This window comes from Micromonospora sp. CPCC 206061, assembly GCF_036906915.1.
Lineage (GTDB): Bacteria > Actinomycetota > Actinomycetes > Mycobacteriales > Micromonosporaceae > Phytohabitans.
In genome coordinates this window covers 1-56703 of the sequence record NZ_JBAKHX010000044.1, presented here as the reverse complement: position 1 = coordinate 56703, position 56703 = coordinate 1, and the positions used below count along the sequence as shown (strand labels likewise).

Here is a 56703-nt window from a genome sequence, read left to right as displayed (position 1 = left end):
CCGGCGGCGAGCCGCGGGCCACGTGCCGGCGGGCCACCACGAGGCGCCGCCACCACGACCGGGACCGGTTGACCACCACCGTGTGTAACCAGCTCTCCGGGTCCCGGACCGTGGGCCAGCGCCGGTACAGCTCGACGAACGCCTCCTGCACGATGTCTTCGGCCGTCGCCATGCTGTCGGTGATCACGTACGCCAGTCGGATCATGCCGTCGTAATGCGTCCGATACACCGCGCCGAAATCGTCCAAGGCGCTCCCGCCCGTTAGGGGCTCCTCTACTGCGGACCGTGTCACGCTACCTGGTCGCGCCAGCCACCCGATCGGTTCCATCCGTTCGCGGCCGGGATACGGCGACGTTTTGGAAGCCTGGTAAACCCTCAGCCGGCGAGTACGACATCGGGCTCCGCTACAGCAACGGACCCAACCATGCGATCCAGTACCGGGTGGACGCCGCCGACACCGGCCACGTCAACCTCGACCTGATCTCGATACGCAAGCCAGGGGAGCGGGTGGTGCTGTTCGACGGCGGTGACCTGTCGCAGTGGCAGCACACCGACGGGCGGATGGCGAGCTGGCCACGTGTGGCCGATGGTGCGATGGAGGTCCGCAACGGCGACCTGCGTACCAATGTGGATCGCCCTAGACTCTGAACGGTGGACTTGACGGCTGGTCTTTTCGCCTGGGCCTTCGAAATCTGGCCGTCCTACACGTCCGCCATCGTCCTCGCGTCCCTGTTGATAAGCCTGCTGTTCGCGCCGCTGATCGTAGTGGAGGTGCGGCAGGAGGCGCGGCGGATGCGTCACGCCCGGCGGTACCGGACGGGCGATCGGCAGCTCGACCGGGCGTTCATGCTCAGGGACGTGTTCACCGGCCCTCTACTCGCGCTGAAGGCGTTCAGGGGCCTCCTCCAGGCGTCAGCGGCGGTCCTGGTGTTCGTGACGGTGATGGGCTTTTCCCAGCTAGACCCGGACAACGGCGGCGGTCCCCGCTATCTGGAGCAGGACACGGCGCTGTGGCTCCGGCTTCGGGACACCGGCGGCGAGCTGCCGCTCGGCCGGGTCGATCTCGCGCGCAGCGCCTATTCGGCCCTTCAGGAGGACGGATTCGGGGCGGCCGTCGCGCATTCGGTCATTCCGCTTGCCCTCATGGCGCTTTACCTGGTGCGGCTCATCCGTTTCGGGGCACCCGACGGAATGGCGGTCCGGATCGTGATCGCACTGGCGATTTCGCTGCTCACCCCGGGGGCGTTCGTGCTGTATCTCATCACCGTTCTCGTAGCCAACACCGGCGTGATGCTGATCGCGCGCAGGACACCGGCCGGTGGCGTATTCGTCGGCCGGAGCTGACGATGGCGACACCGCATCCGTTTCCCCCGCTCACCTACGCGGACGTGTTCGCCCTCGCCGTGCAGGCGTCGGCTCCGGTGCTCGGTGTGGTGGCGCTTGTGTACGCGTACGATCTCGCGCCTCCCGACGCCCTCGCGATCCTCGCCGTCTCCGTGCTGGCGGCCGTCCTCATTAGACCGTTCACCGCCAGGCGCCTGATCGCCGCCGGCCGGCTCGTGCGGATGGGCCCGGAGTACGATGAGGCGGCCGCACTCGCCCCCGCCGAGCGGGGAGCGGCGTTCGCGCGGCTCAACAGCGAGCGCGGCCGTTGCCTCCAGGCACTCGCGTGGGCGACGGCAGTGCGCTTCGCCGGTCTCGCAGCGGTGGCGCTCGTCGTGCTCTTCCTGCGGATCGAGCCGCTGGAGACCGGGCTGACACACCAGCGAACGTGGTTTCTGGCGTTCCTGTGGGCGCTCACCGCACGCGCCTGGCATCAGATCGTGCGCAACTTCCCGCCCGGGTGGCTCCGCTTCTTCGGCGCGATGGCCCTGGGCGTCTTCCTGCCCGCTCCAGCAGTGCTCTACCTGGTGACGACCGGTGCGGCCGCGACCGCCGAGGTCATGTTTCTGCCCGGACGCCAGTGATGGCCGAGGGTACGGGGGACCCCACGCGCCGGCAGGAACCGGACGCCTTGGACGAGCAGGACACCGGCACCTTCGAGGAGGTGAACCGCAAGCGGGAGTGGGACCCGCACTGGGCATGGGCGTTCTTCCGGGCGGCGAGCATCCGCGCCGCCATCTACACCGCGGTCGTCGTCGCGGCGTCAGGTATGGAGCTGCGTTCGCGCTATCACGTATCGGTGGCCGCGGGCGTAACCGTGTTCGCGTTCGGCGAAGGCGTGATCCGCCGGCTGGGCGGCTTTCCGCGGCGGTTCTCGCATCGCCGGTTCACCAGTGCCTGCGGCACTTTCGGGGCGGTCCTGCCGCCGGGTGTCCCGATGGCGCTGGGGCTTCTGGCGTGCGTGGCCATGAGCGTCCTCACGTACGCCACTGTCGAGTCGGTCGCCCCAGACGTCACATTGTGGGCCGGTCTCGTGCCGGAGGTGCTGTTCGCCGGCGCCCTGGCTGGCCTACTGGTGCTGACGGTCGAGAGCAGCCTGGAGTACCTCCTGGGTGGGCTGGCCGGCCTGCTGGCGAGCCGGGTCGCCGAGGGCCGCGGCGTCATCCTGGCCCTGCTCGTTTTCCTGCTGATCTCCGTCGGCACGGCGCTGGTCCTGCGCCGGGCGCCGGATGGCCTTCTGGGGGCGGAGTTCGCCTGCGGCGGTCAGCTCGGGTACCTGTGGTATCTGGCCGACACAGCGGGCGCCGCCGACATCGTGTCGACGACCGGCCTCGTCAACGCCGTCCTGGCGCTCGGGACTCTGCGGGTCTACTTCGCCCTGAGCACGCTTTCGCAGCCGCTCAAGTTCGTCTCCGTGTCGACGATGATCCTCGGCCTCTACGTTCTTCACGGTCCCCGGTAGGCGGGGGTAGGACGTCGTCGACGGTGATGTTGACGGTGACATGCTGGAGGTCGAGAGTGTCGCGCAGGTCGGCGATGACGCGGCGTTGAACCTGGCGGGCGAGGTGGTCGATCGACTGTCCGTGGGTGACGGTGAGTGCGAGATCGACGACTGCGGTGCCGCCCATGACGCCGGCGGCGGCGTGCGGGTGGCGATGCTGGCGGGTGTCGGCTTCGGCGGCGCGGGCCGTGGCGGTGCTGCGTCCGAAGGCGATGCGGACCCCGGGGACCCGAAGCGCGGCCTGGCGGGCGATGATCGCGATGACCCTGGCGGCCACCTTGATCGCACCGGCGTCGGCCTGGCGCAGGGTGTACCACATGTCGTGGGTGAGCCGGTCGATGTGACGCATGACGGCGGCGAGGATGCCGGTTGGGGTCGTGACCGGCTGCTCGGCCAGTTGCCGGACGGGAGCCCACACGTCGGCGAGCTCGATGAGTGCCGCCTGGCAGTGGGGGCAGTGAGTCTGGTGCTCGTCGCGCTCGGCCGCCCGGCCCTCGGCGACCTGCTCGAGGAGGTTGTCGACGTCGATCCCGCAGGGCACCTGCCGCTGCGTCAGATCAAGAGGGCCGTCGGGCGGTGTGGTTTGCGGTGTTCCGGCGGTCATCGTGCTCACCTCCAATCCTGCAGCAGTGAGGCCAGTGTGCGCCGTGCGCGGTGAAGATGGCTACGGACGGCCGGGACGCTGGTGCCGGTCACCTCGGCGATGTCGGCGTAGCTGAGGTCCTCGAACTGGTAAAGGACGAGAGCGACGCGCTGCGGACCGGGCAGGGTGGTGATGGCGCGGGCGACCGCGTCGGCGGCGGCGCTGCGTTCGACCTGCTCGGGAGGTCCACCGTTGCGCGCGGCCGGTTCCGGCTGCGCGTCGAGCGGAAACGCGGTCCTGGTTCGGTTGATGCGGTTGAGGCTTCTGGTGGTCACGATCCGGTAGAGCCAGGTGGAGAACGCCGCGTCGCTCCGGAAGGCCGGCAGCGCCTGCCAGGCGGCGATGAGGGCCTCCTGTGTGACGTCCTCCGCGTCGTGGTGGTTGCCCAGCATCCGTAGCGCCACCCGGTAGGCGCGGGCAGCGTGGCGCGCGACCAGTTCTTCGTAGGCGTCGAGGAAGCCGTCTCGCGCCCGGCGAACGAGGTAGGCGTCGTCGACGGTGTCCACGGTGCCCTCCCTTGGTGGGCTCGGCTCTGCTCACCGCTGTCAGCCGCGCGCTCAGATCGCCCGCGGAGCGTCGGTGTGGGATCGGTGGGCTACGAGTTACCCGAATGGACGGGCTGAGACCTCGAATTCGAAAGAATCTTGGGCATTTGTGCGATGTCCACGCCGGGCCGGTGTCTAACTGGGTACGAACGACAAAGCGATGACCGCGTTGGCTGGTCATCCCCAGCGAAGGAGCCCTCCTGATGACCCAGACCGCTGTGACCAGTGGCGAAAAGGCGGTTTCCGGTGCCAACCGGAACGTGGAGTCGATGCCGGCGCGGCAAGACCGGCTGAACACCGAGGAAGGCAGGATCAGCGTCGCGGAAGGCGTGGTGCAGAAGATCGCCGGCGTGGCATGCCGGGAGGTGGCCGGCGTGCACGCGATGGGCACCAGCGGCACCCGGGCGTTCAACGCGCTGCGGGAGCGGATCCCGGGCAGCGCCGGCCCCAACGTGGCGCAGGGCGTCGGCGTCGAGGTCGGCGAAAGCGAGGCCGCAGTCGACCTGCAGATCGTCGTGGAGTACGGCGTGAGCATCGCCGAGGTGGGTCGCTCCATCCAGCGCAACGTCAAGCAGTCAATCGAGCGGATGACCAGCCTGAGCGTGGTGGAGGTCAACGTCAGCGTCGATGACGTGTACCTGCCCGGTACAGAAGAAGACCAGCCCGAGTCGCGGGTGTCGTGAGCCGTTCGATTCCCGTGGCGGCGGTCAGCGACGCGGTCGTCGACGGCGTCGACGTCGACGCCGTGGCCACCGCGGTGCGCGGCTGCCCAGGCGTGCTGGACCTGTACGGAGGTCCACCGCAGTTGATCGCCACGTACCTGCCCGGTCGCCGCGTCGAGGGGGTACGGGTCGACCGGTGGGCCGTCGCGGTGCAGGTGCGGGCGCGGTGGGGTGCGGCCGTGTCCGACCTGTCGGCGCAGATCCGGGCCGCGCTCAGGCCCCTCGCCGGGGGCAGGCGAATCGACATCGTGTGGGCCGACGTGGCGGATCCACCGCCCCTGTCAGCCGCGCCAGCAACCACCTCTGGTGCCAGGTCGGCGCCGGAAAGGCGGGGTTCGTGGACGAGGCCGAACGCCTACACCGGGCGCGTCGACGACAATTCATCCGAACCCACCATCCCGACCGGGGCGGCGACCCGGCCGCCTTCATCATCGGCCTAGCGCACCTGGACCGGGTCGGGCCCGGCGAGCGCAACGCCGATCGCGTCCGGGTGGTGGTCATCGCCCGCCGGCCGATCATGGTGCGGATCTGGCGGGCTCTGCGCGGCCGGCGCGGCCCACCAAGGGTGCACTGAGCGCCGTGCTATTGATCGACACCGACAACTGCTCCGGCAGTCTGGATGTGAGCTGACATGATCGGAAAACTCTCTGGTACCGCAGTCGGTATGACACTGGGCTTTGCCCTGGCCTTCGGCAGCTTCAGTCAAATGTTGATCGTGGCCGTGTTCGGTGCGATCGGTTTCGGCATAGCCAAGGTCTTCGCCGGCGACGTCGACCTGGCCCCGTACCTGTCCGGCCGGCGGGGCGAGCGGTGACGACCGGCCTGGTCAACGACGTGGCCGGGACCACGCCGCCGGCGACCGCCCGAGACACCGACGAACCGTCCGGAACGATCACCATCAGCGACGCGGTGGTGGCGAAGCTGGCCTCGCGCGCGGTGCTTGAAGTGCCCGCCGCCGGTGGCGCCACCCCACGGGTACTCGGCCGGGCCGTACCCGGCGCAGGGCACCTGGGCATCCGCGAGACCAGCCTGACCACCGCGCCGAAGGCCTCCGCCGACGTGGACGGGTCCCTCGCCCGCGTCGAGGTCACGATCAGCGTGCGATGGCCGATGTCCATCCGGCAGGTCACCGAGCAGGTCCGTGGCCACGTGCGCGAGCGGGTGCACGCGCTGACCGGGCTGACCGTCGCCGAGGTGCGCGTGACCGTCACCGACCTGGTGACCCACGCCGCGCCGACCGGCCGGGTCCGGTAGCCGAGGAGGCACTGGCATGAGAAACGTCAACCGCCTGATGGCCTTTGTGCTGAGCCTGGCCGTGATCGTGGCCGGCGTGACAGTCGTGGTCGAGGTGATCGCCGAACGTGCTGGGGCCGGCCCGGCCATGCTGGACTGGCCCGCCCTCTATCGGTGGGCGCAGCGCACCACCTGGGGGGCGGCACCGGTGCGGCTCATCAGTTGCCTGCTCGCCCTTGGCGGCCTGGCGCTGCTGCTGGCGCAGCTGGCGCCGCGCCGCCCCGACCGGTTGGCCCTGCACAGCGACGACACCGCCACCGACGCGGCCGTCAGCCGCCGCGGCCTGACCCGAGCCGTCCGCAGCGCCGTCACCAGCGTCGATGGGATCGCCGACGCCAGGGTCAAGATCCGCCGCCGCCGGATCCAGGTCCGAGCCCGGACACCGATGAGCGAGCCCTCCCACATCGCCGAGGTACGCGACACCACGACGGTGGCCGCCCGGCAACGCGTGGACTCCCTGACGCTCGAGAAGCCGCCCGCGCTTTCCGTGCGGGTATCGCCTAAGGAGCGCTGATGCACGCCGACCGCACCAACCGCGCCCTACTGGCGCTGCTCGGGCTGCTGCTGTTCGCCGGCGGCGCCGCCGGTCTCCTCGCCGGGGCCGAGGCCTTCGGTGATGACCTCGACCGCCGTAACCTGCTGGACAATCCCGTCGCCAGGTTCGTCGGCGACAACAGCGCCTGGTTCTGGCCCGTCACGGCACTGACCGCCGCCATCCTCGCCCTGCTGGCGCTGCGCTGGCTCATCGCCGTGCTCAGCCCCGCCCCCCGCGCCGCGGACATCGTCATCCCCGGTGACCGCTCCGCGGGACGCACCACCCTGCGCTCAGGCGCGCTGAGCGACGCGCTCGCGACCGAGCTGGAGACCTACCGAGGTGTACACGACGCCCGGGTCCGGGTATCCGGCACACCCACCGCCCCAAGCCTCGACGTCACCGTCCGCACGACCGAAGACGCCGACCTGGCGCGGCTGCGTCACCGCATCGAGACCGAAGCACTAACTCACGCTCGACAGGCACTCGACACCCCGCGGCTGCCGATCCGCCTCGACCTCACCACCACCGACCACCGATCCAGCCGGGTCAGCTGACAGCTCACACGGTGCCGCCGTCTTCGCCGGCATCTGAGTGGAGCTTCGCGAAGAGTTGGCGGATGTCGCCGACGAGCAGATCGGGTGCGTCGTGGGCGGCGTAGTGCCCGCCGCGGTCGTGGTGGTTCCAGGAAATGATGTTGGTGTGCTGGTGTTCGGCGAAGGCCCGACGGGGGAGTCGGAGAGCGCGTGCGCGAGGGTCTGGGGCTGCTGGCCGTGCACCGCACCGTACGACGCTTCGTCGGCCGCGTACCGCTGAAAGGCTTCCAGCGCCGCCTCGTCCCGCGGCGAGAGGCCAGCCAGCCAGGCTGGATCGTCGTCCGGGGGCGGCGACCAGGCCTGGCAGACATGCGCGCCGATCATGTGATCCGGCGCGACCCGGCCGAGCTCCAGCGAGATGACCGAACCCCAATTGTTTCTGGCCTTGCGCTCGGTCGGCCCGGTGCTGAAGTACGCTGCCGCTTCCAGCCACACCCCAACACGGGAGTGACGTGCGGGCGCCCGTCCGGACGGACCGTCGACAACCAGTACAGCGGAGCGTCCCGCAGCCCTGCGCATGCCGTTGCCCATGGTGTTGGTGTCGCACCGTCGCTGCTGAACGCACCCAGTTCGGACGCGGTCACAGGGGAGAATGAAGTGAGCATTGCTTCCTCCGGCCCAACTACATACGCGAATGCGTGGCGAGTGGGCGGGGGCTGGGCCCGGGCCGAGACGCGACCCCCGACGCGGAGGCGCTACAGGCTCGACGAGCCGCGCATTCGTCGCCGCGCGGCTAGCTGGCATGCTACTCCCGCGTCTGGTGGGTAACGCCACGCGAACTGGGCCAACTCTCTGCGGACCATGTCGGCGACTTTCGGCGCTGGGCCGGGGTGCAGGCGTCAGCAATTTTGATGCCCGCCGCATCGCACATGGCACAATCTGCCCGGTGCAGATCGGGATGCTCGGATCGTTCGAGGTTCGCACGGACGACGGCGTCCTCGTCGACGTGCCGGGCGCGCGACTGCGCGGGCTGTTGATCGCCCTCGCCCTCGAGCCTGGTCGCGTGGTCCCAAAGGCAAGCCTCGTCGACTGGATCTGGGGTGAACACCCGCCCGCCGACGCGACGAATGCCCTGCACCGCTTGGTCTCCCGGCTGCGCAAGGCACTGCCGGAGGGATCGATCGAGGGGCAGACGGACGGCTACCGGTTGGCGGTTGAGCCCCAGGCCGTGGACGCCGTGCGGTTCGAACGCCTCATCACCGCGGGCCAGGTGCGCAATGACGACTCTTCAGGGCGGTTACGGCAGCTGCGCGAGGCCCTCGCACTGTGGCGCGGTGCGGCCATGCAGGACGTCGGTCTGCCGGACAGTGCGGCGTTCAACGCGGCGGTCACCCGGCTCGAGAGGCTGCGCCTGACAGCCATGGAGGATCGGTTCGATGCGGAGATCAGCCTTGGCCACGGTGCGGAGCTGGTCACCGAGCTGACCGACCTGGTGGCCGCGCACCCGGTGCGGGAACGGCTTGTCGCCGCGCTGATGCGTGCCCTCGTGGCGGCCGGTCGCGGCAACGAGGCGTTGGTGGTGTACGAGCGGACGAGAGAGGCGCTGGCCGACGCGCTGGGCGTCGACCCCTCACCGGAGTTGTCCGCGCTGCACGTCGCGCTACTGCGGGGTGAGGTGGGGCGGCGGGAGCAGGAGCGCAGCACCAACCTGCGTGCCGAGCTGACCAGCTTCGTCGGCAGGGACGCTGATGCCGCTGTGGTCCGCGAACTCGTCGCCGAACATCGGCTGACCACCCTGATCGGGCCGGGCGGCTCGGGGAAGACCAGGCTGGCCATGGAGACCGCGCGCGCATTGCTCGGCGACCTGCCGGACGGGGCCTGGCTGGTGGAGCTCGCGCCCATCGGCGCGGACGGTGACGTGGCGCAGGCGACGCTAGCCGGGCTCGGCCTGCGGGACGCTCTGCTCGGCGAGGGCTCGAACGCGGAGCCGACGGAGCGACTCATCGCCGCGATCCGCGAGCGGGAGACGCTGCTGATTCTGGACAACTGTGAACACGTGATCGAGTCGGCGGCAAAGTTGGCCGATCGCCTGCTCGGGGAGTGCCGGCGGCTGCGGATCCTGGCGACGAGCAGAGAACCGCTCGGCATCACCGGTGAGGCGCTGTGGCTGGTCGAGCCGCTGGCCTTGCCGGAGGGCGACGCCGGCCCGGGCGAGATCGCGTCCGCGCCGGCCGTCCGGTTGCTGCGGGACCGGGGGGGCGCGGTGCGCAAGGATCTCGCGGTCGACGCTCACGCGTTGTCGACGATGGTGCGGATCTGCCGGGCGCTGGACGGGATGCCGCTGGCGATCGAGCTGGCCGCGGCCAGGTTGCGCACCATGTCCCTCGATCAGCTGGCCAACCGGCTCGATGACCGGTTCCGGCTGCTGACCGGGGGGAGCCGCACCGCGTTGCCGCGGCACCGGACGCTGCGCGCGGTGGTTGACTGGAGCTGGGAGTTGCTGACCGACGCCGAACGGGTGGTCCTGCGCAGGCTCTCGGTGTTTTCGGGCGGGGCGAGCCTGGAAGCGTCCGAGCGGGTCTGTGCTGGCGACGCGGTCGAGCAGGAGCAGGTGCTGGAGCTGCTCACCGCTCTGGCCGAGAAGTCGCTGCTGCTTCCCGAGGGCGACGGCGCACCGCGATACCGGATGCTCGGCACGATCAAGGAGTACGCCGCGCACCGGCTCGCGGAAGCCAGCGAATCGGACCTGGCGCGCCATGCGCATCTCGCCTACTTCACCGAACTCGCCGAGACCGCCGAGCCGCAGCTGCGCCGCGCCGAGCAATTGCACTGGCTAGCCACGCTCGAGGCCGAGCACGACAACATCGGCGCCGCGGTGCGTGGCGCGATCGCCGCGGGCGAGGCGCAGGCAGCGATGCGACTCGCGGCCGCCGCCGGCTGGTACTGGTGGCTGAGCGGGCGCAAGGCTGAGGGCAACGAGCTGCTCACCGCGGCCACCACCGTTCCCGGCGAGGTGACCGATGACGTCCGGGCCTGGGTGTACGCCCTCATCTCGACGTTCGTGAGCTCCGGGCTGGGCGACGTGCACGTGGCGGCGGAGTGGATCCACAAGGCGTACCGGCTCAGCCAGCGCAGTCAGCACCATCACCCGGCCCTGGTGCTGGTCGTCCCGCTGGAACGCATGTTGCAGACGCCGGACGCGTTGTCCGCTTGGGAACCATTGCTGGACGACAAGGACCCCTGGGTACGGGCGCTGACCCGGCTGCATCTCGGCAAGATGCGGATCATGCTCGGCCAGGGCGGGCTGGATGCGGACGCGTATCTCGAGACGGCGCTTGCCGAGTTCCGGGCGCTCGGCGAACGGTGGGGGATCTCGTTCGCCCTGACCGAACTGGCGGAACGAATCGCCACGCGCGGCGAGTTCGCCGGCGCGTGCGAGCACTACGAAGAGGCGATCGCGGTCGTCACCGAGGTCGGTGCCATCGAGGACGTCATCGGGCTGCGGTCGCGACAGGCTCAGCTGTACTGGCTGCTGGGCGACAAGGACGCCAGCGCGGCTGCCATGGCCGAGGCGCAACGATGCGCGGAACGGGCCACCTGGCCGGGCACGCTGGTTGTGCTGGCCCTGTCGAAGGCGGCACTCGCTCGCTGGAACGGCAACGCCGAGGAGGCACAGCAGCAACTCGGCGTCGCGACGACCATCCTGGGCGACGAAGCGAAACAAGCGAACATCCGCGCGATAACACACGACCTGCTCGGCTACCTTGCCTACGATCTCAACGAGGCCCGTACTCACCGTGCGGCGGCCTACCAGGCGGCGGCCGAGGCGGGGCACGCGCCCCTGACCGCGCAGGTACTCGTCGGTGTCGCGGACCTGGCGCTGCGCCAAGACCAGTACGAGCGGGCCGCGCGGCTGCTCGCGGCGAGCGCCGGCGTGCGCGGACTGCCCGATCGCTCCCACCCGGACGCGGCCCGGATCGAGCGGGCCGCTCGGAGCAGCCTCGGCGACGCGGGGTTTGCCGAGGCGACTCGCGAGGGCACGGAGACGAGCTGGTCTGAACTGGTCGAGGTCACGCTCGCTTCGTGAGCGTCGGGCGTCGAGGTGTCACCCAAGAACCAGCGGCATGAGCAGGCGGCACGCGGCTGACGTCTACGCCACGCGCAGGGCGCCGGACCGCCGGCCAGCGAGTCGGCCCAGCGCCGCCGCGGTTGCGTCGTCGGCAGGCAGGTAGGTAACGAGCTGCTGCTGGTCGGCGTCTGGCAGTGCCAGGCTCTCGTACGCCAGCCGCAGCTCGCCGGCCGTCGGGTGGTGCAGCCGCTCCACGCCGCTGCGCGGCTCGCCGCCGGTGACCCGCCGGTACCGGTCGCTGAACGCCGCTCCCGCGGTGACCGTCAGCTCGTCGATGAGCTCGCGAACGTGCGGGTCAGCGGGGCCGAACTCCGCCTTCAGCGCGGCGGCGCGGGCGTCCGCGACAAGCTCCCATTCCGGGTACGTCGAGCGGGCCCGTTCATCCGTGAAGGCGAACCGGATCAGGTTGGGCGGATCTTCGTCCAGCAGCCCGAGCGGGCCGGCGAGCCGCTCGTACCCGGTGGTGAACGCCAGCACGTCACCCAGCCGATTCACCACATATGCCGGGGTGGGCTCGAGCCTGTCGAGCAGCGCACGCACCGTCGGGCGGACCGTCACGGCCGGCGGCTGAACCTCGTGGCAGGGGAACGCGCCGTCGGCCGCCTTGGCCAGGACACGCATCCGGACACGCTCGCTGGTGGTGAGGTGGAGCGCGTCGGCGAGGGCACCGAGCACCTGGCTCGACGGGTGCCGATCGCGGCCCTGTTCGAGCCGCGTGAGGTACTCCACACTGATCCCGGCGAGAGTCGCCAGCTCGGCTCGGCGTAGGCCGGGCGTGCGGCGACGGGACCCGGCCGGCAGCCCCACCGCGGACGGCGTGAGGGCTTCCCGGCGTTCACGCAGATACGTACCCAACTCGTTGTCGCTCATCGCCACTCCACGCTACCCGGGCGCGGCGACGCATAGCGTGGCCCTGGGAAGGCCACTCTAACGGCGGCCTCCCTACGCGGGCTGCGCACCGGCAGCGTGGGGTGCATGGACATGGGACTTGAAGGTCGTACGGTCGTCGTCACCGGAGCCTCGGGCGGGATCGGCCGCGCCATCGCGCGCGGATTCGCCGCCGAGGGCGCCAGCGTCGTGCTCACATACTCGACGTCGTCCGCGGAGGCGGAGAAGGTCGCCGCCGAGGTCGGCGACCGGGCGCTGGTCATCCGGTACGACATGAGCAAGGAGCAGGACGCGGCGGCGCTGGTGTCGGCCGCACTGGAGTGGACCGGGCGACTGGACGTGCTGGTCAACAACGCGGTTGTCTGGGGCAGTACCGGGGCGCCCGAGGGCCCGTTCGAGCGGGTGCCGGACACCGAATGGGTAGCGACGCTGCGGGCCAATGTCGAAGGCGCACTGCGGCTGTCCCGGGCGGTCGCACCGATCATGCGGGAAAGCCGCTTCGGCCGGCTGGTACACATCTCCTCGACTATCGCCGCTGACGGCATGGCGGGCGGGGAGTACTACGCCGCGGCGAAGGCCGCGCTGCACGGTTTCAGCCGTTCGGCCGCGCGCTCGCTCGGCCGGGACGGCGACATTCTGTCCAATGTGGTTCTGCCCGGTCTCACGCGCACCGACACCAACGCGCAGATCGTCGAGGCGGCCGGCGAGCAGTACGGCTCGCTGGCCGCGCTGGGCCGGCTGCTGGACGCCGATGAGGTCGCGGGCGCGGTCGTCTACCTCGGCTCGGCGGCGAACACCGGCATCACCGGTCAGGCCATCACCGTCAACGGCGGGGCGTAACACAAGCGTCCAACGTGTCCTGAGCGGTGCCGGGTCCACCACGCTGGGGGCCGGCGCGGCGTGAGTAACGCGTCAGCGAGGTGAAAGCGGGCGCACGTATGCTGCGCCCGCTGGTACCGCCGCGGAGACTCCGCGCCCCGCGTACCCGCCATGATCGAATAGGAAGTGAAGCGGGCGTGATTCGGGTGCTGCTGGCCGAGGATGTGCGCATGCTGCGGGATGCACTGGTCGGAGTGCTGCGCCTCGCCGACGACATCGAAGTGGTCGGTGCGGTCGAGGCTGGCGACGCGATCGTCACGACCGCGCTGCGGGTACGCCCCGACGTGGCGGTGATCGACATCGAGCTGCCCGGGCTCGACGGGATCAGCGCGGCCGCCCAACTACACCAGTGGCTGCCAGACTGCAGGACGTTGATTCTTACCGGCGTCGCCCGTCCGGGTACGCTGCGCCGCGCGTTGGCGGCCAAGGTGGCCGGCTTCATGGGAAAGGACGCCGCCCCGGAGGAACTGGTCGAGGCGGTGCGCACAATTGCCGCGGGCGGTCGGATCCTCGATCCGCAGCTGGCGTTCGCGGCGCTGGACGTCGCCGGAAACCCCCTGACCGAACGCGAGTGTGACGTGCTGCGGCTGACCGCGTCCGGTGCCGAACCGACCGAGGTCGCGACCCGGCTGGGTCTGTCGTACGGCACGGTGCGCAACTACCTCGCCGCGGCGGTCACCAAGCTGGGTGCCCGCAACCGCGTCGACGCGATCCGGATCGCCAGCGAGGCCGGCTGGCTGTGAGTTAGACGGCGACGGCCACCGTAGCGCTGGACAACCTCACCTCGGCCCCGGCGGTGCGGATCTCGGCGACGAGGGTGAACCGGTCGCGCTGCCGGTCGATGCTCAATCGGCCGCCAGCCTCGCGGACCCGCGTCAGGAGGTTGGCCAATCCGTTGCCTGCCGTCACGTCCGGCCTACCGGATTGGACGCCGTCGTTGGTGACCCGCAGCCGGATGCCGCCGGGCATCGGGCTGGTCTCGATCTCGCAGGTCGTGGCGCGGGCGTGGCGTACGACGTTGGTGACGGCCTCGCGCAGGACGATCGCGAGCGGCGATTCGACAGAAGGCCCGGGCGTGGCGCGCAGCTCGACCGCGACGCGGGTTCCGGCGGCGGCGAGCATCGAGCGTGCGCTCTCCACCTCCTCGGTGAACGAGAGCCCGGTCGGCTCCGCGGTGATCGACCGCAGAGAGTTCAGCGCCTCCTCGGCGACCTGGTCAGCCTCGGCCAGTTGGATACGCGCCGCATCAGGATCGGTCCCGGCCAACCGCCCGCCGAGCTCGGCCTTGAGCGCGATCGCGGAGAGCTGAAAGCCGAGCAGGTCATGGGTGTCGCGGGCGATCCGGAGCCGTTCGCGCAGCACCGCGAGTCGGGCCAGCTCTCGGCGGGCGGCGACCAGCTGCTCGGCCGCGACCGGGAGGCGGCACAGCGCGGCGACCGCGACCATGGCGAGGAATGCCCAGGGCACGGACAGGAGCGTCCAGAGCAGAGCCTGCGGCGGATTGTCGAGGAAATCGACTCCGAATCTGTGCAGCTCCACGAGCGCTGTGCCCAGAACCAACCCGCTAGCGACGGCCCAGGCCCACGGCCGGCGTACGTGGAAGAGCACAACACCGCCGACTGGACCCGCGTACTCGGGTGCCGGAACGGTGGGGCTCCCGATGGCCGCGATCGAGCAGACGAGCAGGATCTGCAGGGTCAGCGTCCACCGCCACCGTGGCGGCGCGTTGCCGGCGCGCGGCCGGACATGGTGCAGTTGCAGCAGGCTCAGCGGCACGATCAGCGCAAGGACGCAGGCCAGCCGCGGCATGGAGAGGGGGTCGTAAAAGTCCCATCCTCCGCTCGCTCGCGCGAGGGTGGTGACGAGGAGATCCACTTCGAGTACGGCCATGATGCCCCATGCCAGCCATGGCGCGGCGGATACCGGTCGCGGGCCGCGTGCGCCGCTCGAACGGTGCGGCTGGACCGGTATCCGCACGTCGACTCCGCCCATGGTGCCCGGACCGGGCCCGACCCGGAGCCGGCCCCCGAGCTGCTCGACCTCCTCGGCGAAGCCATCGAGAGCCAGCGCGCCGGGTTCGCCGCCGGTGAAGCTCACGCACATCCGCGCTGAGCCGTCCAGCTCGATCCGGCAGCGCCGCGGTGGTACCCCTCGCAGCGCGTCGACCACCACGCGCCGCAGGATCGTCCCGAGTAGGGCATCGACCGGCCTGGGCAGCCGGTCCGGCACGGACCCGACGATCACCTCGACGCCGGTGGCCGTGAGCACGGTGTGGGCGGCGGCGACCTCGCCGGCCAGCGAGCGGTCGCGGTAGTCGTCGGCGACCGTCCGGACCTGGGCCAGCGCCTCCCGGGCCCCGGCGGCCACCGCCCGGGCCCGCTCGCGGTTCTGGCTGGCCTCGCCGCCGGTGCTCCGGCACGTCGCGATGATGGACGCCAACCGCCCGCCCACCACGTCCTGCAGGCGGCGGGCGATACGCAGCCGCTCGCGCGCCACCTCCAGCGAGGCACTGGCGGTTCGCGCGGCGTGCAGATCCCGGACCAGCGCACTCAGACGGGACATGCCGAACAGCAGCAACCCGTTGGCGGTCGCCGCGATGGCGGTATAGGCCGCGCGCACGGTCAGACCGCTGCCATCGGCGTCCACCAGGCCCGGATCGACCGCGACCCGGACGGCCACGTCGCCGAGCACCACCAGAGCCGCAAACACCCAGGAGAACCAGCCGGTGAAGGTGAGGAGCACGGCGGCGATGACGAATGCCGCCGGCGGGTCCCAGATACCGCCGAACACGAAGTAGGGCCCAAAGGCCAGCAGCGCCTGCACCGCCAGCAGCGCGCCAGCGCGGGAACGGGACGGACGGCGGAACGCGAACAGGATCTGCACGGCGCCGAGCGCCACGATGACGCCGGCGCCCAGCACCCGCTCGGCGAGATCGAAACCCGGGTCGTAGCCGCCCCAGGGAACGACGTTCGTGATGCGGTACGCGGAGTAGATCACGACACACAGCACGATCGGGATCGTCGCGAGCCGTACCGGCCTACCGCCGACCGGAAACACGGGCACGATCCCTCCTCGACCGATGTGCAATCTGCACGGCCGGCCGTGCATTGTGCGCGGGCGGGTTCGTGCGCCAGACACTACCGCGCGCCCTTCGGCTCTGTGAGCGTTTACGCAGGCCAAACATGTTCACTTGGAGGCGACTGCCGTGCATGGTTCCACCATCACCCCGTTTCGCATCGCGATACCGCAAGCGGACCTTGACGACCTGGCCGATCGGCTGGCCCGCACCCGATGGGCGGACGAGCTGCCCGAGAAGGAGGTCATCGCCGGCGGCGCGGGCACACCGACCCCACAGGGGTGGGAGTACGGCGTCCCGGTCTCTTACGTCCGGGATCTGGTGGAGCGCTGGCGCACGTCGTTCGACTGGCGGGCACGGGAGGCCGAGCTGAACGAGTACCCCCAGTTCACCACCGAGATCGACGGCCAGCGTATCCACTTCGTCCACGTGCCTTCCGCTCAGCCGGACGCCATCCCGCTCATCCTGACGCACGGGTGGCCCAACAGCTTCGTGGAGTACCTGGGGCTGGTGGGACCGCTGACCGATCCGGCCGCGCACGGCCGTCCGGGCGCCCAGGCCTTCCACGTGGTCATCCCGTCGCTGCCCGGGTTCACCTTCTCCGGCCCCACGCGCGAGCACGGCTGGAGCGCGTGGCGGACCGCCGCCGCGTGGGCGGAGCTGATGCGCCGGCTGGGCTACGACCGCTACGGTGTGCACGGCAACGACGCCGGAGCGATCGTCTCGCCGATCCTCGGCGAGCTGGACCGTGAGCACGTCGTCGGCGTGCACGTCACGCAGATCTTCTCCTTCCCGCGCGGCGACGCCGGCGAGTTCGACGGACTGACCGAACAGGAGTTCGGCGCTCTGCAGTTCGGGCAGTCGTTCGTCGAGCACGCCATCCACGACCGGTCCCAGCAAGCCCAACCACAGACCCTGGCGCACGCCCTGGCGGACTCGCCGGCCGGGCAGCTGGCCTGGAGCGGGCAGTTGTTCGGCACCGCGCTCAGCCCCGAGGACATCCTGACCAACGCGGCGCTGTACTGGTTCACCAACACGGCCGCGTCGTCCGCCCGGTTCTACTACGAGAACCACCGCGCCGCCCAGACCGCCGAGCCCACCGGGCCCACATCCGTGCCGATCGGCCTGGCCGCGTTCGCCTGGGACTTCCAGGCCATCCGCAAGTTCGCCGACCGCGACCACAGCAATATCGTCGCCTGGAACACCTACGACCGCGGCGGGCACTGGGCCGCGCACGACGCGTCCGACCTGCTCGTCGAGGACATCCGACAGTTCTTCGCCGCACTGGCATGACCGTCCGGCCGTAGGGCCGGTAAGAACCCACTGGAAGGAACCGCTCGTGACATTCACCGTACTCACCACCGCCCTCGACGCACTGCGCCACGTCACTACCGTCGCTGTCGACACCGACCGGCTCGACGATCCGACCCCGTGCTCGGCATGGACTGTGGCGCAGGTGCTGTTCCACGCCGCCGGCGACCAGCACGCCTGGGCGTCCACGGTCGGATCCGGCTCGTTACCGTCCTACGATCCGTTCAATCCGCCGCGCCAGCTCGACGGCGGCGTCGAGAACACGATCGCGAAAGCGATCGAGGCGGCCTCCGGCGCCTGGGCCGGTGTCGACCCGAGCGCGGCGTCGGTGAGCACACCGCTGCCGCCCATGCCGGAGATGGCGCCGGCACTCGCGGCCGCCACCTGTGCTCTCGACGCCGCTGTCCACGCCTGGGACGTCGCCGTCGCGACCGGGCAGCCGACACCGCTGACCGCCGCACTGGCCGAGCAGTTGCTGCCGGCCGCTCGCGCCACGGCCGAACCGCTGCGCGGCTTCGCGTATGCTCCCGCGCTGCCGGTTCAGGCAGACGACGACCCGGCCTCCGCCCTGCTGCGCTACCTGGGCCGGAACCCGCACTGGACACCCGACGGCACCTGATCCGGGCGGCGTCCCGGGCTACCGGCAGCGGCAGCCCGGGACGCTGGCTGTCAGGCGGGGGCCGAGGGCGGTTCGACCGAGAAGGTTTTCATGTTCCACCTCGTTCTTCCATATGGCGACGGAACACTAGCGCCGGCCGCTTTCACGAGCCTTACATCGCGCTGTCGCGAAGGCCGAAGCCGCACGGAGCCGCCCTCGCGCCACTCGTTCCAGGCGCTTTCCGGGTCACGTGGTGCCCGGCCCTCCGACCTGTCGATGCACCTCGGCGAGCGTGTCCGCCGCTCGGGCCAGGTCACCGACCACGAGGTAGGTGTCGTAGCGCAGCCGCGTCGTCCCGCCCGCGCCGACCCGTGACGTGGGAGCGGTCATCTGGACGGTGTGTTCACCGAGGTACGCGTTGTACGCAAACGGCGCGCGGGTCATGGTGTAGTAGTAGGCACCTGGCAGGTCGGCGGCCGGAAAGTACATTCCTAGGCAGTACGCCCCGTCGGCCGTGCACCGGATCGACGGCAGGAGGGTGGCCAGGTCACCGGAGAACTCACGCAGCGTGCGCGTCGCCGGATCGTAGGTGTAGGTGGCGGTGAAGTCGCGTTGCAGGTACGCCACGAGGACAGCGTTGAAATGCTCGTGCAGGTCGTCCTCGGAGTCCAGCACCGCGGCGAGCTTGATCACGTTCTCCAGCCCGGCGAGCCCATGGTCCGGCGCCAGTCGCACCTCGGTGCTCAACCAGTACGGGGACAGGCCGGCCGAGTAGGGCAGCCGGTCTGGCTGGTGGTCGGCGGCCCGGCAGGAGTTCCAGCCCAGGGTCGGGTCGGTCCGCTCCATGTACATGGCCGGTCGCGCCGCGGTCCGGATCGTGGCGCCGGTGCCGGTCAGTCGATACAGCGCGCTGGTGCTCGGGCCGTGGAAGGGCGGCTCGTGCCCGACGTCGTCAAGGCGGCTGCCCGCCTGGGTCGGGTTGTAGCACTCGGTCGCCTGCGTGCCGGCGTGCCAGGCGTGGAACGCGTACTGCATGGCGGCGCCGTGCCCGCCGCTGGCGATGTATTCCTTGCCGCCGACCTTCAGCGAGGCGACCGCGCCGGCCAGCGCCGACGAGGCGGTGACGGAAAGCCGCACCCGCCCGTCGACGACCGTCGAGACGGTCGCGTCAGCGAAGCTGCGGTCCCAGTTTCTCCGGTCCGCACAGGCGGAGCGGTACGTGCTGACGAAGTCGTAGAACGTCGGGTCGGCGGGGTTCTGGTTGGCCGGTACCGGTGGACAGCCTTCGGCGCCATCCTGCGCCCGCGCGACCGGGACATTTGCCGCATTGGCCGCGGGCAGCGTCCCGACCAGTGCGGCTGTCAGCGCGGTCAACGACACGGCGACTATGGCGCACCGGCGGACGGATCGTGATGTCATCGGACTCCCAGGTGGGCGGTCTACGGGTTCCGCCGAGCGTAGGAGGCGTCCCTGGCATCCGGCTTACGCGCCGCTGACGTCGGCAGCCGGTTGGCGCCGCGGTAGCCGCACGTTGCGCCGTCACGGCGCTTCGACGAAACACTCCTCGGCGCGTATGGCCTCGGCAGCTTGGGCGGGTCCGCGCGCCGGATCCGGCTGTTCGAGGAGGCTGGCTTCCGCGATGCCCGCGTGGCCGCCGACACCGGCTTGAACCTGGTGTTCGCGGCGACGGTGTGAGGGTTCGGCGGGAGCGTCGGTCAGCATCGGTCAGTGGCCGTGCGTGGCGTCGCGCATCATCTCGAGCATTGCGTCGTCCTCGTCGGCGGTGTCGCGGAGCAAGGCGAGTAGGTGCCGCTTGGCCTCGACAAGAGCCTGGAAAGCCTGCGTGGTGGCCGGGTGCGCGATGGCCGCCATGTCGTGCGGGCCCATCGGCAGGTCGCGTTGGGCGTCCATGCGGTCCGCTGCCGCCCGCAGTTGATCGGCTATCCGCCGATGGGCGGCGGCGAGCTCGTCGTAAACCGCGTGTTCGGCTGCCGAGCGCGGATCGGTCATGTCGAGGGCGATCATGTGCCGCTCCAGCATGGCGGCCATGGCTTCGGTCACCTTGGCCAGGCTGGCGGGGAGTGCGGCATTCTCCGCCAGCCCTTGACCGCAGGTAGACGGCTCAGACATACCTACACCCTAGCCAAGGCCGGTTCGCTGGCAGTATGAGGTCTGGGCGCTGGCGTCGGTCGCCGAGCACGTGTCGGAGGAAGGGTTTCGGGACGAGTTCCTCGGCGAGGTCCCCGACACGATCGCCGACCGGATCAGCCCGGACCTGTGGGCGTTGTCCTGCATATCCTCGACGGCGGGCACTGGCTGCTGGAGACCCACCTCGACGAGGTGGTCGCCCTGATGCGCGACTTCCTCGGCCGAGTACACACCTCCGCGCCGGGGCCGTAGTGTCCTATGTAAGCGTGTTATGGTGCCGCCTTGGTTCTGCCGGCATGGTGCTTTGTGGGAACTGACAATCCGACGCCAGTGATCTGAGCATCGTGGCGTCCTTGGTGAGGTGAAGACCGTGACGGGTGTATCGCGGCGCACCGTGCTCGGTGGCGCGGTCGCGGGCGCGGCGGTTGTGGCTGGGCAGGCAAACACACCGGCGGCGGTGGCCGGGCCAGTGGGCCCGGCCGGCGACCGGCCGGTGTCGCCGAGGCTGGGTGGCGCACCGCTGTTGTGCGAGCCGTACCTGCTCGATCCCGGCCGGTCGAGCGTGTACGTCGTCTGGCACACCGAGGCGCCGGGCACCCGGCATGTCGTGCTGGTGGGAGCCGCGGTGCCAGGCATGACCGACCAGCAGGCGTTGAACGCCGCGACCGGTGGCCACGGCCCGGCCGGCGGCTGGCGGAGCTTTCCGGCGCAGACCAGCCAGCTGAAGCGCACCCGGGAGGACACGGCATCCGCCGTGCCGAACCGCGCCTACACCGCCGTGGTCGACCGGCACGTCTACCGCCACGTCGCGCGGGTCACCGGCCTGCCCGCCGGGCGCACGCCGTACCGCGTGGTCTCTGTCGACCACCGGGACCGGGCCACCGTGACCGCCGCGTACACGCTGGCACCCGCCGTGCCGCGCGGCCAGCGGACGCGGCTGCTGCTCACCAGCGACCACCAACTGAAGGCGATGGTGCCGGCGAATCTGGAGAAGGTGGCCGCCACCGTGGGGGTCGCTCTGGACGGAGTCCTGGTCGCCGGCGACCTGGTCAACGTTCCAGACCGGGCCAGCGAATGGTTCGACAGCACCAGCGGGCTGGCGTTCTTCGCCGGGCTCACCGGTCGAGGCCAGCGAACCATCGCCGGCCGCACCTACCGCGGAGCGCCGATTGCACAGCACTCGCCGTTGTACTGCGCGATCGGCAATCACGAGGTCATGGGCCGCTGGTCGGACACAGCCGGTCTGGACAGCCAGTTCAACGATCCGCAGCCGCGCTGGGTGGCCGAGCAACTGTGGGATCAGACGCGACCGCCCGGCGAGGACCGGGAGCGGTGGCTGGCGGAGCTGTCGTGGGACACCACCACGTACGAGCAGATGCTGCCGTACCCACGCAGCCGCGAGGGCGGCCCCCGATGGTGGTCGCGGACCATCGGCGACGTCCACGTGATCACCCTGTTCGTCACCGGCATCTGGCGCTCGGCTTCACCGAACGGCCGCGGCAAGTTCCAGGAGGCGGCCGACCATCTGCAGGACCCGCAGCGGTGGGGATACGGCCAGTTCATCTTCGAGCCCGTCAAGCGCGACTCGGCCCAGTACCGCTGGCTGGAACGCGAGCTGTCCACACCGGACGCCCGCGGTGCGCGGTATCGGGTGGTCATGTATCACCACCCGGGCCACGGGCTCGGCGACAACTCCGCGCCGCCGTTCACCGATCCCGTGCAGACCATCCACCGGGACCCAGCCACCCAGGCCATCACCGCTGTCACATACGACTACCCGCTGGCCGACGACCACATCCTGCGCGACTTGGAGCCGCTGTTCAGCGAGGCCGGTGTCAACCTGGTCCACAATGGTCACTCCCACCTGTGGAACCGGTTCCGCAACGCGGCCGGCGTCCACTGGCTGGAGACCTCGAACGTGGGCAACAGCTACGGCGCGTACGACATCAGCTCCGGCGCGTCGCGTAACCTTCCGGCGGACCCGGACCACGTCCGCCAGGGCGATCCGGGCGGGCTTCAGCCGATCGTGCCGACGGTGGCACCGCTGACCGACGCGGCCGGGCGCCCGTTGCCGTACGTGGCCAGCAACGACATCACCGTGTTCTCCGTTCTGGACTCGGCCGCCGGTGTGGTGAGCTCGTACCGGTTCGACACCCGCCTGCCGGACTCGGACGTGGTCTTGTTCGACGAGTTCGCCCTGGCGTGAGGGGCGCTACCGGGGCTCACTTGGTGAGCCGTTCCAGGAAGTCGGCGATGAGCGTGGCGATCTCGGGCAGGTTCTCTTCAAGCGCGAAGTGACCGGTGTCGAAGAGGTGAAGCTCGGCGTCGGGCAGGTCGCGCAGATAGGCGCGGGCACCGGACTCGGGGAAGACCGGGTCGTTGCGACCCCAGGTGATGAGCGTCGGTGGAGTGTATCGGCGAAGCCACGCCTGCCAACGTGGGTATCTCTCCAGGTTGGAGTGGTAGTCGAACGCCAGCGCCACCTGAGCCTGCTTGCGGCCCGGCTGGTCGAGGAAGTGCTGGTCGATGGTCCAGCCGTCGGGTGGGATTCGGGTCGGGTCGGTGGTGCCGGTCTCGTACTGGAATCGGGTGCCGGACAGGGTGAGCAGGTCACGGATCGTCTTCTCGGCGCCTTCGGTTTCGGGTCGTAGGGCGATGATGTCGCGCGCGGCGTCGGACAGGCCTTCGGTGTAGGCGTTGCCGTTCTGCACGATGAGGTCGGCGATCCACTCCGGATGCCGCTCGGCGAGCCGGAATCCGACCGGCGCGCCGAAGTCAAAGACGTACATCGCGAACCGGGACAGGCCGAGCTGCTGCACGAAGCCCTCGGTGATGTCGGCGAGCCGGTCGAAGCTGTACGTGAAGTCGTCCGGCGTCTCGGTGTGACCGAACCCTGGGTAATCCGGGGCGATGAGCCGGTAGCGCGTACCGAGGACGTCGGTGAGCCGGCGGTACTGGTGCGACGCGGAGGGGAATCCGTGCAGTAGCAGCAGCACCGGCCGCTTGGCTGGCCGAGGCGGCCGCAGAACTCCTCGCGGACCCGGGCGTCACGACGATCCGGGAGTGCGAGGCCGACGCGTGCGTGATGCTGTTCCTGCCAGCCCACCCCCGCTGGCGTTGGTGCTCGGCCGCCCGCTGCGGCAACCGGGCCCGCGTCGCCCGCTACTACCAACGACACAAACCCAGCTGATCGCCGCAGCAGCGTTCTGACGGGACGACCCACGGAACGAGGCGTACCGCCGCCCGGACCGGCATGCGTTTCGCATGGTTGTGGCGTGCGCAGGGTGTGTGCCGGGTGGGCGAGCCGCACACGTTCGGCTGCGGACCGCACCCGAACTCATGCGGCTGGCACTACTCGTTCGCGTCGCGGTTTGTGACCGTGGTTTGGGCAGCGACACGACTCGAATCCTGGAGACACGCCATGACGAATGAACGTCCGTTTCGTATCGAGATCCCACAGGCGGACTTGGACGACCTGCGAGCTAGGCTGGTCAACACTCGCTGGCCGAGTGGCTCGCCGACCGGCGACTGGAGCCGCGGTGTGCCACTCGACTACCTCAAACAGCTTGTGCGGTACTGGGCGACGCAGTTCGACTGGCGCGCCCAGGAAGAGGCGCTGAACCAGATCCCACAGTTCATGACGGAGATCGACGGGCAGGCGATCCACTACTTCCACGCTCCGTCGCCGGAACCCGACGCGCTGCCGTTGGTCCTCACGCATGGTTGGCCGAGCTCACCGGTCGAGTTCACCAAGCTGGTCGGCCCTCTCACTGACCCGCGCTCCCACGGCGGCAACGCTTCCGACGCGTTCCACGTGGTGTTGCCCTCGCTACCGGGGTACGGCTTTTCCACGCCTCTCGGCGAGGCCGGCTTCGACCTGTTCGGCGTCGCACGTGCGTGGGCCAAGCTGATGAACCGTCTCGGCTACGACCGGTACGCCGCGCATGGCACCGACGCCGGGTCCGGCGTGGCAGCGATGCTACCGATGGTCGATCCTGGCCGGGTCGTCGGCCTGCACATCAGCGGGACGAGCGCGTCGACGCCGTTCGGTCCCGCTCTCGCCCTCGACGGCCTTTCGCCGGCCGACCGGGCTCGCGCCGAGCGGTTCAACGCCTTTCGCGAGGAAGGCACTGGCTATCTGGCACTGCAGACGACGCGTCCGCAGACCCTTGCCTATGCGCTCAACGACTCGCCAACCAGTCAACTTGCCTGGATCGTGGAGAAGTTCCACGAGTGGACCGATCCGACCGCCAAGACGCCCGAGGAAGCTGTCGACCGCGACCAGTTGCTGACCAACGCCAGCATCTACTGGTTCACCGGGTCCGGGGCGTCTACCGCCCATGCCCTCTACGACGGGATGGCCGCTTGGCGAGCGCTTACGGCGCAGGCCAGTGCGAGCGATGCCCAGTGGCAAGACCAGCCCGCCGGGCCGCCGACCGGCGTTGCCGTGTTCGCCGCCGATACGACCATCCGCAGCCTCATGGATCCGTACGGCAAGATCAACCACTGGACGGAGTACGACCGCGGCGGCCACTTCGCCGCGATGGAGGTTCCCGACCTGCTGACCGCGGACATCCGGACGTTCTTCCGGCACCTGCGCCGCCTCGCGACCACCAGCCACTGACCTCGAAACACATCGGGATCGACGACGTCCGAGAGGAGGCCGCGATGTTGCGGACCCCGGACGGTCACGGCCGGATCGAGCTTGCGATGTTCCACACGCCGAAGACGATCAGCGCCGAGCCGAAGGATGCGCCGGTGAACACGCTGGGCATTCGTCGCATCACCGCGCAGTCAGCGGCCGCTGGGTTCGCACACTCAGAGCCCATGCTTCGCAGCTACCGCGGCCGACTGCGGTAGTCTCCGGAGCCCGTGCTTCAACAGATCCCGGGCATGCTTGCGAAAGCCCCAGCGCGCGGCGATGTCAGCGGCTTCCCAGCGTGGCCTGTCGGGCACGTGCCACGGCAGGTCACTGACCCATCGGTCGACGATGGCGGCCCGCGACGTGGTGGACTGGCACAACGGCAGGGCTCTGCTCATGAGGACATGATCGATGCCGTCGACGGTGGCCGGCGCGCAGTCGTACGACGTGGACAGGATGCGCTGGCCAACGACGACTTCGCGCCCGCGCTCGAGTTCGATGGACGCGACGACGTCGCTCGTCGCGACTTCGACGACCTCGACGGCGAGCCTGACGCGGGAGTCGACGATCGTGCCAGCGTCCTTGTGGTAGCCGATGCCGTCGCGGAGCCCCACTACCTGGACGAGGCGATCCTCGGCGAAGAACCGGTAGAAGGCGGGAGACTCGTCATGTTCGGGGCTCATCCACAGTCGACCGACGAACCCATGATCGCCCATGATGGTGGCCACACCGTCTGCCAATGCGCTCATTGCACTCGGCCGCAACGACCGGAGTCGGGGCGTCCGCCGAGGGTTTCGGTTGATCGCAAGCAATGCTCGGATGGTGGCCGCGTGGACGTCCGGCAGCGAGAGCACGCTTCGCACAAGGACGACCTCTCGATCCATGTGCTCCACGGCGTCGATGCCAGGCTGGTCGGCCAAGGCGTCTGCCAGTCCGTCGTCGGCCACGTCGGCGTATGACGACACGGTGTCGTCCAGACCGACGACGGTGTTGTAGCCGTACTCGACGTCCAACTCCAGTTCCTCGACGCTGACGATCCAGCGCAGGTCATCTACGTCGAGCTCCTCGTCAGCGAAGCGCGGCACGGGCTGGGCATCCGCGAGCGCGTCTGTGACCGGATCGGCACCGGTCGGCAACAGGCGGGGCGGCTGAGGTCGCCGTCGTGTCAGCAAAACCCTGAGCAGCGCCCAGATGATGACACCAAAAGCGAGGACCACCCTCGGCACCAGGAGGAGCCTCCACGACAGCCGGGCATGCACACCCCGCACGATGGCGCATCTGGCCATTGTGTGCAAGCGACGACCGGCCGCCCTAAGGCGCGTGAGACGATCGTCGCATGGTTGCCTTTCCCAACGTGGCCGCTGATGAGCGCACCACGCTGGAACAGTTTCTTGACTTCCACCGGCACTGCGTCCTGACAGCGCTCGCGGGGGTCAGCGACGTTGACGCTGGCCGCGAGTTGCTGCCGGCGACGAAGTTGACGATCGGCGGCATCGTCAAGCATCTGAGCCATGTGGAGGACCTGTGGTTTCAGAAGAAGCTGTTGGGAGTGGCGATGCCGGAGCCGTGGGCGTCGGCGCCGTTGGAGGCGGATCCCGACTGGGACTTCAACTCCGCTCGACGCGAGTCCGTTGAGCAGTTCCGTGCGCTGTACCTCGCGGCATGTCAGCGGAGCCGGAGCGCAGCCGGCAGGTTTCGGCGGCTCGACCGCCTTGCCGCACAACCCTCCGACCACTGAGTACGCCGACATTCTCCACGGCAAGAGGACTCGAATGGAAGATCAACAGCATCCACTCGGCCGGTATGCCGCCGTTTTCCAGGCTCTGGCCGAGGCGCGGACGGATCCCGAGGACTGGCTGGAGTGGTGGGAGCGGCATGGTCAGGAGGTGAAGGCGTTGGCGCCGCCCGGAGTGTTTCTGCGCCTCAAGCCCAGAAGCGTCATCGGCCACGGTCCGAGCTTCGCCGCCCACTACAGCCAGGAGGGTGCCTGTCGGGTGCTCGACCTGCTTGGCGTCGCGTATGACCGATCCGATCGATATCACCGGGACTGGCAAGTGGCCTTAGAGCAGGTTCACCGCGAGCAGGCCGCGGCGACCGCAGCCAAGGTCGCGGAGTTCGTCCCAGTAGTCAACGCCCTCGCCGGTCGTTTTCCGCGCTTTGCACGCTTCCTCAAGGCCAACATCGACGAGGTCGACCAGTGCCGGCCGGGACTGGACGATGCCGCACTGGCCCGGCTCGAACAGGACCTGGGTCTACGGCTGCCCGGCGCCTATCGGACCTTTCTGCGATGCGTCTCTGAGGTCGTCGTCGGTGACACACTGCAGATGACCTCGGCCCATCCGTTTGTGCATGATTCGGCGAGGGTCGCCCTACCCACCCAGGGCATGCTGTGTATCGGCGAGTACTGGCTCGACGCCGACGGCGACCAGGTTCTGTTCGACCTCCGCGAGGAGCTTGGCCCCGACACCGCCGACGATCCACCGGTCCTCTACTACGACCACGGACATCCCGCCGTCCGCCCCATCGCCAACAGCTTCACCGCGTGGATCGAAGCTCTACCGCGCACCCTGGCGCAGTAGCGCGGATAGGCGTGCGGGCATCGGGCGCCCCGAAGGCGCGCCGGTGGGCCTGGCCGGGTTGCCGGCGACACGCGGGTGGTGGAGCCGGTGCCACCGACTCCACCACCGACCGCCCCGCCGGGCGGCTACGACGTGCGGACCGAGACGCCGATGGCCTCGTCGTACCGGTCGGCCGCGCTCCACACGGCCCGACCGATGTTGTCACCGAAGTTGCACCATCCGGTTGTGGACCCGTAGGCGGTGAAGTTGAACGACCAACCGCCGCCGCTGTCGCCGCCGGCTATCGTGCCCGGACCGCTCATGGAGGTGAGCTGGCCATAGGTGATCCCGTTGAGCGTGCACGAAGACACCGGGAAGGTGACCGTCGTGTCGCAGCCTCGCACGTTCGAAGACCGGCCGAACACGCAGACCGACTCGCCCACCGTGATGCCGGACTGCGGCTCGACCGCCGCCACGTCCCGGATCTCGGTCGTGGTCGCGTAGAAGTCGTCCGGCATCGCCGTGGACGAGGTGTGCCACTCGATGTCCCCCCCACGTTCCCTGGTGCTCGAGCTGGAACGGGAAGGGGTGGTTCACGTCCGGATTCGGCGCCGGGTCGACGATGGTGTCGATGCCGCTGCAATGCCCGGCGGTGGTAACGCCGATTGCTCCGGTCGTGTTGTGCCGCACCGACAAGGCGCCCACCGGCTTGTCGACCACCGTCAGCTGGGTGCCGGCCAGCAGCTCGCTGGGCAGCGCGGCAGACAGCGCGGACCTCGAGGTGCGCAGGCCCGTCCGGGCTGGGGCTGAGACTGGACACGGCTGGACACCCTCGCCCGCCCGCTGGCCGGGCGGTTGACCGATGGGCACGCCAGCCCGCACCCAGCCGCTATCGCTGGTTGTCGAGTAGGAACAGACTCGCTACGTCTGGCCAGATCATGCGCAGCTTGCTTGGCTTGCCGTGGAGTCGCTTGGGGTCTTGACCGGGCGGCGACACCAGCGTTGTCTCGCCGCAAGTGGCGCCACACGAGCGGTAGAACTGCTGCGCGGCGGTGTTTTGCTGCAATACCCACAAATACATCGCGTTGCCAGTTCCGTGCCGGGTGACGGCTCGGGCGGCGCGGCGAAGCAGTTGCGTGCCGATGCCCATCCGGCGGCTGTCGTGCCGTACGTGCAGGTTGTCGACGAGGCTGCCCCACTGTGGGTCCTCGTCGAACACGACGTGGATGAAGCCCAGCACGTGGCGCCCCTGCTCGGCGAGGACCGTTTCGCTGTTGGTAGGTGCGGCTAGCCGTGCCGACCACACGCAGCGGCGGTCGGCCACCACGTCGCCGTCGAGGAACGAATCGGCGTAGGCACCGCGGTAGTGGCGGCGCCAGCTGTCAGCATGCAGTAGCGCGATCTGATCGGCGTCGTTTTCGCTGGCGCGGCGGAACCGCGCCGGCCCGGCGGGCGCGTCTCGCTCATCGGGCGTTGCTGTGGCGCCAAATGACAAAGTCATGGGCGAGGCAGCTCCTGGATGTCGCGGCTTGCTCGACACCCCATGTGCCGAGCCCGGTCCTCACCCGGAGCACCCCGCCCGCGAACGGAGGGTTGCCGACCAGCGAGCCGGGGCTTGACGCTGGCACTCATGACCTACGGCCGTGACCGTAGCACGATCAACCGTTCGGCGAAAGCCGCGAAAGCGGCGGAAGTGTGAGAAGACACCGTCCTTATTGGAAAGATCGCCTGCCTTCGGACGCGCGGGCAGGTGATCACACGCTGGCGGCACCGTGGCCGCACGGCCACGGTGTTGCTCATGTAGAGAAGAAAATCTATGGTATGAAAGCGTTTTCCGTAAGGAGCTCTCGTATCGTCGACGCGAGGAGCACAAAGATGGCCGCAACTGAAGCCCGGCTGCGCATCGTGGCGAGCGCCGCGGTCGCGGCGCTCGCGCTGGCGGGGTGTTCCGGCGCCGACGACTCCGGCGACTCAGCCGCTGACCCTATAACCATCGGCGTTTCGTTGCCGCTGACTGGGGACTTCTCCGAGCCTGGCAAGGGCGTGCAGCGCGGCTACGAGGCCTGGGCGAAGATCGTCAATGACAACGGCGGTCTGCTCGGCCGGCGGGTGGAGCTGAAGATTCTGGACGACCAGTCCAACGCCGACCGGGTCGTGTCCGACTATGAGCAACTGCTCGGCAAGGACGCCGTCGACCTGGTCTTCGGGCCGTTCTCCACTCGCCTTGTCATTCCCGCCGCTCGGGTGGCCGAGGAGTACGGCATGCTCTTCGTCGAGCCGGCCGGCGCCGCGCCGCAGGTCTTTGAGCAAGGCTTCAAGAATCTGTTCTACGCCGCCCCTGCTGTCGCCGACGACCACTACAACCACCTGGCCGAGTACATCGTGAAGATGCCGGCGGACCAGCGGCCGAAGACGGTCGCGTACGCGGCCATGGACGACCCGTTCGCGCAGGGAACGGCGTACGGTCTCAAGGAGAAGCTGGAGCAGGCCGGCATCCGGACCGTGGTCGACGAGGTCTACCCGCCGAACACGACCGAGTTCGGCAGCATCGCGGCCAAGATCGCCGCCTCCAAGGCCGACATGGTGGTCGGCGGCACGCAGTACCAGGATGCGGTCAACCTGATCGTCGCCCTCCAGCAGCTCAACTACCAGCCGAAGCTGGCCGCCTTCTCGACCGCGCCGACCAACCCGGAGTTCGCCAAGGCCATCGGGGCCAAGACCGAGGGCATTCTGGCGCCCACCGGCTACACCGAGAAGGCGAAGTTTCCCAGCAACGTGGAGTTCGTGCAGAAGTACACCGCGCAGTTCGGGACCCCGCCCGGCGAGGATGAGGCGAACGCGTACACGACCGGCCAGGTCGTAGCCGCGGCCGTCGCGGCGGCGGGCTGCGCCGAGCAGGGCGACTGCCAGCGCAAGCTCGTCGACTGGTTACGGGGGAACACGGTCGAGACCGTGGTCGGCCCGCTGAACTGGGACAAGGCCGGGCGCCCGCAGAGTGCCCACATGATCCAGCAGTACGTCGACGGCGAGATCCAGATCGTGCTGCCGGAGAGTCAGAAGGAAGCCGAGTTCGTCTTTCCCAAACCGAACTGGTGACCGGTGCTCACCTTCCAGAGCGTCATCCTCGGCGTTCTGCTCGGTGGGCTCTACGCCCTCCTGGCGGCCGGCCTGACGCTCTACTTCGGAGTCATGCGAGTGGTGATGATCGCGCATTCCGCGTTCCTCATCCTGGCCGCCTACCTCGCCTGGTACTTCCACCGCGAGACCGGGATCGACCCGCTGGTGTCGCTGGCCGGGACGGTGCCCCTCTTCTTCGTCCTGGGTGTCGCGATGCAGCGGCTGCTGATCTCCCGGCTTCGCGCGGCCACGCTGACCATGATGTCGGTCCTGCTCACGTTCGCGATCGCGCTGCTCATCGAGGGCCTGCTGGGATACGTGTTCAGCGGTACGCAGCGGCGCACCCAGCTGAGTTACAGCGGCACCAGCCTCGACTTCTTCGGCGCCCGGGTCGCGGTGGTCAAGCTGATCGCGTTCGGCCTGGCCGCCGCCGCGCTGCTCGGGCTCTACGTACTGCTCAAGGCCAGCCGCTTCGGCCTGGCCCTGCGGGCCACCATCCAGCACCGGGACGCCGCGCAGCTGGCGGGCATCGACACGAACAGGATCGCCGGGTACGGCTTTGGCTTGGGCCTTGCCACGGCGGCGATCGGCGGCACCGCGCTGGCGCTCGACACCACCATCTATCCATCCCTGCATTGGCACTGGATCGGCCCGCTGATGGCGATCATCGTGGTCGGCGGGCTCGGCAGCGTGCCGGGCGCGGCGATCGCCGCCATGCTGCTGGGCCTGACGCAGAGCCTGCTGCAGCTGCCGCTCGGCACCACGTGGGCGCAGACCGTCTTCTACGTCGCGCTGTTCGCGACGCTGGCATTCCGGCCGCAGGGATTCTTCGGAGGCCGCCTTGCCCAGCGTTTCTAGCCTCCTACGGCTCAGCGCTCTGGTGGCGGGGGCGGCGCTGGCACTGTCGTTCCCGATGCTGGCACCGAACCCGTACATCCTGTCCGCCGGCGTGGTGGTGGCTAGCTACGCGGTGTTCTCCACCTCGTGGAACTTCGTCGGTGGCTTCACCGGCTACATCTCGCTAGGCCACGGCGCCTACGTCGGTCTCGGCGCGTACGGCACCGGGCTGCTGGTCATCAAGGCCGGCTTGCCGAGCTTCGCGGCGCTGTTGCTGTCCGCGGCGCTGGTCGCCGCGCTGGCCGTACCGATCGGTATCGCCTCGCTGCGGGTGCGCGGCGCGTCCTTCGTCATCGTCTCGATTTCGCTGGTCCTGATCATGCTGCTGGTCTTCCAGAGCTGGGCTTCGTTCACCGGCGGGTCGAACGGGCTCGTGGTGCCCCGGCCCTTCCCCGGGCTCCGCCGGCCAGATCACCATCTGGTCTTCTTCTACCTGTTTTGCGCGCTGCTCGCGGTCGCGCTGCTGAGCTGGTGGATCATCGACCGGTCCCGGTTCGGCATGGGGCTGAAAGCGATCCGCGAAGACGAGGACAAGGCGCAGTCGCTCGGCACCCCGACGTTCACGTTCAAGCTGCTGGCGTTCGTCGCGTCGGCGACGTTCACCGCCCTCGGTGGTGGCCTGTACGCCCTGTGGTTCGGCGACCTCGACCCGGTCTTCCAATTCTCCATCCTGACCGGTGCCTACATGGTGCTGATGGCGCTGCTGGGCGGCGTACGGCACCTGTTCGGCCCGCTGCTGGGCGCCCTCGTCGTCGGGTCCGCCCTGGAGTACTTCAAGGTCGAGTACGGCAGCACGCAGTTGCACCTGGTCGCTACCGGGCTGCTGCTGGCCGTCGTGGTCCTGTTCATGCCGGACGGCATCATCCCGGCACTGTCCGATGTGTACAAGCGGCTCTTCCGGCCGGGGGCCGCCTCGATCCGCGAGGAGACCGCGGCCGAGCTGCGCTCGCAGGCGGAGGTGCGGCGATGACCCGGCGAAGCGTGGAGACGGTGGGGCTGACGAAGGCGTTCGGTGGCGTGGTGGCCGTCGACGACGCGACGGTGGCGTTCCAGGACGGCAAGATCAACGCCTTGATCGGGCCGAACGGATCCGGAAAAACCACCTTCTTCAACTGTGTCACCGGCATGATCAAGCCGGACGCCGGCCGGGCGATGTACCGCGGCCAGGACATCACCAGCAGGTCCCCGCACCGGATCGCCCGCGCCGGCATCGGGCGAAGCTTCCAGCTCTGCCGGATCTTTCCGCGCATGACCGTCCTGGAAAACATGCTCGTCGCGGTACGCACCACCAGCCTGCGAGCGCAGTTGGCCAGCTCCCACAACCGGGGCGACATTGACCGGGCCCGCGGCTGGCTGCGGCGGGTCGGCATCGACCACCTCGAAGGCGTGGAGGCCCGCAACCTCTCCTACGGCCAGCAGAAGCTGCTCGAGCTCGCCGGTGTGCTGATGGGAGACCCAGAGACGATCATGCTGGACGAGCCAGCCGGCGGGGTGAACCCGGCACTGATCGAACGGATCGCCGCCCTCGTGCGCCAGCTCAACCAGGAGGGCAGAACCTTTCTCATCGTGGAGCACAACATGGACCTGGTCATGAGCCTGAGCGACCACGTCGTCGTGTTCGACCGGGGCCGACCCATCGCCGCGGGGCCGCCGCCGGTCATCAGGGCAGACCCGCGCGTCCTGGAGGCGTACCTTGGCGTCTGACCCGCTCCTGGAGTTCGACAGCGTCGAGGCCGGTTACGGGCGTGCGGCCCTGGTGCTGCGCGGCCTCACCGTGCGGGTGCCGCCCGCCACGATCGTCTGTCTGGTCGGCCCCAACGGGGCCGGCAAGTCCACCGCCCTCAAGGTCGCCAGTGGGCTGCTGAAGCCGCAGTCGGGCCGGATCCGGGTGAACGGCCGCGACGTCACGGGCGAGGGCCCGCGACGGATGCTCGCCACCCACGGGGTCGCCCACGTGCTACAGGGCCACAGCGTGTTCCCCGAGATGACCGTCGCGGAGAACGTGGCCGTTGGTGCGTACACCGTCCGCGACAAGGCATTCGTCGCTCGCCGGACCGACTTCGTGAAGGAACTCTTCCCGGTAGTGGGCGAACGCTGGAAGTCCCTTGCCGGTCTGCTCTCCGGCGGTCAGCAGAAGCAGGTGGAGTTCGCCCGTTCGCTCATGGTGGACCCGAAGGTCGTGCTGCTCGACGAGCCCTCGATGGGCTTGGACCCGAAGACGGCCGGCACGGTGTTCGACCAAGTGGTGCGAATGCGCGACGCCGGCACGGCTGTACTGCTGGTCGAGCAGAACGCCCGCCGCGGGCTCGAGATCGCCGACCTCGGCTGCGTCCTCGATCTGGGAAAGGTCCACATCGAAGGTTCAGCGGGTGACCTCCTCGCGAACCCCGAACTGGCCGACCTCTACCTGGGCGGTCGTGCCCGGACCTAGGGCGCCGGGCTACCGGGTTATCGATATCGCGACGGCAGCGAAGACGGCGAGGCATACGACGCCGACCAGCGTGGCCCACACCGCACATCCCATCCCGTACGTGCGATCGCCGGCCAGGATCCGCTCGGTCTCCGCGGGCGTCCGGCTCAAGGCGAGGTACCGGCCGACCTTCGGCAGTGTGAGCCCGACCACCCCACCGGCGAGGATCTCGGGTTTGCCGATCACGTGCAGCGGGATCCCGGGCGGCACGATCTCCTCGATCACCGTCACCCGGTCCGCATGCATCACACGGTCCTGGGGGATCAGCCCGCGTTCGATGAGCTGACGCAGCCACGGTCCGGGTTGGCGCTGGTTGCGGGTGGTCTCGTCGACGACCGTCCGGGTCGGCACCGGACCCGGCGATCCCACGGGATTGCGCGTCCGTGCCCAGACCGGCAGATGACTGGAGAACGTCGCTCCTTGCAGGATCGGCGCCGCGACAGCGACCGCACCGGTGCCGTCGGCCACCCCGAACGGATCACCGCCGGACTGCTCCCAGAGCACGGTCGTACGCGTGTTCCTGTCCACCATGACGAAGGAGCACACCATCGTGCGGAACCACACGGCCTCTGCGCCCGACAGCGCGGCGACGACCAGGCCACCGCGGCCCGGGACGGTCCGGCCGTAGACGGAGTACCGCTCGGGCAGCTTGCCCACGGGTCGCAGCGCGGCGCAGGGCGAGACGGCGTGCCGCCTGATCCACCAGCGATCACGACCGTTCTTGACGGCGAGAAGCACCATGATCGCTCCCAGCACGACCAGAGCGCAGCCGAAGAAGCCGGTCGTCGCGAGGACTATCGACAGGACACCCACGCCGCGATGGTAGGTATCCAACGCCATCCCGGCCTCCGGCAGGAGTAGGGCGGTCCCGCGAGGGTAGAGGTGGGAGGTGGCCGATCTTCGTGGTGAGCTGGATACGCGTCGGACGGGCGCCGCGCCGCCGACGCTTGTCGTGGTCAGCTGACCGGACGGCTGGCCCGGATGCAGAAGTCGGACATCGCGTACACGATCGTCGGCGCGGGTGCTCTGCTGGCCGGCATCCTGCCGCGGCTGCTGGAGCGCCGGCCACTGTCGATGCCGATCGCGTTTCTCGCCCTCGGCATGTTGGTGTTCGCGTTACCGACCGACCTGCCTCACCCGGACCCGCTGGCACACGCCACGGTGACCGAGCACCTGACCGAAGTCGGCGTCATCGTGGCGCTGATGGGCGCCGGGCTGAAGATCGACCGGCCGTTCGGGTGGCGGCGGTGGTCCACGACCTGGCGACTGCTGGCCATCGCGATGCCGCTGACCATCGCCGCGACGGCGCTGCTCGGCTGGTGGTGGGCGGGGCTGGTGCCGGCCGCGGCCCTGCTGCTCGGCGCCGCCCTCGCACCGACCGATCCGGTGCTCGCCTCGGACGTACAGGTCGGTGAACCGACCGACCAGGAGGACTCCGAGGACGAGGTGCGGTTCACCCTCACCTCGGAGGCGGGCCTCAACGACGGCTTGGCCTTCCCTTTCGTGTACGCCGCCGTCGCGATGGCCACGGTGGGCACCGATCCGTCCGCCTGGCTCGGCGACTGGCTGCTGCGGGACGTGCTCTACAAATGCGTGGTCGGGGTGGCCGGTGGCCTGCTCGTCGGCCGCCTGCTCGGCCGGCTCTTCTTCCGCGCACGCTTTGAGGCACTGCGCATGGCCCGGCACGCGGAGGGCTTCCTCGCTCTGGCGGCGACCTTCCTCGCCTACGGGCTCGTGCAGGTGGCAGGTGGCTACGGCTTCCTGGCCGTGTTCGTGGCCGCCCGCGCGATCCGCGCGGCCGAGCGCTCCCACGAGTACCACCAGGTCCTGCACGACTTCGCCGAGCAGACCGAGCGCCTGCTGACCGTGATGCTCCTGCTGCTGTTCGGCGGAGCCGTCGTCGGTGGCCTGCTGGCACCCCTCACCTGGCCCGCCGCGGCGGCCGGCCTCGCACTCGTGTTCGTGATCCGGCCGGCCGCCGGCTGGCTATCGCTACGCGGTGCGCCCGGCACGCCGGCAGAACGCTGGGTCATCGCCTTTTTCGGCATCCGCGGGATCGGCTCGTTCTACTACGTTTCCTACGCCCTGACCCACGCCGACCTGCCCCGCAGCGACCTGCTGTGGGCCATGGTCGGTCTAGTGGTCATCACCTCGGTCCTGGTCCACGGCATCGCGGCCACCCCGGTCATGCAACTGCTCGACCGCGCCCACTCTCGCACGGCCGACGGCACGCGGGACTAACACGAACGCTCAAGGGTTACCGACGCTTACCCAAGCGGGCCTTGAACTCCCGCAACCTGCGCTGGTTGGACGGCTTGCCGATCTCTTGCCGGCCACGCTCCACCAACTGCCGCCCGCGCGGGCTGCGTACGAAATCCCTGATCCGTCGTAGCAAGGTAGACATTTACACTCCCTCCAAAAATCTCGGTCGTCACCGCCATACCCCACCCTGCTGTGCGCTACGCCCTTGCCGCAGCCTTGTGGCCGCCAGAACCAGTCCAGAGCGCCGCCCGCCGCGCGCTCGGCCTCGCCTCAGGGGCGGCTCATTCGGAACGTAATCACGGCTGGGTCCGTGTGGCGGCTTGGGGAGACCACTCGAACATCATCAAGGTGGCGTCGTCGCGGGGTGGTCCCTCTTGATGTTCAAGGACGCTGTGTGTCAACCGGCGCAGCGTCTCCGGGCCCGGCAGACCGGCCGCCGCGCACCGTTGGGCCAGATCGATCAGCCGGTGCACGCCGAACCGGTCACCGCCGCGGCCGAACGCCTCAACCACCCCGTCGGTGAACAGCAGCAGCCGGTCACCCGGTTCCAGCAACTCCTCGCCCATCTGGATCCCGCGGGCGGACAGGCCTATGGGAAGCCGGCGACCGCCCAGCAACTCCCGCACCGCCTTACCGTTGCGTAGCAGCAGCGGGGCCGGATGGCCGGCGTTGAGGTACCGCAGCAGCCCACTGTCCATGTTCAACTCGGCGAGCACACCGGTGACGAAACGCAGGTCGGAGAAGTGCGCGGTCAGCGCCGCGTCGGCGGAGCGGGCCATCGCGTGCAGGTCGTGTTCGTCACGCCTCGCGGCGCGAAGCGCCGCGAGGGCGGTGGCGCACGTCAGCCCGGCATCGAGGCCACGCCCCATCGCGTCCAGGATCATGAATCCCGCGACTGGACCATCGAAGGTGTAGTCGAAAGCGTCACCGCCTATGTCGTAACAGGGTTCGAGGATCGCGCTGACCGACGCCCGCCGGCAACTGAACGTCAACGGCGGAAGCATGCGCGTCAACAACTCGGCCGCGGCCGTCATCGGCCGGGTGCGCCGGACCAGGTGCAGGGCATCCCCGTACGGCATCTTGACCGTCACCAGGTGCCCCACCAGTCCCACCAGTGTCTCGCACGCGTGCTGCACGGCGGAGGTGTCAGCCGGGGCTCGGGGGAGCACCGCTTCCGCCACGCCCAAGCGCTCGGCGCCGTCGATCAGCGGCACCCACAGGCGATAGGGCCCGTCCTGCTCGTCCGCCTGGTGCGTGCGCACCAGCGTGAACGCCCGGCCAGCGACCGTACCGTCCACCGACAGCGGCACCGACGTGGGTTTGCCGTGCTCCGGAACGGGCCACAGCCGGCGTTGTTCATGGTCGACCAGATAGACCGTTACCTTCACCCCGATCCGGCCCATCACGGCATTGATCGTGCCGGCGAGCTCGTCCGGCTGGGCCAGGTTCACCCGGTCCGAGAGCTCCGCGATGCACGCATGCCAGGCGGCCTCGGTGTCGATGGCTGCAGCGTCGATCACAACACGCCTCCGATCGTCACCCCAGGATGCCCGGCCGGCCGGCGACCGAAACGGTCGGTACGCGGCACGGGCAAAGGTGCGGCGTGGCGGCGGCTCGCGGGCGTTCCGGGCCAACGACCATGTCGTCCGGAGGTCGACTACAGCCGGCCGTACTCGCGGGCGGCCACGGAAGGCGTACCCGGCAATCGATCCCAGCCGCGGATGAAGGATCGCTTGACCGGCGCGAGTCGATGGCGCAGCGCCAGCCGCTCGTACCGCAGCCGGTGCGCCAGGGGTGGGGATGGCGCACCGGACAGCTCGTATCCGCGTCCGAGAAGTCGTTCGCCGAGGACGGCCTCGCACAGACCCAACTCTTCGGCGGTCAGGTCGTGGCTCCACCGGCCCACGCGTTCGGCGCTGACCGGCTGCCGGGTACGCCCGTGCCAGGTTTTGCGTCCGGGAACCGCGACCTGCGCCAGCGCGGACGGGTCGCGCATGGCCGGGTCGTAGTCTTCGCCCAGGTAGTCGCACAGGGGGCGAAGTTCCGTTTCCGGATCACGGACGAGGTCTTCGTAGGTAACCTCGTGATAGGCGCGCGAGCCGAGGGCCTGGGCGGCCCACCGTCCGTGGTCGATGGCCTGTGCCCAGGCGGAGATGGCCTGGTGTACGCCACCCCGGTGCCAAGACATCTGCTTCAGTGAGGCGACGCAGTCCCGGCCGTCGCGGACGATGTGGACGATCTGGGCGTCTGGAAACAGCCGGATGAGGATCGGGATGTTCGATACGTACACCGGTCGCTTGTCGCCCCAGCGCGGCTTGCCGAACCGGCGTGCGTAGGCACGGAACACCACACCCAAAGCCGTGCCCAACGTCGCAGGGCCCGCGACAATCTGCTGGATCACTTCTGCGGGGTCCAGGTTCAGGTCGGCGAACCGGCTTTCTGGCCGGTCCACGATCCATCGGCCCAGAGCGCGGCGGTGCTCCGGGTCGCGCAGCTCGCCGAACGCCCGCCGGATGCGGTAAGCCTCCAGCACGAAGCGGGTCTCCGGCGGGATCGCGATCCGCGGGTGGGCGTGCAGCATCAGCTGCAGAAGCGTGGTGCCGGATCGGGGACAACCGCAAACGAAGATCGGCCGGTGCGCAGCCATGACGGACTCCACGAAGTCATTGACCTGATGGACGTGACCCGGCTGTCATGTGCGACGTATCGTTCCCGCAGGTGGACGTTCCAAACCGCGATCGCGCGAGGACTCGACGACGTTGCACGCCGCGATCGACGGTCCTCGCGTACTTCCTCGCCAGGTCGTGAGGCGGACCACGTCCGCGTCTGCTGCCGTCTCGATCCGTTCGCAGCCGGTTGGCGGTGTGTGCGATCGTCGCGGGCATGAGCTTCGAACCGACGGCGTGGCGGCGGCCCGGGCCGACCGCCGAGCAGCGGCGCAACGACGTCGTCATGGGGGTGGCGGTCGCGGCGGTCGCCCAGCTTAACCTCGTGCTGGCGACGAGCGCCGGGATGTTCGTCGGTGACGACTCGCCAAGCCGGCCGGAGCAGGTCTTGTGGACGTTCGCGGTCACGTTGCCGCTGGCGGTGCGTCGGCGGTGGCCGGCCGCCGCCGCGATCGTGATCTCCGCTGCCTTCATCGCTGCGCAGGTCCGCCACTCGCCGGAGCAGCAGATCGCCAACGGCGCGCTCTCCGCCGCGATCTACACGCTCGGCGCGTGGGGCCGCGACCGGGCGGTGGCCCGGCGTACGCAGATCGCCATCATCGTCGCGATGTTCAGCTGGCTCGGCATCGCGATGGCCCAGACCGCGGCCGACCTGCCCGCCGACGCCTTCGCGGACGCCACCGGTCCGCTGGAGCCGCTGCTCGCGGTCATCATCAACGGGATCCTGGTGAACGTGCTGTTCTTCGGGTTCGCGGTCTTCTTCGGTGAGACCGCGTGGATCTCCGCCCGCCGCCAGCACCTACTGGAAGTACAAGCGCAGGAGCTGCGGCGGTTGGCGGCGGAGGCCGGCGAACGGGCGGTGATGGGGGAGCGGGTACGCATCGCCCGCGAGCTCCACGACGTGGTCGCCCACCACGTATCGGTGATGGGTGTGCAGGCTTCGGCCGCACGCCGGGTGATGGACAAGGACCTGGCCAAGGCCCGCACCGCGCTCGCCGCGGTCGAGCAGGGTGCCCGCACCGCCGTCGGCGAGCTGCGCCGCATGCTCAACCTGCTGCGCGCGACCGGCGGCGCCCCGGACGAACGGCCGACCGGGTCGGGCGTGGACCACCTCGACGAACTGGTGACAAGCGCCCGCGGCGCCGGGCTCGCGGCGCGGCTCGGCGTGTACGGTGAGCCGGTGCCGCTGCCCGAGTCGCTGTCCCAGGCGGCGTACCGGATCGTGCAGGAGGCGGTCACGAATGTGCTCAAGCACGCGGCCGCGTCCGCGATCGACGTGCGTGTCCGGTACCACGCCGCGGAGCTGGAGATCGACATCACGGACGATGGTCGCGGCGCGCCGCCGGGGGCGCCCGCGGGCGTGGGGCTTGGCCTGATCGGCATGCGGGAGCGCGTCGCCGCGCACGACGGCGTCCTGGAGGCCGGGTCGCGTTCCAGCGGCGGCTACCGGGTACGGGCCCGCTTCCCGCTCGCCCAATCCCAGGCGGTGCCGTCATGATCCGGGTACTGCTGGCCGACGACCACCACCTGGTGCGGACCGGGTTCCGGGTCATCCTCGAGGCGGAGGACGACGTCGAGGTTGTCGGTGAAGCCTCGGACGGGGCACAGGCCGTCGACCTCGCCGCCGGCACGCGGCCCGACGTGGTGTTGATGGACGTGGAGATGCCCGTCGTCGACGGGCTCGAGGCGACCCGGCGGATCGTCGCCGCCGACACCGGCCCCGCGGTGTTGATCCTCACCACGTTCGACCGCGACGACTACCTCTTCGCCGCGCTACAGGCCGGCGCTAGCGGTTTCCTGCTGAAGAACGGCACGCCGGAGGCCCTGGTCGAGGCCATCCGTGTGGTGGCCCGGGGCGACGCGCTGCTGGCCCCCGAGATCACCCGCCGGGTCATCGCGACGTTCACCAGGCCGGGCGCGGCCACCCGCTCCAACAGCGAGCGGCTGTCCGAGCTCACCCCGCGCGAGCATGAGGTACTGGTGCTGCTGGCCAGCGGTGCGACCAACGCCGAGATCGCCGCCGCGCTAGTCCTCGGCGAGGCCACGGTCAAGACCCACGTCAGCCGGGTGCTTGCCAAACTGGGCGTGCGCGACCGCACCCAGGCCGTCGTGTTCGCGTACGAGCACCGGGTGGTGACGCCGGGCGGATGACGCGGGTCCGTCGCACGACGGACCCATGCGATCCTCCCGGCGCTGGACGCGGCCGCGTCTGGCCCTGCCTAGCGTCGAGTCATGACACAGTTGCTGCGTCTGGACGGGCTGAACCGGGCCTTCGGCGGACGGCAGGCGCTCAAGGACGTCACGTTCGACGTGGCGCCCGGTCGGCTGACCGGCTTCGTTGGCGCCAACGGCGCGGGCAAGACCACCGCCATGCGGATCATCCTCGGCGTGCTCGCCGCCGACTCCGGCACGGTGACCTGGGGCGGCGCCCAGCTGACCCGCGATCATCGCCGGCGTTTCGGCTACATGCCGGAGGAGCGCGGCCTCTACCCCAAGATGACCGTCCGGGAACAGCTGAGTTACCTCGGCCGGCTGCACGGCCTGACCGCCGTCGCGGTCGCACGGAACATCACCGGCCTGCTCGACCGGCTGGGGATCGGCGAGCGGGCCGACGAGCAGCTCGAGAAGCTGTCGCTGGGCAACCAGCAACGGGTCCAGATCGCGGCCGCGCTGGTGCATGAGCCGGAGTTGCTGGTCCTCGACGAGCCGTTCTCCGGCCTCGATCCGATCGCCGTGGACACGGTCGTGGCCGTGCTGCGCGAGCAGACCGCCGGCGGCGTACCGGTGCTGTTCTCCAGTCATCAGCTCGACGTGGTCGAGCGGCTCTGCGACGACCTGGTCATCATCGGCGACGGCGCCATCCTCGCCGCCGGCCGGCGGGACGAACTCCGTGCGGCCTATGCCCTGCCGAGGTACGAGATCCGGGTCGCCGGCGACGCCGGTTGGCTGCGCGACCAGCCCGGCGTGACCCTGGTAGACCTCGACGGGCGGCACGCGGTGTTCGACCTCGCCGCCGGAGCCGACGACCAGGCCGTGTTGCGGGCGGCGCTCGCCCGCGGGCCGGTGCGCGCGTTCAGCCCGGTCGCCCCGTCCCTCGCCGAGATCTTCCGGGAGGTCGCCCGGTGACCACACTCGACGCCGTCCGCCTCGTCGCCGCCCGGGAGATCCGGGTCAAGCTGCGCGACAAGGCGTTCCTCTGGAGTACGGCCATCTTCCTGCTCATCGCGGTCGGCGCGACCGTCCTGCCCGGGGTCTTCGCCGGTGGGGCGTCGTCGGTGGCCGCCGTCGCCGGCCCGGCCGCGACCGCGCTGGCCGACGCCGGCCTCGACGTCCGTACCGTCACCGATGACGCCGCGGCCGAGCGGCTCGTCCGCGACGGCGACGTCGACGCGGCCGTGGTCGCCGGTCCGCGGGTGCTCGCGATGGACGACGCGCCCTCCGACGTCGTGGAGGCGCTCAGCGCGCAGCCACCCGTGGAACTGCTCGATCCGAACGCCGTCGACCCCGTGCTCGCGTTCATGATCCCGTACGCGTTCGCATTCGCCTTCTTCATCACCTCGCTGACGTTCGGCCTACAGATCGCGCAGAGCGTCACCGAGGAGAAGCAGACCCGGGTGGTGGAGATCCTCGTGGCCACGATCCCGGTGCGTGTGCTCCTGGCCGGCAAGGTGATCGGCGGCGCCGTGCTGGCGTTCGGTCAGATCGCGCTGATCGCGGCGGCGGGCACAGCCGGCGCCCGGCTGGCTGACGCACCGGACAACGTACTGTCGCCGCTCGGCCCGGCGATCGGCTGGTTCATCCCATTCTTCGTCCTCGGCTTCGTGATGCTGGCGGCGCTGTGGGCGGCCATCGGCGCGCTCGTCAACCGCCAAGAGGACATCGGTGGCGCGTCGATGCCGGTCCAGATGGCGATGATGCTGCCCTTCGTCGCGGTGATCGTCCTGCAGGACAACCCGCTGGTGATGACGATCCTGTCGTACCTGCCGGTGTCCTCGCCAACGGCGATGCCGGCGCGGCTGTTCGCCGGTGAAGCCGCCGCCTGGGAGCCGCTGTTGTCGCTCGGGATCCTGGCGCTGACCGCGGTGGCGACGTTGTTCGCGGGGGCGCGGATCTACGAAGGCTCGCTACTGCGGACCAACGGCCGCACGAAGATGACGACCGCCTGGCGCGACCGCGAGGCGGCCCGGCTGGCCGGCTGACAGCGGTCTTCGATCTCCACTGTGGTCGGCATGGGCGAGCGTCGACCGCATACTCGAGGCCACCAGGCATCCGGCCGACGTCGTCACGCGCCTCGACCGCGCTTCCGGCTACTCTCGGCAGGTGCCCGACTATCTGGCGGTCGATCTCGGCGCCGAGAGCGGACGCGTCGTGCGTGGCACCTTCGACGGCGGTCACCTCACGGTCGAGGAGATTCACCGGTTCGTCAACCAGCCGATGACGTTGCGGGATGGCCTGCACTGGGACGTTTCGACATTGTTCGCGGAGCTGTCCGCGGGTCTGGCCGCTGCGGCCGGGGTTGCTGGCCGTGGCCGCGCCGCGAGCGTAGGCATCGACACCTGGGGTAACGACTTCGCATTGCTTGGTCCCGACGGTGCGCTGGTGTGCGACCCCTGGCACCACCGCGACCGGCGCACGGATGGAGTCACCGCCCGGATCCTCGCTCGCGCCGAGGGCGCGGAACTGTACCGCACCACCGGCACGCCGCCGCTGCCGATCAATACGGCGACCCAGCTCGTCGCGATGGAGGGTTCAGCGCTGCTCGACGAGGCCGACCGTCTCGCTCTGCTTCCCGACCTCTTCGCGTACTGGCTCACCGGAGAGCACGCCACCGATCAGACGATCGCCAGCACCAGCCAGCTGATGGACGTCTCCGCCCGCAGGTGGTCACTCGACGTCATCAAGCAGTTGGGCGTCCCGGCCCGGCTGTTCCAGGGTGAGGTCGTACCCCCGGGCACGCCGGTCGGCCAGGTCCTGGCGAGCGGTGTGGCAGGCGCGGCACTTCCAGGGGTACCGGTGATCGCCGTCGCGGGTCACGACACCGCGTCGGCGGTCGCGGCCGTCCCAGCGGCTGGCGCCTTCGGCTACGTGTCCAGCGGCACCTGGTCCTTGGTCGGCCTGGAGCTGCCCGAGCCGGTGCTCACCGACGAGGCACGGCGGGCGGGTTTCTCGAACGAGGCCGGCGTCGGCGGGACGGTGCGGTTCCTGCGTAACGGCACGGGCCTGTGGCTGCTCCAGCGATGCCGGGCGGCCTGGCGGCGCACCGCGCCGTTGTCCTACAGCGAGTTGACCTCAGCGGCGGGGCGAGAGCCGGGTTTTCGCACCCTGTTCGATCCGGACGACCCGACGTTCCTGTGGGAGGGCGACGTGCCGGCGCGTATCGCTGAGATCTGCGCGGCGACCGGGCAGCCGGTTCCGGTCGATCCGGCTGGGACGGCCCGGTGCATCCTGGACAGCCTGGCCTGTCGGTACCGATGGACGCTGGAACGAGCCGAAGCGCTGTCCGGACACGCCGCGGAGGTGGTGCACATCGTCGGCGGCGGCGCGGCGAACACGGTGCTCTGCCAGCTGACCGCGGACGTGATGGGACGGCCGGTGTTCGCCGGCCCGGTCGAGGCCACCGCGATCGGCAACATCCTCGTCCAGGCGTGGACGGCCCGGGAACTCGGGTCGTTGGCGGACCTGCGCGCGGTGGTGCGGCGTTCGATGCCGCCGCGGATCTACGAACCGAGGCGGGACCGGGGAGAATTCGAAGCCGCGTACGCGCGTTTCGTTGCGCTCCTGTAGCCTACTTGTGATACAAGTTGACAGAAAGTGCCATGATCTGAGTCCCTGGAAGGGCAGGTAGCAACCCTCGATGTTGATCGCCGAGCGCCGCCGTCTCCTGCTCGAGCAGGTGCGTCAGCGCGGCTATGCCTCGTTCCGGGAGCTCGCCGACGAGCTGGGCATCTCGGAGTCGACGGTGCGGCGTGACCTACGTCTGATGGTGGCAGAGGGTTTGCTCGAATCGATCCGTGGTGGCGTTGGCCCGCCGCCGACGGCTACCCGCGACACCGGGCTTGCGCTCCGGCCGGATTTCGACGGCACAGCGCTCCCGCTCGGCCGTGCCAATGGAGCCGGCGCGGTCGGCGCGCAGGCCATGAGTGGCGGCGCGGACGGGATCGGTCGCCAGGACGCGTTTGAGCTGGGGGACGACCCGGTCCCCGTCGAGCGGCAAGCCATCGCGGCGCATGCCGCGGCGCTGGTCAAGCCCGGAAGTGCGATCCTGCTCGGGCCGGGCCGGACGACCGTCGCCCTCGCCCGCGAGCTCACCACGATCAGTTCCCTCACCGTGGTCACGAATTCCGTGCTCGTGACCCAGGCGTTGTTGCGGGCGCCGCAGATCGACGTGGTGATGGTGGGTGGCGCGCTGCGCCGCTCGATCGGCGCCCTGGTCGGCCCCGTCACCGAGCAGAACCTGCAGGGGCTGCGGGGCGACCAGGTCTTTCTCTCCGGTGACGGTGTGACGGTCGATCGCGGGCTCACCACGCCGAACGTGTTCGCGGCCGCCACCGATCAGGCGTTGATGGCGGCCGGGCGTCAGGTGGTGGTCCTCGCCGACCGCACCAAGCTGGGCAATGACACGATGTGTCAGACGGTGCCGGCCAATCGCATCGACGTACTGGTGACCGATTCGGGTGCCGATCCGGAGATGCGCCGCCTTCTCGCCGCTACCGGCATCGATGTACGAGTGGTCCCGGTGGGACCCGCCTGAGCGGACCTTCAGTGCCGTGTCAGTAGGCGCTGCGTCCCTTTGACTCCGCTTTAGTCGGATTGCGGCCGTTCTCATAAGTGTTTCCGGCGCGCGCTGCCCAGGCTTTGCCGTTCAGCTCTTGACAGCAGTTGACACCTAGCGGCTACTCTCTGGTCAGATCCTGTCAGAGCCCTTCACTTTCCATCATGTTCTTGCTGTTCATGGCAGGCGGCGCTCGCGCGCCGACACGCTCCTACGAACGGAGTCCGCCGATGTCCGGGTCACGTGGCGTCGCCAGGAACGCGATCGCCGTCGCCTCCCTCCTCACCCTCGCGCTCGCGGTGAATGGCTGCACCAAGGCGGCTGACGAATCTCCCACCAACACGACCAGCGCGGCGCAGCAGCAGGTACAGGGCACCGCCGGTGTGGGGGCGTGCACCTATGACAAGTACAACGGCGGCGTTCCGAAACTCGACCTCAAGAACGTCACCGTCGGGTTCGCGCAGTCGGAGAAGGAAGCAAACCCCTTCCGCATCACGGAGACCCAATCGATCAAGGATGAGGCGGCCAAGCGGGGCATCAAGCTGATCACGACCAACGCGCAGTCCGATCTCAACAAGGAGATCGCCGATATCCAGGGGATGATCGCCCAGGGCGCCAAGGCGTTGATCATTTCTCCGTTGAACTCCGAGGGCCTCGATCCGGCGCTCAAGGCGGCGCAGGACGCCAAGGTGCCGATCATGACCATCGACCGGTTGCTGACCACGAAGACGGCCTGCACCGACTACATCGGATGGATCGGCTCTGACTTCGTCGAGCAGGGCAAGCGCGCCGCGGATGCCATGATCAAGGTTACCGGTGACAAGGGTGACGTCGCGATCCTGCTCGGCGCCTCGGGCGTCAACGTGACCGTTGACCGCACGAAGGGTTTCAAGGACCAACTGGTCGCCAAGAACTCCGGCCTGCGGATCGTGGCAGAACAGACCGGCGACTTCACCAGGGAGAAGGGTCAGAAGGTCACCGAACAGCTCATCACGGCCAACTCCAACATCACCGCGATCTACGCCGAGAACGACGAGATGGCGCTGGGTGCCGTGGCCGCGCTCAAGGCGGCCAACAAGAAGCCGGGCGACGTCAAGATCATCACGATCGACGGGACCAAGGGTGCTGTGCAGGGCATCCTCGACGGGTGGATCTCCGGGGTGATCGAGTCCAACCCGCGGTTCGGACCACTTGCGTTCCAGGCGCTGGAGGACTTCTACAGCGGCAAGGGCGTGCCGGAGAAGACCATCATCTCCGACAAGGAGTACACAAAGGAGAACGCCCCGACCGAGCTGGCCAATGCGTACTAGCGAGGCAGGCACGACGGCGCCGGCGCTGCGGGTGCGGGCGGTGAGCAAGCGGTTCGCGGGCGCAAGGGCACTCGACGGGGTATCGCTCGACCTCAACCCGGGCGAGGCTCATGCCCTGGTCGGTGAGAACGGCGCCGGCAAGTCGACTTTGATCAAGCTGATCACCGGCGTCCACCGTCCCGATGAGGGCCAGGTGTACTACGACGGCGAGCCGGTCCAGTTCGCGGGACCCCGGGACGCTCAGGCCGCGGGTATCAGCACCATCTATCAGGAGGTCAGCCTCGTACCGCTGCGGAGTGTGGCCGGAAACCTGTTCCTTGGCCGGGAGCCGACCAACCGCCTCGGTCTGGTCAGTTTCCGCCGGATGAACCGGCAGGCGCGCGACGTGCTGCAGCGGTACGGGATCACGGTCGACGTCCGCCGGCCCCTCGGCGAGCTCGGCCTCGGGGTCCAGCAGATGATCGCCGTGGCCCGCGCGTTGTCCACCGACGCCCGAGTGGTCATCATGGACGAGCCGACGTCGTCGCTGGAGCCGCGCGAGGTCGACCGGCTGGTCGCGGTCATCGAGCTGCTGCGCCGCCAGCAGATAGCGGTGCTGTACGTGACACACAAACTCGACGAGGTTTTCCGCGTCTGCCAGCGGGTCACCGTGCTGCGTGACGGCCAAGTTGTCCACAGTGGATCCGTTGCGGACACCAACCGGCTCAGGCTGGTAGCCATGATGCTCGGCCGCGCCGTAGCGGATGTGCGCGAGCACGGAGCCACCAGCTTCAGCGAGGAGCATCACGCGGCATCGGGGGAGCCGGTCCTGCGGGCCGAAGGGCTGACCCGCCGGCCGCTGCTCTCGCGGGTCAGCGTCGACGTGCACGCTGGCGAGGTGGTCGGGTTGGCGGGCCTGCTCGGGTCCGGGCGCACCGAGACCGCGAAGGCCGTGTTCGGAGCCGAGCCGGTCGACAGCGGCTCTGTTCATGTCCGCGGCCACGCGGGCGGCGCCGCCAAGCGGGCCCGTCGCTGGTCACCGGCCGCCGCCATCCGGCACGGCCTGGGCATGGTGCCCGAGGATCGCGCGGCCGAGGGTGTGATCGGCGAGCTGTCGGTACGCGACAACATCGTGCTCGCCGCTCTGCCACGGCTCACCCGGGCAGGGTTCCTCTCCGACCGGCGGCAGGACCGGCTGGTGGACACGTTCGTCAAGCGCCTGCAGATCAAGCTGTCCAGCCCGCACCAGAAGGTACGGGAGCTGTCAGGTGGCAACCAGCAGAAGGTGCTGCTGGCTCGGATGCTGTGCCTGCACCCGGCGGTGCTCATCCTCGACGAGCCGACCCGCGGCATCGACGTGGGCGCCAAGGCCGAGATCCAGGCTCTCATCGACGAACTGGCCGCGCAGGGCCTTGGCGTCCTGCTGATCTCGTCCGAATTGGAGGAGCTCGTCGAGGGCGCCGACCGAGTACTCGTGCTGCGCGATGGCGCCGTCGTGGGAACGCTGCGCGGGGCGGACATCGACGAGGACCGGATCATGCACACGATCGCGGCGGCGCCACCGGACGCCGCGGCGTCCGGGGAGTGATCGTGACTGTCCAGGCCGTCGGGCGGCGCGGCCGCACCAACCCACGGGAACAGCTCCAGGCGGCGGGCGTCTATCTGGCCATCGCCGCACTTCTGCTGTTCAACCTGGCCTTCACCCCACACTTCGCGACGGTTACCAACCTGCGCCTCCAACTGATACAGGTCGCACCGGTCGCGATCGTAGCCGTGGGGATGGCGCTGGTCATCGCGACCGAAGGCATCGACCTGTCGGTCGGCTCCACAATGGCCATCGCCGCCGCGCTCATCCCGCTCTACATCGGGTACGGCGCGTGGCCGGCGATCGCGGTCGCACTGCTCGCCGGGGTGGCCGTCGGCTTGGTCAACGGTGGCCTGGTCGCGTTCGCCGGCATGCAACCGATCATCGCGACACTCGGACTGCTGGTGGCTGGGCGGGGACTCGCGCTGGTGCTCGCGGACGGCCGGCTTGTCGAGCTGTTCGATCCGACGCTGGGCGCGTTGGGCAACAGCGCGGTGCTCGGCCTGCCGGTGAGCCTCCTTATCGTGGTCGGCGTCGCGGCGGTGGCCGGCATCGCGATGCGACGCACGGCGTTCGGCCGCCGGGTCCTGGCCATCGGTGGCAACCGTGCCGCGGCCAACCTGGCCGGGCTGCCCGTCAAGCGCACCCTCGTTACGGTGTACGCGTTCAGCGGCCTCCTAGCGGCCAGCGCCGGAATACTCAGCACAGCGCGCCAGAGCGCCAGCGATCCCTCCTTCGTCGGCCTGCTCATCGAGCTCAGCGCGATCACCGCGGTCGTCGTCGGCGGCACTCCGCTGTCGGGCGGCCGGGTGCGCATTCTCGGAACGCTGATGGGTGCGCTGCTGATGCAGCTCATCACGGCCACCATCATCCAGCACAACCTGCCTGACTCCACGGCGCGCATGGTCCAGGCGGCGATCATCGTGGCGGCCGTGTACATCCAACGTGGACGGAGCCGGATGTGACAGTCGTGGCGGACACTCCAACCGGGAATCCGGCGGCGCTTCGACGCCTGCGGTCCGAGCCGCTCGCCCTGTGGGCCCGGCGCGGCAGCGCGCCGCTCGTGCTTGTGCTGGTGCTCGTGGCCGGGTCCGCCGTGTTCGGCGGACGCTTCGCCAGTGCCCTGAACTTCGGCAACATCGCGCTGGACAGCTCGTACCTCCTACTCATCGCGATCGGTATGACGTTCGTCATCGTCAGCGGCGGGATAGACCTGTCGGTCGGTTCGCTCCTCGCGCTATCCGGCGTCCTGACGGCGTACGCGTCGCGGTGGGGCTCGCTGCCCGCCCTGCTCGTACCACTCGGTGTGTGCGCCCTGTTCGGTCTGGCCAACGGGCTGCTCGTGGGACGAGCCCGGATCGCGCCGTTCATCGTGACCCTCGCCGCGCTGCTGTTCGCCCGGGGTCTGGCGTTCGCCGTGTCCGCAGAGGGCAATCAGGTTCACATCATCCCACCGGAGCTTGCGTTGACCCGGATTGGCCAGGCTCGGTTTCTCGGCCTCGGGGCACCGGTGTGGTTCGCCCTGACGGTGTTCGCCATCGGGCTCGTCGTGCTCAACCGGAGCCGGTTCGGTCAGGCCGTGTTCGCCATCGGCGGCAGCGAGGAAGCGGCCGAGCTGATGGGCCTGCCGGTGCGCCGGGTCAAGACCGTGGTGTACGTGTTGAGCGCGGTATTGACCGGGTTCGCCGGCGTGCTGGTCGCCGCACAGACGCAGTCGGGCCTGCCCACGATCGGCGAGGGGCGGGAGCTGGAGGCGATCGCGGCCGTCGTGATCGGCGGGACGCTGCTGTCGGGTGGAGCCGGATCGCTATTCGGCACGTTGGCCGGCGTCCTGCTGCTGAAGGTAATCCAGAACCTCATCAACCAGGTCGGCACGCTGACCGCCTACTACCAGCAACTCGTAAGCGGAGCGTTCCTCATCGTCGTGGTGCTCATCCAGTCGCGACTGGCGCGCCGGAGCCCGCGGTGAGCGCGGCCGCCAGCCGCGCGCCCGGCGTCGCGCCGCCGCGGGAGCCGGACCGCGGCGGGCAACCGACACGGGTTGCCGTGGTGGGCACCGGAGCCTGGTGGGGCCTACAGCACGCCAACGTGTTCTCCTCGCGTCCGGACACCAAACTGGTCGCGATCGTCGGTCGCGATCCGACCCGCACCGCGGCGCGGGCGCACGAGTACGGCGTACCGGCCTATGTGGACATCGAGGAGATGCTGGACCGGGAGTGTCCGGATCTGGTGTCGCTCTGCCTGCCCAATGAGGGCCATTTCGAACCGACGCTGCGGGTCATCCGGGCCGGATTCCCGCTGCTGGTCGAGAAGCCCCTGGTGTTCAGGCCAGAGGAGGGAGCCATGCTGCTGGCCGAAGCGCAGGCACGCGACCTTTTCTTCGCCATCAACTTCAACCACCGGTACGCCCAGCCCGTCCGGATGGCACGCGCGGCGGTGGATCGCGGAGACCTCGGTCAGCCGGTGTTCGCGACGTGGCGGTTCGGTGGGGAGCCAGGCAGCAGCGCGCATCCACACGCCAACCTGATCGAGACTCAGTGCCACGGTCTGGACATGCTGGAGTACCTGTGCGGTCCAGTCGATTCGGTGATGGCTCAGATGACCGATGTCACCGGGCGTGGCTGGTCGACGCTGGTGGTGGCGCTGCGCTTCGCCAGCGGCGCGGTCGGCAGTCTGGTGGGTAGCTACGACTCCTCGTACGCCTACCTTCCAACGCACCTCGTCGAGGTGAACGGCACGGCGGGCCGGCTGGTCATCGAGGACACCGTGCGTCGCTTCACCTTCCAGGCGGCCGGCGACGAGACCGCCCGCGTGTGGCAGGCCGGGTACTTCAACGACCAAGACCGGGACTTCCATCACACGTTCGACCGCCACGTCGACGATCTGCTCGACGCGCTGCGGCAAGGGCGCGAGCCGCCGGTACACGCGCGAGCCGGGCAGCGGGCCCTTGTCGTGGCCAACGCCATCATCCACTCATTCGAGACCGGTACGCGGGCGACCGTCGGGTGAATGAGATGTTGTCCGCCACCTATCCGAAAGGTAAGGCGAGTGTCGCGAAGGGAGTTGGCCATTGTGTCTCCGCGGCCATGTCGGCGGGTGCCCGCCGGCTGCGACAGTGATCGCATGAACGCGATGCGGAGAGGTGGCGGTATCGCCGCCGTGCTGGCCGGAGCGCTGGCGTTGTCCGGCTGTGGGGCGGCGGAGCGGGACGGCGCCGGGACGGTCGCCGCCAGCGGGCAGCCGGCGACCGCCGCGGCGGCGCGGACGGACGTCCAGGTGAACCGCTCCTACTGGTACGCCGGTTTCAAGGTGACCCTCGGCACGGCGCGCCTGTCGTCGGCGAACTCCGATGCCGATGGGTCACCAGTGCTGGTCATCGACGCGACATTTCAGAACCTCAGCCCGGACCGGGCCGCCGAACCGCCCGGAGACCTGCTACTGACCAGCGGCGCCGACAGCTACGACAAGCTGTCGGAGGCGCATGCGGATCTGCCCGAGGTTCCGGCTCAGCGCAGCAAGACAGGAAAGATCGCGATCGAGGTGGACGACCGGTTCGAGCTCTCGCAGGGGGTGCTGACGGTCGGCGAGCCGCGGTCCCGGCAGGCCACCGTGCCGCTGGCCCGACCGGACGGGGCGATCCTGCTGGAGCCCCGGCCGATCAGCATCCGGGGCCGGGTGCATCCCGAAGGCAGGAAGGACGTCTTCGTCACCGTCACCGGCGGCGAGGTCCGCGCCGACGACTCGGCGAATCTCGCGCAGGCGCCCGCCGGTCAGGAGTACGTCCTGATCTCGTTCACGGCCACCAACGACGGGGCTGCCGGGATGACGTACGTGTTCGACCGGGACCTGAATCTGGTCCTGCCCGACGGCAGCAAAGTCGGGAACGCGGGCTCCTGCAGCCGGGCGCAGGTGCACGTCCAGCCGCATTCGACGGTGACACCGGACGGCCCGGCTTGCTTCGCGGTCCCCGCACCGGCTACCGGCGCATACCGCTTCGTCTGGGACAACAAGGACAGTGCGGGCCTGCGGTTCTCCATCGATTGAGGATTCTGAGAGGCGGTCGCCCGTGCTTACAATCCGGCCGGACGAAGCGACCGTGAGGACATTCATGACGCAAGGCGGGGCGGATGCACCCGTGCCTACCGGCACGCTGACAGGCTCGACGGGCGGCGCGCCCGGCGAGCCTTCTCCGGCCGGGCCGCTGCTGCCTGGCGACCCACGCCAGCTCGGTCCTTACCGTGTCGTCGGCCGTCTGGGTGAGGGCGGCATGGGCACGGTCTTCCTCGCCACTGACGTCGCCGCCCGCGGCGGCGCGCCGGTGGCGATCAAGGTGATCCGCTCCGAGTACGCCCGTGACGAGGTGTTTCGTGCGCGGTTCCGCCGGGAGGCCGAGGCCGCCCGCCGGGTGGCCCGGTTCTGCACCGCGCAAGTGCTCGACGTCGTGCTCGACGGCGATGTGGCCTACCTGGTGACCGAGTTCATCGACGGCCCGACGCTGGCCGCCTGGATCGCACAGGGCGGCCCGTTGCGCGGGTCTATGTTGGACAGTCTGGCGACCGGCGTGGCCGCCGCACTCAACGGCATCCACGCCGCCGGCATCGTGCATCGCGATCTGAAGGCCGGCAACGTACTGCTGTCCCGGCTCGGCCCGAAGGTGATCGATTTCGGGATCGCTCGCGCCACGGACCATGCGGTTGCCCGCACCGATTCCGGCCCGGTGATCGGCACGCCCGCCTACATGGCGCCGGAGCAGTTCGACGGGAAGATCGTCGCGGCGTCGGACGTCTTCGCGTGGGGCTGTGTGATCACGTATGCGGCGACGGGGCGGACGCCTTTCGGCGCCGGCACGCCGTACGAGTTGATGCGGCGTGTGATCAGCGACGAGCCGGACCTGTCCGGGCTGGAGCCGCCGCTGCGCGACCTGGTCGGTCGTACCCTGTGCAAGCGGCCGGAGCAGCGGCCCACCGCGCGCGAGCTGCTGCTGGCTCTCGTGGGTGATAGAACCGACCCGGTGCTCGCGACCACCAAGATGCTGGACGCGACGGACTGGACCCTCCCGGACGCGCCGCACGATGCCGCGCCGTCCCGTGGCGAGCGGCGGCGGATCCCGTACCGGTCGCTCGCCCTGGCCGCGGTCGCCGTCGCGACCCTGGTGACGGCCCTGACTCTGCTTCCCGGCCTGGGCACGCCCGGCAACGACGGCGCCCAACCCGGCCCCACGCCGACCGGCACCGTGACCGCCGGGACGGCCACGCCGGCCAACAGCGCCAGCTCCGGTGGAAGTCCTGCCAGCCCCGGTGGAAGCAGGGCCACCGCCGGCGCAAGCCCGGCCGGCACCGCCGGCCGCAGCATCAGCCTCGACGTCCGCGTGCCGGAGAGCGGTACGGCCGTCCTCGGCATCGGGGAGGTCGACCGCTACCACCTCGTGCTGGTTAGCGGCAGCCGTGTCTACCTGCAGGGCGTCGCCGAGAATTGCGGCGCTCACCTGCTGCCTTGGACGCTGGTCCGCGGCGGCCGCACCGTCGCCGGTGCGAATCTGACGTGCGGGCGGCATGGGCCACTCCAACTCGACGCCGGAGACTACGAACTGCGAGTCGGTGGGCCCGGCGTCGATGGCCGCTACGCGCTGCGGCTGATTCGGGCGTAGGGCGGCCCGGAATGAGACATCACCTAGAGGCATGGACGCCGGCTGGCCCGCAGGTCGTGTCGTTGGACGGCGACCGGCTGACACTCGGCAGCGCAGACTCCAACGATCTCGCGGTGCCAGTCGATCGCAGGCTGTCCCGGCTGCACGCCGTACTTCAGCGCTACCCGGCCGGTTGGTGTGTGCGAGACCTCGGCTCCCGGAACGGAACGTTCGTCAACGGCCAACGCATCTGGCAGGACCGGGCGCTGGTCGACGGCGACGAGATCCGGGCCGGCTCGTCGCGCTTCGTCTACCGAACCGGCCGCGGGGCGGTGATCGCGGGCCCGCCGACCGAGGGCGCGGCGGCCGGACCGGCGTTGACCGCCCGGGAGCGGGACGTGTTGATCCATCTTTGCCGCCCGCTGCTGACCCACCAGTTGTTCACCGAGCCCGCCTCCAGCCGCGAGATCGCCGCGGCGCTGGTGGTTACCGAGGCCGCGGTCAAACAGCACCTGCTGCGCCTGTACGAGAAGTTCGGCATCGATGGTGACGGCGACCGGCGACGGGTCCGGCTCGCCAACGAGGCCATGGCACGGTTGTCGGTCACGCTGGCCGATCTGCGTGGAGCGTCGGGCGGTGATGGCGGCGTTGGACGCCTTTGACGCCTGGCTGGCGTACCTGTTCGACCGGCCGGCCGAAAAGCGCCGCCGCGCCGAGCCTGCGTCGACGGAGTGGATGACCAGGCACGCTCCGCACGATGGTCCGGTGGCAGCGGCGGAACGGATCCGTCGCCTGTTCGGTGACGCCGGCAACCTGCTGCGCCCGTACTCCGATGAACAGGTCGGGCTCGGGCTCGGCTACATCGTGGACAGCTCCTACGACGGTGAGATCCGGGCACTCGCCGACCCTCGGGTGCCACGGGTGGTTCGTATCGGTGGACTGCGCTCCATCCGTAGCCTGTTCGCCGAGGTCTTCGCCCAGCGTCTGGAGGGCGACGACCTCGGCGGCAGATGCAGGACGACGCTGGAGCACGTCTGCTTCATGTTCTGGGACATCGCGCCCGTCGGCCGGCTCGGCGACGACACGATCCTGGACGTGCTGGAGGACACCCTGGCACTGGACTCGACCGCGTGCCACTGGGCTGCATTGCACGGGCTGGGCCACGCATATCACGACGCGCCAGGCCATGTGCCGGGCATAGTGGACAGTTGGTTGCGGTCACACCGCGAGATATCGCCGGCGCTGCGCGAATACGCCACCCTTGCCCGCATGGGCGCAGTCAACTGATGAGCATTGCCTGTCCCGCTGGTCGGCCGAGCGCCGCGGTACGGCTTGAGCGCGACGGTAACCAGGAGGACATCACCAACGACGCGATCACGTCCTGGTCGACCGTGCCGTGCCACCGCTTCGAGTGCTCCGACAACCCGGGCGGCGAGCATCTCTCGCTCGCCAGCGCGCCCGCCGTTCTCGGGCGCCTAGTCGACAACCTGCGCCGGCCGAAGTCGGCCTGCTGACGTCGCGACAGCTCTGTAGGCGCCCCGCATGGCCGCTGGCCCGACCGCTACGTGCTCGCGTGTAGCGGTGGGGCCGGCACCCGTCCACGCGCCAAGACGGTAGCGGCACCGGGAGGGCGGGAATCTTGTGCCGGATCGGTTTAGCGTGACGGCCGTCGAGCCTCGGCGAGACCGGGCTCATCACGCAGGACTTCTTCCGAAACATTCCCGAGACATCTTGACGTGCGTCACTGTTATCGTTCACAGTCCATGGAGTGGTGCGTTCCAGTCGCACCGCCGGTCGGCGACCTATCGCCGTACAGCCATACATATTCCTGCCCGAGTAGCCGTTTGTTAGCGTTGTTAACGCTAACAAACGTCGATGTCGATGCCTGGGTCGCCCGTGCGTGGGTGGCGTCCGCGCCGATGGGCGCTTCATGTCGGCGGTCCCCATGATCGAAAGGAGAGATGCTATGCCAGTTAGATCTGCGCGCGCCGCGAGGTGGCGTCGCGGGTGGCGGTCGGGGTTGGCCGCCGCGGCTGCCGCGGTGGTCGTGGGCGGCGCCCTGGTCACCGTGGCCGCGACGTCGGCGTCAGCGGCCACGGTGGACACCACCGCCTGGTACGTGTTGGTGAATCGGAACAGTGGCAAGGCGTTGGACGTGTACAACCTGGCCACCAACGACGGCGCGCGGATCGCGCAGTGGGCGCGTAACGACGGTGCGTGGCAGCAGTGGCAGTTCGTCGACTCCGGGGGTGGGTACTACCGGCTCAAGTCCCGCCATTCGGGCAAGGTGCTCGACGTCTACAACTGGTCGACAGCCGACGGTGGCGCGATCGTGCAGTGGGCCGACGGTAACGGAACCAACCAGCAGTTCCGGCTCGCCGACTCGGACGGCGGCTACGTCCGGTTGATCAACCGCAACAGCAACAAGGCGGTCGAGGTGCAGGGTGCCGCGACCAACGACGGTGCGAACGTCGTGCAGTACGCGGACTGGGGCGGCAGCAACCAGCAGTGGCAGCTCGTCCGCATCGGTGGGACTACGCCGACGACTCCGACGACGACGCCACCAACCGGTACGTGCAATCTTCCGTCGAGTTATCGGTGGAGTTCGACGGGGTCGTTGGCGAACCCGAGGTCG

Annotated in this window: 60 protein-coding genes and 1 riboswitch (1 of these 61 only partly in view); of the genes, 45 read left to right on the top strand and 15 right to left on the bottom strand. The window is 69.5% G+C overall.

The features are described 5' to 3' along the window. A protein-coding gene (locus V6V89_RS25960) for a SigE family RNA polymerase sigma factor (protein WP_334621964.1) crosses the window boundary here: on the bottom strand, window positions 1–229 show its 5' portion. It extends 209 nt beyond the left edge of the window; the window shows 229 of its 438 coding nt (coding positions 1–229); the start codon lies at window positions 227–229; its stop codon lies beyond the left edge, outside the window. A 56-nt stretch (window positions 230–285) separates the two neighbouring features. Here V6V89_RS25960 and V6V89_RS25955 point away from each other — a divergent pair, with 56 nt between their 5' ends. Genes V6V89_RS25955 through V6V89_RS25940 form a run of 4 tightly spaced genes read left to right on the top strand, consistent with a single transcriptional unit; the run spans window position 286 to window position 2845 of the window. Next, window positions 286–648, top strand: coding sequence for a hypothetical protein (locus V6V89_RS25955; protein ID WP_334621959.1), 363 nt, complete (start codon window positions 286–288; stop codon window positions 646–648). A gap of 3 nt (window positions 649–651) precedes the next feature. Beyond that, entirely contained in the window at window positions 652–1344 is a 693-nt protein-coding gene (locus V6V89_RS25950) for a hypothetical protein (protein ID WP_334621958.1), read from the top strand. A 2-nt stretch (window positions 1345–1346) separates the two neighbouring features. Next, the gene (locus V6V89_RS25945; RefSeq protein ID WP_334621957.1) at window positions 1347–1967 is read left to right on the top strand and encodes a hypothetical protein; all 621 of its coding nucleotides are present in this window, start codon (window positions 1347–1349) and stop codon (window positions 1965–1967) included. Beyond that, window positions 1967–2845 carry a hypothetical protein gene (locus V6V89_RS25940; RefSeq protein WP_334621956.1) on the top strand — a complete coding sequence of 293 codons (879 nt, stop codon included), beginning with the start codon at window positions 1967–1969 and terminating at the stop codon, window positions 2843–2845. Before V6V89_RS25945 ends, V6V89_RS25940 begins: the two co-directional genes overlap by 1 nt. On the opposite strand, the gene V6V89_RS25935 is transcribed toward V6V89_RS25940, so the two are convergent. Together V6V89_RS25935 and V6V89_RS25930 are read right to left on the bottom strand one after the other, a co-directional pair. Then, window positions 2784–3488, bottom strand: coding sequence for an Asp23/Gls24 family envelope stress response protein (locus tag V6V89_RS25935; RefSeq protein WP_334621955.1), 705 nt, complete (start codon window positions 3486–3488; stop codon window positions 2784–2786). The genes V6V89_RS25940 and V6V89_RS25935 overlap by 62 nt on opposite strands. 5 nt (window positions 3489–3493) lie before the next feature. Continuing rightward, window positions 3494–4033 (bottom strand): RNA polymerase sigma factor, encoded by a 540-nt coding sequence (locus tag V6V89_RS25930; RefSeq protein ID WP_334621954.1) that lies wholly within the window; start codon window positions 4031–4033, stop codon window positions 3494–3496. Between the two features lie 242 nt (window positions 4034–4275). Here V6V89_RS25930 and V6V89_RS25925 point away from each other — a divergent pair, with 242 nt between their 5' ends. The 7 genes from V6V89_RS25925 (at window position 4276) to V6V89_RS25895 (ending at window position 11242) form a co-directional block, all read left to right on the top strand. Then, on the top strand, window positions 4276–4755 hold the full coding sequence (locus tag V6V89_RS25925) for an Asp23/Gls24 family envelope stress response protein (protein WP_334621953.1): 480 nt from the start codon (window positions 4276–4278) through the stop codon (window positions 4753–4755). Beyond that, on the top strand, window positions 4752–5234 hold the full coding sequence (locus V6V89_RS25920) for a hypothetical protein (RefSeq protein WP_334621952.1): 483 nt from the start codon (window positions 4752–4754) through the stop codon (window positions 5232–5234). The genes V6V89_RS25925 and V6V89_RS25920 overlap by 4 nt, the downstream gene beginning before the upstream one ends. A 370-nt stretch (window positions 5235–5604) precedes the next feature. Beyond that, window positions 5605–6048, top strand: a complete 444-nt coding sequence (locus V6V89_RS25915; protein ID WP_334621951.1) for an Asp23/Gls24 family envelope stress response protein — start codon at window positions 5605–5607, stop codon at window positions 6046–6048. 16 nt (window positions 6049–6064) lie between these two features. After that, window positions 6065–6601, top strand: a complete 537-nt coding sequence (locus V6V89_RS25910; RefSeq protein ID WP_334621950.1) for a DUF6286 domain-containing protein — start codon at window positions 6065–6067, stop codon at window positions 6599–6601. Further along, window positions 6601–7176 (top strand): alkaline shock response membrane anchor protein AmaP, encoded by a 576-nt coding sequence (gene amaP, locus V6V89_RS25905; protein WP_334621949.1) that lies wholly within the window; start codon window positions 6601–6603, stop codon window positions 7174–7176. The genes V6V89_RS25910 and amaP overlap by 1 nt, the downstream gene beginning before the upstream one ends. 37 nt (window positions 7177–7213) lie before the next feature. Next, window positions 7214–7435, top strand: a complete 222-nt coding sequence (locus tag V6V89_RS25900) for a hypothetical protein (protein WP_334621948.1) — start codon at window positions 7214–7216, stop codon at window positions 7433–7435. Window positions 7436–8101: 666 nt separating this feature from the next. Further along, a complete protein-coding gene (locus V6V89_RS25895; RefSeq protein WP_334621947.1) occupies window positions 8102–11242 on the top strand; it encodes a BTAD domain-containing putative transcriptional regulator in 3141 nt (1046 codons plus the stop codon). A 63-nt stretch (window positions 11243–11305) separates the two neighbouring features. On the opposite strand, the gene V6V89_RS25890 is transcribed toward V6V89_RS25895, so the two are convergent. Then, the gene (locus V6V89_RS25890; protein WP_334621946.1) at window positions 11306–12154 is read right to left on the bottom strand and encodes a helix-turn-helix domain-containing protein; all 849 of its coding nucleotides are present in this window, start codon (window positions 12152–12154) and stop codon (window positions 11306–11308) included. Window positions 12155–12259: 105 nt separating this feature from the next. Between V6V89_RS25890 and V6V89_RS25885 the strand changes: the two genes are divergently transcribed. Both V6V89_RS25885 and V6V89_RS25880 read left to right on the top strand, forming a co-directional pair. After that, window positions 12260–13012 carry an SDR family NAD(P)-dependent oxidoreductase gene (locus V6V89_RS25885; protein ID WP_334621945.1) on the top strand — a complete coding sequence of 251 codons (753 nt, stop codon included), beginning with the start codon at window positions 12260–12262 and terminating at the stop codon, window positions 13010–13012. A gap of 176 nt (window positions 13013–13188) precedes the next feature. Continuing rightward, window positions 13189–13794: a response regulator transcription factor gene (locus V6V89_RS25880; RefSeq protein WP_334621944.1), complete on the top strand. Its 606-nt coding sequence runs from the start codon at window positions 13189–13191 to the stop codon at window positions 13792–13794. A gap of 1 nt (window position 13795) precedes the next feature. Here V6V89_RS25880 and V6V89_RS25875 read toward each other — a convergent pair whose 3' ends face one another. After that, the gene (locus V6V89_RS25875; protein ID WP_334621943.1) at window positions 13796–16114 is read right to left on the bottom strand and encodes a sensor histidine kinase; all 2319 of its coding nucleotides are present in this window, start codon (window positions 16112–16114) and stop codon (window positions 13796–13798) included. Window positions 16115–16256: 142 nt separating this feature from the next. Here V6V89_RS25875 and V6V89_RS25870 point away from each other — a divergent pair, with 142 nt between their 5' ends. Together V6V89_RS25870 and V6V89_RS25865 are read left to right on the top strand one after the other, a co-directional pair. Then, the gene (locus V6V89_RS25870; RefSeq protein WP_334621942.1) at window positions 16257–17420 is read left to right on the top strand and encodes an epoxide hydrolase family protein; all 1164 of its coding nucleotides are present in this window, start codon (window positions 16257–16259) and stop codon (window positions 17418–17420) included. Window positions 17421–17466: 46 nt separating this feature from the next. Beyond that, window positions 17467–18057 (top strand): TIGR03086 family metal-binding protein, encoded by a 591-nt coding sequence (locus tag V6V89_RS25865; protein ID WP_334621941.1) that lies wholly within the window; start codon window positions 17467–17469, stop codon window positions 18055–18057. Between the two features lie 225 nt (window positions 18058–18282). Here the strand turns inward: V6V89_RS25865 and V6V89_RS25860 are convergent, their stop codons facing one another. Both V6V89_RS25860 and V6V89_RS25855 read right to left on the bottom strand, forming a co-directional pair. Further along, window positions 18283–19416, bottom strand: coding sequence for a hypothetical protein (locus V6V89_RS25860; protein WP_334621940.1), 1134 nt, complete (start codon window positions 19414–19416; stop codon window positions 18283–18285). Window positions 19417–19761: 345 nt separating this feature from the next. Next, the gene (locus V6V89_RS25855) at window positions 19762–20166 is read right to left on the bottom strand and encodes a hypothetical protein (RefSeq protein WP_334621939.1); all 405 of its coding nucleotides are present in this window, start codon (window positions 20164–20166) and stop codon (window positions 19762–19764) included. 147 nt (window positions 20167–20313) lie between these two features. Between V6V89_RS25855 and V6V89_RS25850 the strand changes: the two genes are divergently transcribed. Continuing rightward, window positions 20314–20436, top strand: a complete 123-nt coding sequence (locus V6V89_RS25850; RefSeq protein ID WP_334621938.1) for a hypothetical protein — start codon at window positions 20314–20316, stop codon at window positions 20434–20436. Window positions 20437–20554: 118 nt separating this feature from the next. Continuing rightward, entirely contained in the window at window positions 20555–22390 is a 1836-nt protein-coding gene (locus V6V89_RS25845) for a metallophosphoesterase family protein (protein ID WP_334621937.1), read from the top strand. A gap of 16 nt (window positions 22391–22406) precedes the next feature. Here V6V89_RS25845 and V6V89_RS25840 read toward each other — a convergent pair whose 3' ends face one another. Continuing rightward, complete coding sequence (locus V6V89_RS25840) at window positions 22407–23180, bottom strand: alpha/beta fold hydrolase (RefSeq protein WP_334621936.1); 774 nt, start codon at window positions 23178–23180, stop codon at window positions 22407–22409. On the opposite strand from V6V89_RS25840, the gene V6V89_RS41835 reads away from it, so the two are divergent. Both V6V89_RS41835 and V6V89_RS25835 read left to right on the top strand, forming a co-directional pair. After that, a complete protein-coding gene (locus V6V89_RS41835; RefSeq protein WP_442935215.1) occupies window positions 23159–23374 on the top strand; it encodes a CGNR zinc finger domain-containing protein in 216 nt (71 codons plus the stop codon). The genes V6V89_RS25840 and V6V89_RS41835 overlap by 22 nt on opposite strands. Window positions 23375–23605: 231 nt before the next feature. Continuing rightward, window positions 23606–24808: an epoxide hydrolase family protein gene (locus V6V89_RS25835; RefSeq protein ID WP_334621935.1), complete on the top strand. Its 1203-nt coding sequence runs from the start codon at window positions 23606–23608 to the stop codon at window positions 24806–24808. Window positions 24809–24872: 64 nt separating this feature from the next. Here the strand turns inward: V6V89_RS25835 and V6V89_RS25830 are convergent, their stop codons facing one another. Continuing rightward, entirely contained in the window at window positions 24873–25013 is a 141-nt protein-coding gene (locus V6V89_RS25830; protein ID WP_334621934.1) for a hypothetical protein, read from the bottom strand. Next, window positions 25003–26052: a hypothetical protein gene (locus tag V6V89_RS25825; protein ID WP_334621933.1), complete on the bottom strand. Its 1050-nt coding sequence runs from the start codon at window positions 26050–26052 to the stop codon at window positions 25003–25005. Before V6V89_RS25825 ends, V6V89_RS25830 begins: the two co-directional genes overlap by 11 nt. 110 nt (window positions 26053–26162) lie before the next feature. On the opposite strand from V6V89_RS25825, the gene V6V89_RS25820 reads away from it, so the two are divergent. After that, complete coding sequence (locus tag V6V89_RS25820; protein WP_334621932.1) at window positions 26163–26564, top strand: mycothiol transferase; 402 nt, start codon at window positions 26163–26165, stop codon at window positions 26562–26564. Between the two features lie 34 nt (window positions 26565–26598). Further along, entirely contained in the window at window positions 26599–27405 is an 807-nt protein-coding gene (locus tag V6V89_RS25815) for an SMI1/KNR4 family protein (RefSeq protein WP_334621931.1), read from the top strand. Window positions 27406–27530: 125 nt separating this feature from the next. Here V6V89_RS25815 and V6V89_RS25810 read toward each other — a convergent pair whose 3' ends face one another. Next, the gene (locus tag V6V89_RS25810; RefSeq protein ID WP_334621930.1) at window positions 27531–27902 is read right to left on the bottom strand and encodes a hypothetical protein; all 372 of its coding nucleotides are present in this window, start codon (window positions 27900–27902) and stop codon (window positions 27531–27533) included. 113 nt (window positions 27903–28015) lie between these two features. On the opposite strand from V6V89_RS25810, the gene V6V89_RS25805 reads away from it, so the two are divergent. After that, entirely contained in the window at window positions 28016–28243 is a 228-nt protein-coding gene (locus V6V89_RS25805; RefSeq protein WP_334621929.1) for a hypothetical protein, read from the top strand. Window positions 28244–28273: 30 nt separating this feature from the next. On the opposite strand, the gene V6V89_RS25800 is transcribed toward V6V89_RS25805, so the two are convergent. Continuing rightward, the gene (locus tag V6V89_RS25800) at window positions 28274–28885 is read right to left on the bottom strand and encodes a GNAT family N-acetyltransferase (protein WP_334621928.1); all 612 of its coding nucleotides are present in this window, start codon (window positions 28883–28885) and stop codon (window positions 28274–28276) included. 19 nt (window positions 28886–28904) lie between these two features. Beyond that, a riboswitch (SAM riboswitch) is annotated at window positions 28905–29020 on the bottom strand. 239 nt (window positions 29021–29259) lie between these two features. On the opposite strand from V6V89_RS25800, the gene V6V89_RS25795 reads away from it, so the two are divergent. The 5 genes from V6V89_RS25795 to V6V89_RS25775 are packed head-to-tail and all read left to right on the top strand — an operon-like array spanning window position 29260 to window position 33829. Continuing rightward, on the top strand, window positions 29260–30480 hold the full coding sequence (locus V6V89_RS25795) for an amino acid ABC transporter substrate-binding protein (RefSeq protein WP_334621927.1): 1221 nt from the start codon (window positions 29260–29262) through the stop codon (window positions 30478–30480). Window positions 30481–30483: 3 nt separating this feature from the next. Further along, entirely contained in the window at window positions 30484–31359 is an 876-nt protein-coding gene (locus V6V89_RS25790) for a branched-chain amino acid ABC transporter permease (protein ID WP_334621926.1), read from the top strand. Continuing rightward, window positions 31343–32368, top strand: a complete 1026-nt coding sequence (locus tag V6V89_RS25785) for a branched-chain amino acid ABC transporter permease (protein ID WP_334621925.1) — start codon at window positions 31343–31345, stop codon at window positions 32366–32368. Before V6V89_RS25790 ends, V6V89_RS25785 begins: the two co-directional genes overlap by 17 nt. Then, window positions 32365–33102, top strand: a complete 738-nt coding sequence (locus V6V89_RS25780; protein WP_334621924.1) for an ABC transporter ATP-binding protein — start codon at window positions 32365–32367, stop codon at window positions 33100–33102. Before V6V89_RS25785 ends, V6V89_RS25780 begins: the two co-directional genes overlap by 4 nt. Then, window positions 33092–33829 carry an ABC transporter ATP-binding protein gene (locus V6V89_RS25775; protein ID WP_334621923.1) on the top strand — a complete coding sequence of 246 codons (738 nt, stop codon included), beginning with the start codon at window positions 33092–33094 and terminating at the stop codon, window positions 33827–33829. Before V6V89_RS25780 ends, V6V89_RS25775 begins: the two co-directional genes overlap by 11 nt. 9 nt (window positions 33830–33838) lie before the next feature. On the opposite strand, the gene V6V89_RS25770 is transcribed toward V6V89_RS25775, so the two are convergent. Continuing rightward, window positions 33839–34681: a hypothetical protein gene (locus V6V89_RS25770; protein ID WP_334621922.1), complete on the bottom strand. Its 843-nt coding sequence runs from the start codon at window positions 34679–34681 to the stop codon at window positions 33839–33841. Between the two features lie 168 nt (window positions 34682–34849). Here V6V89_RS25770 and V6V89_RS25765 point away from each other — a divergent pair, with 168 nt between their 5' ends. Beyond that, on the top strand, window positions 34850–36109 hold the full coding sequence (locus V6V89_RS25765) for a cation:proton antiporter (RefSeq protein ID WP_334621921.1): 1260 nt from the start codon (window positions 34850–34852) through the stop codon (window positions 36107–36109). A 317-nt stretch (window positions 36110–36426) separates the two neighbouring features. Here V6V89_RS25765 and V6V89_RS25760 read toward each other — a convergent pair whose 3' ends face one another. Both V6V89_RS25760 and V6V89_RS25755 read right to left on the bottom strand, forming a co-directional pair. Next, window positions 36427–37650, bottom strand: coding sequence for a PP2C family protein-serine/threonine phosphatase (locus V6V89_RS25760; RefSeq protein ID WP_334621920.1), 1224 nt, complete (start codon window positions 37648–37650; stop codon window positions 36427–36429). A gap of 137 nt (window positions 37651–37787) precedes the next feature. Continuing rightward, window positions 37788–38777, bottom strand: coding sequence for a sulfotransferase family protein (locus V6V89_RS25755; RefSeq protein WP_334621919.1), 990 nt, complete (start codon window positions 38775–38777; stop codon window positions 37788–37790). A gap of 236 nt (window positions 38778–39013) precedes the next feature. Here V6V89_RS25755 and V6V89_RS25750 point away from each other — a divergent pair, with 236 nt between their 5' ends. From V6V89_RS25750 to V6V89_RS25670, 17 genes are all read left to right on the top strand, one after another. Continuing rightward, window positions 39014–40294: a sensor histidine kinase gene (locus tag V6V89_RS25750; protein ID WP_334621918.1), complete on the top strand. Its 1281-nt coding sequence runs from the start codon at window positions 39014–39016 to the stop codon at window positions 40292–40294. After that, complete coding sequence (locus V6V89_RS25745; RefSeq protein WP_334621917.1) at window positions 40291–40947, top strand: response regulator transcription factor; 657 nt, start codon at window positions 40291–40293, stop codon at window positions 40945–40947. Before V6V89_RS25750 ends, V6V89_RS25745 begins: the two co-directional genes overlap by 4 nt. A gap of 81 nt (window positions 40948–41028) precedes the next feature. Further along, on the top strand, window positions 41029–41922 hold the full coding sequence (locus tag V6V89_RS25740; protein WP_334621916.1) for an ABC transporter ATP-binding protein: 894 nt from the start codon (window positions 41029–41031) through the stop codon (window positions 41920–41922). After that, window positions 41919–42995 (top strand): ABC transporter permease, encoded by a 1077-nt coding sequence (locus tag V6V89_RS25735; RefSeq protein ID WP_334621915.1) that lies wholly within the window; start codon window positions 41919–41921, stop codon window positions 42993–42995. Before V6V89_RS25740 ends, V6V89_RS25735 begins: the two co-directional genes overlap by 4 nt. A 121-nt stretch (window positions 42996–43116) precedes the next feature. Beyond that, a complete protein-coding gene (locus tag V6V89_RS25730; protein WP_334621914.1) occupies window positions 43117–44580 on the top strand; it encodes a rhamnulokinase in 1464 nt (487 codons plus the stop codon). 70 nt (window positions 44581–44650) lie between these two features. Then, window positions 44651–45547 (top strand): DeoR/GlpR family DNA-binding transcription regulator, encoded by an 897-nt coding sequence (locus V6V89_RS25725; protein WP_334621912.1) that lies wholly within the window; start codon window positions 44651–44653, stop codon window positions 45545–45547. A gap of 251 nt (window positions 45548–45798) precedes the next feature. Then, on the top strand, window positions 45799–46878 hold the full coding sequence (locus V6V89_RS25720; RefSeq protein WP_334621911.1) for an ABC transporter substrate-binding protein: 1080 nt from the start codon (window positions 45799–45801) through the stop codon (window positions 46876–46878). Next, the gene (locus tag V6V89_RS25715) at window positions 46868–48445 is read left to right on the top strand and encodes a sugar ABC transporter ATP-binding protein (RefSeq protein WP_334621910.1); all 1578 of its coding nucleotides are present in this window, start codon (window positions 46868–46870) and stop codon (window positions 48443–48445) included. The genes V6V89_RS25720 and V6V89_RS25715 overlap by 11 nt, the downstream gene beginning before the upstream one ends. 2 nt (window positions 48446–48447) lie before the next feature. Next, entirely contained in the window at window positions 48448–49407 is a 960-nt protein-coding gene (locus V6V89_RS25710; protein ID WP_334621909.1) for an ABC transporter permease, read from the top strand. A gap of 5 nt (window positions 49408–49412) precedes the next feature. Beyond that, window positions 49413–50411: an ABC transporter permease gene (locus V6V89_RS25705; protein WP_334621908.1), complete on the top strand. Its 999-nt coding sequence runs from the start codon at window positions 49413–49415 to the stop codon at window positions 50409–50411. After that, window positions 50408–51451: a Gfo/Idh/MocA family protein gene (locus V6V89_RS25700; protein ID WP_334621907.1), complete on the top strand. Its 1044-nt coding sequence runs from the start codon at window positions 50408–50410 to the stop codon at window positions 51449–51451. The genes V6V89_RS25705 and V6V89_RS25700 overlap by 4 nt, the downstream gene beginning before the upstream one ends. A 114-nt stretch (window positions 51452–51565) precedes the next feature. Then, window positions 51566–52486, top strand: a complete 921-nt coding sequence (locus tag V6V89_RS25695; RefSeq protein ID WP_334621906.1) for a hypothetical protein — start codon at window positions 51566–51568, stop codon at window positions 52484–52486. 91 nt (window positions 52487–52577) lie between these two features. Further along, window positions 52578–54089, top strand: coding sequence for a serine/threonine-protein kinase (locus V6V89_RS25690; protein WP_334621905.1), 1512 nt, complete (start codon window positions 52578–52580; stop codon window positions 54087–54089). A gap of 11 nt (window positions 54090–54100) precedes the next feature. Further along, complete coding sequence (locus V6V89_RS25685) at window positions 54101–54730, top strand: FHA domain-containing protein (RefSeq protein ID WP_334621904.1); 630 nt, start codon at window positions 54101–54103, stop codon at window positions 54728–54730. Then, window positions 54705–55355, top strand: a complete 651-nt coding sequence (locus V6V89_RS25680; protein ID WP_334621903.1) for a hypothetical protein — start codon at window positions 54705–54707, stop codon at window positions 55353–55355. The genes V6V89_RS25685 and V6V89_RS25680 overlap by 26 nt, the downstream gene beginning before the upstream one ends. Beyond that, entirely contained in the window at window positions 55355–55582 is a 228-nt protein-coding gene (locus V6V89_RS25675; RefSeq protein WP_334621902.1) for a hypothetical protein, read from the top strand. The genes V6V89_RS25680 and V6V89_RS25675 overlap by 1 nt, the downstream gene beginning before the upstream one ends. Window positions 55583–56034: 452 nt before the next feature. Continuing rightward, a partial coding sequence (locus V6V89_RS25670) for an RICIN domain-containing protein (protein WP_334621901.1) occupies window positions 56035–56703 on the top strand: 669 nt, incomplete at its 3' end.

Coding starts and splice junctions, on each gene's coding strand:
- V6V89_RS25835 (WP_334621935.1), top strand. CDS start 23,606: ATGACGAATGAACGTCCGTTTCGTATCGAGATCCCACAGGCGGACTTG.
- V6V89_RS25805 (WP_334621929.1), top strand. CDS start 28,016: ATGCCGCTGCAATGCCCGGCGGTGGTAACGCCGATTGCTCCGGTCGTG.
- V6V89_RS25800 (WP_334621928.1), bottom strand. CDS start 28,885: ATGACTTTGTCATTTGGCGCCACAGCAACGCCCGATGAGCGAGACGCG.
- V6V89_RS25695 (WP_334621906.1), top strand. CDS start 51,566: ATGAACGCGATGCGGAGAGGTGGCGGTATCGCCGCCGTGCTGGCCGGA.
- V6V89_RS25780 (WP_334621924.1), top strand. CDS start 32,365: ATGACCCGGCGAAGCGTGGAGACGGTGGGGCTGACGAAGGCGTTCGGT.
- V6V89_RS25675 (WP_334621902.1), top strand. CDS start 55,355: ATGAGCATTGCCTGTCCCGCTGGTCGGCCGAGCGCCGCGGTACGGCTT.
- amaP (WP_334621949.1), top strand. CDS start 6,601: ATGCACGCCGACCGCACCAACCGCGCCCTACTGGCGCTGCTCGGGCTG.
- V6V89_RS25885 (WP_334621945.1), top strand. CDS start 12,260: ATGGACATGGGACTTGAAGGTCGTACGGTCGTCGTCACCGGAGCCTCG.
- V6V89_RS25925 (WP_334621953.1), top strand. CDS start 4,276: ATGACCCAGACCGCTGTGACCAGTGGCGAAAAGGCGGTTTCCGGTGCC.
- V6V89_RS25910 (WP_334621950.1), top strand. CDS start 6,065: ATGAGAAACGTCAACCGCCTGATGGCCTTTGTGCTGAGCCTGGCCGTG.
- V6V89_RS25855 (WP_334621939.1), bottom strand. CDS start 20,166: ATGTCTGAGCCGTCTACCTGCGGTCAAGGGCTGGCGGAGAATGCCGCA.
- V6V89_RS25745 (WP_334621917.1), top strand. CDS start 40,291: ATGATCCGGGTACTGCTGGCCGACGACCACCACCTGGTGCGGACCGGG.
- V6V89_RS25740 (WP_334621916.1), top strand. CDS start 41,029: ATGACACAGTTGCTGCGTCTGGACGGGCTGAACCGGGCCTTCGGCGGA.
- V6V89_RS25820 (WP_334621932.1), top strand. CDS start 26,163: ATGGTTGCCTTTCCCAACGTGGCCGCTGATGAGCGCACCACGCTGGAA.
- V6V89_RS25890 (WP_334621946.1), bottom strand. CDS start 12,154: ATGAGCGACAACGAGTTGGGTACGTATCTGCGTGAACGCCGGGAAGCC.
- V6V89_RS25755 (WP_334621919.1), bottom strand. CDS start 38,777: ATGGCTGCGCACCGGCCGATCTTCGTTTGCGGTTGTCCCCGATCCGGC.
- V6V89_RS25765 (WP_334621921.1), top strand. CDS start 34,850: ATGCAGAAGTCGGACATCGCGTACACGATCGTCGGCGCGGGTGCTCTG.
- V6V89_RS25720 (WP_334621911.1), top strand. CDS start 45,799: ATGTCCGGGTCACGTGGCGTCGCCAGGAACGCGATCGCCGTCGCCTCC.
- V6V89_RS25945 (WP_334621957.1), top strand. CDS start 1,347: ATGGCGACACCGCATCCGTTTCCCCCGCTCACCTACGCGGACGTGTTC.
- V6V89_RS25940 (WP_334621956.1), top strand. CDS start 1,967: ATGGCCGAGGGTACGGGGGACCCCACGCGCCGGCAGGAACCGGACGCC.
- V6V89_RS25685 (WP_334621904.1), top strand. CDS start 54,101: ATGAGACATCACCTAGAGGCATGGACGCCGGCTGGCCCGCAGGTCGTG.
- V6V89_RS25795 (WP_334621927.1), top strand. CDS start 29,260: ATGGCCGCAACTGAAGCCCGGCTGCGCATCGTGGCGAGCGCCGCGGTC.
- V6V89_RS25715 (WP_334621910.1), top strand. CDS start 46,868: ATGCGTACTAGCGAGGCAGGCACGACGGCGCCGGCGCTGCGGGTGCGG.
- V6V89_RS25750 (WP_334621918.1), top strand. CDS start 39,014: ATGAGCTTCGAACCGACGGCGTGGCGGCGGCCCGGGCCGACCGCCGAG.
- V6V89_RS25935 (WP_334621955.1), bottom strand. CDS start 3,488: ATGACCGCCGGAACACCGCAAACCACACCGCCCGACGGCCCTCTTGAT.
- V6V89_RS25725 (WP_334621912.1), top strand. CDS start 44,651: ATGTTGATCGCCGAGCGCCGCCGTCTCCTGCTCGAGCAGGTGCGTCAG.
- V6V89_RS25810 (WP_334621930.1), bottom strand. CDS start 27,902: ATGCCGGACGACTTCTACGCGACCACGACCGAGATCCGGGACGTGGCG.
- V6V89_RS25815 (WP_334621931.1), top strand. CDS start 26,599: ATGGAAGATCAACAGCATCCACTCGGCCGGTATGCCGCCGTTTTCCAG.
- V6V89_RS25830 (WP_334621934.1), bottom strand. CDS start 25,013: ATGGGCTCTGAGTGTGCGAACCCAGCGGCCGCTGACTGCGCGGTGATG.